We start from the raw sequence: 57,671 nt of genomic DNA, 5'->3' as shown, positions 1-57,671 counted from the left end.
GAGCGCCGCCTCACCGGCTCGGTGTCCTTCGGTGCGTGGCAAACCTCGCTGATTGGCCCAACGCCCGTTTCCGTCCATGACAATTGCAACGTGTTGCGGGACACCAGCCTTCGGGAATGCCGGTGGCACTTGCCCGGTCCAATCGATTTCCATAGTCACGATGCTACTGAGTTCGCGACCGACTGATGACGCCGCATCCGGGATTGCTAACGCTCTCCCGATCAACGTGAGGTCGCTTCATCCCGTTGCACCTGCGCGAAGAGTGCCAGCGAACGCAGTTCATATTCCAGATGAAATGCCACGTAGGCGCGCACGATCCGCATGGCGGCGCTACGAGTGGGTGCATCCGTCGCCTCGGCCACGCGCCAGTTTCCAGCAAGCAGCGCCCAGCACAACCGCATGGTGTCGATATCCACCGGCATGAGCGATCCGGCAGCGGGAGCGCATTCCGTGCAGATTGCGCCTCCCAGTGCCACCGAAAGAAATGGATGCGGCCCCGCAGCCCCGCAGCGCGCACAGTCAGTAAACGTCGGCTGCCAGCCGGCAAGGGCGAGCGAGCGCAATAGGTATCCGGCGAGCACGAGGTCTGCAGGATGCGCCCGGGTCGCGAGATCTCGCAGCGCCGCCACGATGAGCGCATACTGCAGCGGTGCCGGTTCGGATTCCAGGAGTTGATCGGCGGCTTCGGCAACGACGTTGGCGGCCGCGTAGGCGACGTAATCCTGCCGAATCGCAGAAGAAAACGGATGCACCATGACCACTTGCGTGACGGTGTCGAGTCCACGGTTACGTCCAGCGCGGGTAAAGAGCTGCACGTCCACAACATTGAATGGTTCGAGCCGTGCACCGATTTTTGAGGTGGTGCGGCGAACCCCACGAACGACGGCGCGCGTCTTACCGCGCTGTTTGCCAATGCAGGTGACGATGCGGTCGGCCTCGCCCAGTTGCTGCGCACGCAACACAACGAGTTCGTCATCAACAGTGGGCATGGCGCAAGTATTCCACCGGGTCGACGCGAAACGGGCCAGCCTTGCCGACGAACGCGCCCGGCGACTCCGTAATGGAGTGCCGGGCGCGTTCAGATCAGCTGTTGGTTGAGGATGCGGCGCTTAGTTGGCGGCGTCAGCCTCGCTCTGCTGTTGGTTCCGCATGTGGCGGTTGACGCTCGAAACGATTGCCTTCAGCGATGCGTTGGCAATGTCCGAGTCAATGCCGACACCCCACAGGCGTTCGCCATTGACTTCGAGCTCCACGTACGCGGCAGCCTTGGCGTCTCCCGATGCCGAAAGCGTATGCTCGACGTAATCGTGCAGCGTGATCTCGTAACCGCGCTGACGCAGGGTCGAGATGAACGCGTCGATTGGACCATTACCGGTCGAGTCAATCGTGAGTTCTTCGTCATCACGACGGAGCTTCACCGTGAGCGTCGTGGTGCCGTCCATCTCAGTGGCGGTGCGCACACCCTTGATTTCCAGGCGTCCCCACTTCGCTTCGGTCGCGGTGACCGGCAGATACTCGTCTTCGAAACGCTGCCAAATCGCATCCGGAGTAGCCTCGCCGCCCATGGCATCGGTGGCCTGCTGCACGATCTGCGAGAACTCCATCTGCAGCCGACGTGGCAGGTCAAGGTTGTGGTGTTCCTTGAGCAGGTAGGCGACGCCACCCTTACCCGATTGCGAGTTAACGCGGATCACGGCTTCGTAGGTGCGGCCAAGATCGCGCGGGTCAACCGGCAGGTACGGCACGGCCCATTCGAGGTCGTCGACGGCAACGCCAGCAGCTTCGGCCTTGGCCGCCATGGCTTCGAAGCCCTTCTTGATCGCATCCTGGTGCGAGCCCGAGAACGCGGTGTAGACCAGATCGCCGCCCCACGGGTGGCGCTCATTGACCTGCAACTGGTTGCAGTACTCGACGGTGTTGCGGATCTCGTCGATATTCGAGAAGTCAATCTGCGGGTCGACACCCTGCGTGAACATGTTGATGCCGAGGGTGACCAGGCACACGTTTCCGGTGCGCTCACCGTTACCGAACAGGCAGCCTTCGATGCGGTCGGCGCCGGCCAAGTAGCCAAGCTCTGCGGCGGCAACACCGGTGCCGCGGTCGTTGTGTGGATGCAGCGACAAAATAATGCTGTCGCGGCGCTCGAGGTTGCGGTGCATGTACTCGATCGTGTCGGCGTAGACATTCGGCGTTGCCATCTCGACCGTCGCCGGTAGGTTGAGGATGACCGGGCGCTCGGGAGTTGCCCCGAACTCGGCTACAACCGCGTTGGCAACTTCCAGTGCGTAATCAAGTTCGGTTCCGGTGAAGCTCTCTGGCGAGTACTCGTAGAAGATCTCGCAATCGCCGGCGAGCGATTCGAATCGCTTACACATGCGCACACCTTCGAGCGCAATCTGCTTGATGCCTTCGCGGTCGCGACGGAAGACGACTTCGCGCTGCAGGGTGCTGGTGGAGTTGTACAGGTGCACGATCGCCTGCTTAGCGCCGCGCAGCGACTCGTAGGTGCGCTGCACCAGGTGTTCACGAGCTTGTGTCAACACCTGAATCGTGACGTCATCGGGAATGTGGTTGCCTTCGATGAGCTTGCGCACAAAGTCGAAGTCGGTCTGGCTGGCCGATGGGAAACCAACTTCGATTTCCTTATAGCCCATGCGCACCAACAGGTCGAACATGACCATCTTGCGCTCCGACGACATTGGGTCAATCAGTGCCTGGTTGCCGTCACGCAGGTCAACGGCGCACCAACGGGGAGCGTGTTCAATGACCTTGTCTGGCCAGGTGCGGTTTTCGAGCGGCACGTCGAACTGTGCCTGATACGACTGGTACCGGTGAGCCGGCATTGCTGATGGTTGCTGACGGTTTTGCATGTGCGAAGTTCCTGAACTGTTGTTGAATCGGCCTAAGCCGTGCACAAACTCCGCGACGAGGAGGGCTTAGTTACTAAGCCTCGCCGCGGCAGCTAAGAAGGAGCGTGCCCGTCAGATGCATGTACAGATCGTAACACTTCGTTGACGCGAATCCTGAAATTGACCGCATCCGCCGATGTTCTAGTGCACAAATCTGCCAATTTGTTCATGACCAACGGAGGCAACAAAGACCAGCAGCCCAATTTGCCGCACTATCGACGACAACCCGATACGCACTAGCCACCAAAGTACGCTTGTACGTGCTGGGTACCCTGCAAGATCTTGACGATTGTGCCGCGCTCCACGACATAGACGAGCTGACTGCGGCTGGCGATCTGCGGATCCGAAGTGGCGTAAAGCACACCGATCTGATGTTCGCTCGCCACTGCCTGCAAGAGCGCAATCAGCAACGGGCGCTCGCGGGGTTCGACGTGAATGTACGGGTCATCGGCGGCAATGAGTGCCGGCTTGCCGACGACTGCCCGGCCGATGGCAACGCGGTGTTGGAGTGCCAATGGCAGCTGGTCAACGATGGCGCTGTCGGCGCCGGTGAATCCGAGGGACGCGATCAGTGCGGGCAGTGTGGTGGTGCAGCCTTCGTCAGTGGCCGAACAAGGCTTGCCAAAGCCTTGCGCAATGTGTTCGGCCAGCGTTCGCCCCTCAGTAACGACAGGGTCGCTGATGAGCAGGCCCACGCATTCTGCGTGCGACATCGGCGGCTCATTGTGTTGACGTGCGAGCTCGTGGTCGCCGATTCGGCTCGTGCCGCCATCGACCGATTCCAGCCCGATAATTGCGCGCAATGCCGCGTTCGCGGAACCGTCCATAGAGAACAGCGTGGCGGATGCGCCCGACTCCAGGGAGAACGAAATCGACCGCAGCGGTGCGGGCGTTTCGCGACGAAGTCCGTGCACGACCAGCGATGCGCCTGATGTGGCGGGCTGATGCGACGTAGAGACGACGGCAGACATGTGTTTTACCTTAGTGACCGGTAACCGGAGTCTCGTCGATAACGACGCCGATCCAAGATCATCCGGTTGTATGAATTTTCGAGATTGACGTTGCGTGCCAGTACGCAGGTGGCCGCGAAACCTATACGGCACTCGCTGGGCACGCCGATTGCTGCCACACATCTGTGTGCAGCAACCGATTTGGCGCAACAGTGGGATGCGCCAGTGCGATGGGAGCGTTAGAGCAAGCCGTGCTCGTACGCGTACACGACCAGCTGCACGCGGTCGCGTACACCGAGCTTGGCCAGGATGCGCGAGATGTGCGTCTTGACCGTGGCCTCCGAGAGAAACTCCTGTTTGGCGATCTCGCCGTTCGACATACCCTTTGCCGCGAGGAAGAACATTTCGCGCTCACGTTCGGTGAGCTCCGTGAACTCGGCTGGTTCCCCTGCCAGACGGTCTGGCGACTGCGAGAAGCGACGGATGAGGTCGGCGGTGGCCTGAGCGGCGAAGACCTCGGCGCCCGAGTGAACAGTACGAATAGCGGCCAGCAAGAACTCTGGGTCCGCATCCTTGAGCACAAAGCCCGACGCGCCAGCTGCGACTGCGCGGGCCACGGCCTGGTCGAGGTCAAACGTCGTGAGCATGAGGATGCGGCTCTGCAGCCCCTGGGCCACGATCTGCTGGGTTGCTTCGAGTCCGTCGACACCGGGCATGCGTACGTCCATCAGAATGACGTCGGGCTTTGCCGTTGCGGCCAAACGAAGTGCTTCCGCACCATCCGATGCTTCCGCAACAAACGTCATATCTGGCTGACTGTCCACCAACATGCGGATACCGCCGCGAAACAGCTGCTGATCGTCAACGAGTGCGACACGAATGGGGCGCTGCACCGAAGTAGTCTCGTTCATAGGCAAAAGAGTACGTGTTTATCGCGATCAAATTATGGAATTCCGGCAGGTGCGCCAAAAACCGCTCGCGAATCGCTGCTTACACGTTGGTTACGCGTCGACGTTGTCGGGATGCGGCAGTCCCGGAGTCGCGCTCGCCGCGCTCCCCTGTTGGTACGGCACCGTGGCCGATACGACCCATTCGCAATCCTGCTGTTCATAGCGAACTTCGCCGCCAACCACCAGGATGCGTTCGCGCATACCAATCAGACCGTGTCCAGAGCCGGTAACGCCGGGCGCCGAGGGTGCGCGATCCATCCGGTTGCGGATTTCGATGCTGAGGTGATCGCCCCAGTTCATGTCTACGGTGGTCGGATGCTGCAGACTGCCGTACTTAAGCGCGTTCGTGAGGCATTCCTGAACCAGACGGAACACTGCGACTTCACCAGCGGTACCGAGCGGCTTCGGTGTACCGCTGATCTTGGTTTGGAGATTCATGCCGGCTTGACGAACGCGATCGAAGACTGCCGGAAGGTCTTCGGTCGTCTTCTTAACTGCATCCGATTGAGTGTGCCGCAATCGCCCGAGTAGGCCACGAACATCCACCAAGGCGTCGCGCGCCGTTTCGGAGATGGTGTTCAGCACCGGGCCGACTGCTTCTGGCGAAGACTTCATCAAATAGCGACCACCATCGGCCTGCGCCACGACAACGGCCAACGAGTGGGCCACGATGTCGTGCATGTCGCGCGCGATATAGGTTCGTTCCTGTTCGCGAACGAGCTCTTCTTGGGTCTGCCGGTATTCGAGTTCCGCGAGTTCGGCCGCGTGCTGAATTCGACTCGAACTCAATTGCACACGCAAAATCCCGCCGGCAACCCAAGCGATAATGCTGGCCAGCAAGAGCGGAATACCGACAATACCCATCGGCAACAAGAATTCGGTTGGGCCAAGGTTTGCACGACCGGTGATGCGGTCAAGGAATGGCAACTGCATTTCGAAGTACGCCACATAGACCGCTTGAATCACCGGCCAAATGATGCTGCATGCTCCCGACAGCATGAACAGGAGCCGCGGCCCTCTGGCGCTTCCGGTGTAGAGCACGATGAGCACGGCGATATCCATACCGTGCAGGGGTAAGCCGAGCATCCACTTGATGAGCAGCCCGATGCCGGCAAGTACGAGTGCCAGCCACGGTGACATGCGTCGCATAGCTACGGCACCGGTGAACGGAATCCAGACGAAGAATGCCTGCCAGTCGAGAAAGTAGCTCCAGTCAGGTCGCAATTGGAAGGGGAATCCGACAAACAGCATGACGGCAAGCGCGACGAGGGTATCAATGATTCGGACGTGGCGAGGTTGGTGACTAAACCATTCGTGCATCCACGCCGGAATGTTGCCGCGTTCTGCGGGAGTTCCGACGTCGATCGACAGCGGCGAAGTCCAAGTTGGCGGGCCTGCCGTTGCGGTCGACGTCGTGGTGCTCATGCGGATGTGTAGCGGTATTAGAAGCCGAGTCGTCCGAGCTGCTTCGGGTCACGCTGCCAGTCTTTGGCGACCTTGACGTGCAGATGAAGTGTTACCGGTTCATCCGAAATGTTCGAGATCTGGCGGGCGGCGAAGCGGCGCACGTTCTTGAGGCGGCTGGCGCCCTTGCCGATGATGATGCCCTTTTGGCTGTCACGCTCGACGACAATATCGGCGTAGATGTCTTTGCCTTCTTCGCCATCGATGATGTCGTCAATCACGACTGCGATGGAGTGCGGCAACTCGTCGTGAACCCCCTCAAGCGCGGCTTCGCGAATCAACTCGCTGACGCGCTGTGCGTAGCGTTCTTCGGTCACCATGTCCTGCGGATACAGTGCCTCGGATTCCGGCATGAGCTGCAGAATCTCGTCGATCAGCGGCTCGAGGTTGATCGACTCTACCGATGACACTGGAATGAGCGCATCCCAGTCGCGAAGTTCTTGAAGCGCGATCAACTGTTCGGCAACGCGCGGCTTGGGTACGGTCTCGCACTTGGTCACGATGGCGATCTTCTTGGCCTTTGGCGCGCGTTCAATCCAATCGTTGATGAAGCGGTCGCCGGGGCCGATATCGTCGCCAGCGGGCACGCAGAACCCGATCACGTCGACTTCGGCAAGCGTTGTCTCAACCAGATCGTTGAGCCGCTGCCCCAACAGTGTGCGTGGTCGGTGTACACCCGGAGTGTCCACGATCACAAGCTGGCCGTGTTCGCGGTGCACGACACCGCGAATGGCGCGGCGAGTGGTTTGCGGCTTTGACGAGGTGATGGCGATTTTCTCACCGACCAGTGCGTTCGTCAGGGTTGACTTGCCCACGTTTGGACGGCCGACGAACGTGACAAATCCGGCTCGAAAATCAGTCAATGCTGCTCCTTTGATCTTCCACCACCCTAGTGCCTTCGCACGATCATCCGAGGCGCAAGATCGGCGGTGCAGTACCGAATGTTACTCGCGAGCACCCTCATCGCTGTGCTGGTCGAGGCCAACATCATCATTCACGCTGATGGCCTGACCGTCCGTGCGGCTGAGTCGAATATGGGTCACGCGATGCTTCCGACCGACTCGATCGACCAGGAGTGCATAGTCACCGATGCTGGCACGATCACCAAGAACCGGGATTCGCCCCAACAGCATCGTCAACAAACCGCCGACGGAATCCACGTCTTCATGCTCGAACTCGCTATCGAGCAAGTCTTCGAGCTCCGACACGCCCATGCGCGCGGCCACCCGTAGGGTGCCGTCCTCGAGCAGCTCCCACGCGCTGTCGATGCGATCGTGTTCGTCGCTGATCTCGCCCACCAACTCTTCGATCAGATCTTCGAGCGTGACCAGCCCAGCGACGCCACCGTATTCATCCACCACCATGGCGAAGTGGGTCGAGTCTCGTTGCATCTGACGCAGCAAGGCATCTGCTGCGAGCGTCTCGGGCACGAACACCGCAGGTCGTGCCACACCGTCAACCGTCAACGAAGACGCGGCTCCCAGCGCAACAGCCTTTGCGAGATCCTTCAAATAGGCGACCCCGCGAACGTCATCGCTATCGCGCCCAATGATCGGCGCGCGTGAGATTCCCTGTTCGAGAAGTTCTTGCAGCGCAGCATGTGCGCCCATGCCCGAGTCCACGGTGCGCATGTCCGTGCGCGGAATCATGACTTCGCGAACGAATCGATCCGAGAATCCGAACACCGAGTGGATGAGGTCGCGGTCTTCTTCAGCCAGCACATCGTTTTCGGCAGCTTCATCAACCATGGAGAGCAGCTGCTCTTCGCTCGCGGGCGCGGAAACGCCCACTCGACCTGCGGGCAGGAACGCATCCCCTACGGCGGCCAGCAGCTCACTAATCCAGCCGAGTGCCCGGTACACGCCACGAATCAACCGCGCAAGCACACGAAGTGCGGGGCGCGGTCGATTGGCCGCAATCGAGCGTGGAAACGAACCCACAACCAGAATGTGCAACACCAGCAGCGTCAAGCCGGCCACGAGCAGGGCCGGCCACGGTGCATCCCACCACTGATGCAGCAGCAGTGCCAGACACGCGCCGATAACCGACATTGCGCCGATCTGGGCAAGCGCCAGGGCATCTTGGTGGCCTCGCGGGTTGGCAGCAATGCGGCTCAGCGGGACCGTGGCTCGATTCGCGTCTTCGGCGGTCTCTTGAATCTCACTACGTGAGCATGCGGCAATCGCTGATTCGGCTGCTGCGCAGAGCGCCGCGAGCACCAGCAGCGCGACGATGAGCGGAATGGCAAATAACGGATCCACCTAGACGTTCCCGTGTTCGCGTTCCCACGCGGCAAATCGAGCGAGCAGGTCGTCTTGCAATCCGAACATCTGACGGTGTTCTTCGGGTTCTGCGTGGTCGAAACCGAGCAAGTGCAGCATGCCGTGCGTGATCAGCAACTGCATTTCCGCGAGTGTGGAGTGCCCCGCAGTAACTGCTTGCGTGGCGGCAACGGCCGGGCACACTACGATATCGCCGAGCAGCCCCGGCGGGGTCTGCCGCTCGATGGTTCCGGGGCGAAGCTCGTCCATGGGAAAGCTCAGCACATCGGTTGGTCCAGGCTCGTCCATCCACTGCACGTGCAGTTCTTCCATTGCCGACACATCGGCAAAGACGATGCTCAAATCAGCATCGGGGTGAATAAATAGCGCGTCGAGCACGAACGTTGCCAAGCGAAGCACCGCGGCTTCGTCGACGGCTTCGCCAGATTCGTTATTGATTTCAATGCTCAAGGTTCGTGACTTTCGTTCGGTCGACAATTAGTTTCGGCGCTGGCGGGATGCGGCGTGCGGTTTCTCGTTGCGGTCGTCGGTTTGGTGCGCATCGTAGGCGTCCACGATCTTGCTCACCAGGTGGTGTCGCACGACGTCATCACTCCCCAACATCGCAAAGTGGATGTCCGGAATGTCTTGCAGCACGCGCATGGCGTGGCGCAACCCCGATGCGCCTCCTGGCAGGTCGACCTGGGTGACGTCACCGGTGACCACGAGTTTCGATCCAAACCCGAGGCGGGTGAGGAACATCTTCATCTGTTCTGGCGTCGTGTTCTGGGCTTCGTCGAGAATCACAAAGGCATCATTGAGCGTGCGACCGCGCATGTACGCCAGCGGAGCAACTTCAACCACGTTCGTGTTCACGAGCTTCACCACGTAGTCCGGGTCCAGCATGTCGCCGAGCGCGTCAAACAGTGGCCGAAGATACGGGTCGATCTTGTCGCTGAGCGTGCCGGGCAAAAAACCAAGACGCTCGCCCGCCTCCACCGCAGGTCGTGTCAGTACGATGCGCGAAATCTCCTCGCGCTGCAGCGCCTGAACCGCTTTCGACATCGCCAAATAGGTCTTACCGGTACCGGCCGGACCGATACCGAACGTGACCGTATTCACGTCGATCGCATCCACATACCGCTTCTGACCGAGCGTTTTTGGCCGAACCGCACGCCCCTTGGCGTTAACGATGGCTTCGCCAAACACTTGCGTCGGTGCCGGTGCGTCACTGCGCTGCAGCAATTGTTGCGAGCGTCGAACGACATTGGCCGTGATCGGTGTGCCGGACTTCGCCAACTCAATCAGGTGATCTACGAGTTGCTCAGCCGCGACGACGGCCGTTGCCGCGCCCTGCAGCCGCAATTCATTGCCACGGGCCAGCACACGCACGTCCGGATGCTCAATTTCGAGTTGTTCGAGCAATTGGTCGCCCGGTCCGAGCAATTGCACCATCGGTACCTGGTCGACCGTGATGGTGCGGTGAATCAACGCATCTGGATACAGCGTGGGATCAGTTTCCGGCAAGGGTTCCTTCTTCGAGTCCTCCGGCCAACACGTGTGCGTGTACGTGGAAAACCGTTTGTCCGGCGTCCTCGCCAGAGTTGAAAATCAATCGGAAGTCGCCGTTAGCGTGCTCGTTCGCGAGCTGCCCCGCAACGGCGACCATGTGTGCCATGAGTTCGGCGTCGCCCGTTGCCAGGTCAACGACGTCCCGGTAGTCGGGGCACTTCGGAATGACCAGCAGGTGCACGGGTGCTTGCGGCTGAATATCGCGGATGGCGATAACCGAGTCGTCTTCGTAGACGATCTCGCTCGGAATTTCACGGTTAATGATGCGCGTAAAGATGCTGTCCGACATGTTGTTGAGTCTAGCGATCCGTGTCCCAGGAATCCTGGCGAGTCAGTAGGGTCGCGATAGCTGCCGGTCCCGCCGTCGAGGTGCGCATGATGCTGTTACCCAAACGCACGCGGATGGCACCGGCCGATGCCAACGCGTCGAGTTCTTCCGAGGCAATACCGCCTTCGGGGCCAACCACCAGTGCCACGTGGCCGGATGCGGGCAGCGAGACCGTCGCGAGCGATTCCGTCGCCGTTGGGTCGAGCACCAGCACGCGCATATCGGCAGCCAACGCCGCCACTTCGTTGGTGGAATGCAACGCAGCAACCGGAGGCTGCCAACGACGAATCGATTGCTTCGTGGCTTCCCGAGCAATCGTCTGCCACCGCTCCTGCTGCTTGGCGGCCTTGGCCGGTACCCATTTCACGATCGACCGTTTGGCTTGCCACGGAATGATCCCGTCAACGCCGAGTTCTACTGCGGCCTGTACAGCCTGTTCATCGCGTCCGCCCTTCGCCAGGGCTTGGACCAACGTCAGCTGCAGCGCCGGTGGCGCAATTGACTCCCCGACGTCCCTTGCCCGAACCGTGAAACTGCGCTTGTCCGTGTCGGTGACCTCGCAGGGCACCGAATATCCAGCACCGTTAAGCAGGGTGATCTGTTCGCCCACCTGCAGGCGGGCGACCTTCACCGCATGCTCGGCTTCATTTCCCGAAACACGGTGAGTTTGCCCAGCCGCAAGCGTAGGCAACTGATCGTCAAGGTATGCGTGTGCCACTTAGCGGCCAAACTTTCCGCGCAGGCGGCTAAACAGCCCGTGCTTCTGCGTCGACAGCTTCGGGTCCTGCGCACCGTCGAGTGTCTGGAACTCACGCAGCAGATCCTTTTGACGCGCATCCAGCTTTGTCGGGATGCGTACCTGCAGCGTGACTTCGAGGTCACCACGCTTGTTGCTGCGCAGATGCGTAATACCGCGGTCCGGGATGCGCAGCAGGTCACCCGGCTGCGTGCCCGCCGGGATGTCGAGCGCGATCTCACCATCAAGACCCGGAATCGTGGTCGAGGTACCGAAGACCGCATCCATCATCGAAATTTCTACCAGCGCGGCGAGGTTGTCACCCTCGCGGGTAAACGTTTCGTGCTCGCGAACGCGGATTTCGAGGTAGAGATCGCCATTCGGGCCACCGCCGGGACCGGCCTCACCGTAACCAGGCATGTGCAAGCGCATTCCCGAGTCAACCCCGGCCGGAATGTCAACCGGAATGGTTGTGCGCGCACGAACGCGTCCCTGCCCGTGGCAGTCGCCACAGGGCTGGTCAATGACGTCACCGTAGCCCTGGCACACCTCACAGGGCGCCGTGGTGACAACCGGGCCAAGCACCGAACGCACCTGGCGTCGAACTTCACCGGCACCGTTGCAGTCCGTGCACATGCGCGGCGAAGTGCCCGGTGCACAGCAGGTGCCGTCACAAACCTCGCAGCGCTCAGCGGTGCCGACTTCTACGTCCTTGTGCGTACCGAAAATGACCTCGTCGAGCGTCAGATCAAGACGGATGAGGGCGTCCTGGCCGCGCTGCGCGCGCGAGCGCGGCCCGCGGCTGCCGGCTCCCCCGCCAAAGAACGCGTCGAAGATATCGCCAAAGCCGAAACCGCCACCGCCCATGCCGCCAGCACCACCGTGGTCATATTGCTGACGACGCTGCGGGTCCGACAGCGTGTCATACGCTTCGGTTACCGCCTTGAACTGCTCGGCGGCCTCAGGCTCCGGGTTGACGTCCGGGTGCAGCTTTCGGGCAAGCTTCAGGTAGGCCTTCTTGATTTCGGCCTGAGTTGCGTCACGGGATACCCCGAGTGTTTCGTAGTGGTCAGCCACTGGTTGATTCTCCAGGTGTTTAAGGGGTTGGGTCGTCAAAAACTCGCCCGAGATAGCGGGCTACCGCACGAACTGCGGCGATATTGCGTTGATAATCCATGCGTGTCGGGCCAAGCACACCGACATGGGCGTTGCCGCTCGCCGAGCGGTACCCTGACGCGACAATACTCGTTTCTTCGAGCGAAGCATCCGGGTTCTCATGCCCGATGGAGATGGCGACTTCGTCCTCGTCATCAAATTCGGCAATGAGCCGGATGAGCGTCACCTGTTCTTCGATCGCTTCGAGCACCGGATAGATGGATGAGAAGTCGCGCTCGCGGCGGGCAAGGTTGGCGGCGCCGGCGATCACTAGGCGGTCGTCACGGTTCGAGAGCACCTGGGCAATGAGCACCTGAATGATTTCGTGCGCTTCTTGCCCAAGCTGGGCATCCGCATACAACTGTTCGAGCGTTTGCACGGCCTGTTCGAGTCGCTGTCCCACGATCTGCTCGTTCAACACATCGCGCAGACGCAGGAGCACCGGTTCGGAGAGCTCATGCTGCAAATCCAGCACCTGCTGCTGCACACGACCGGTGTCGGTGACGACAACAGCGAGTACCCGATGTGCCGTAAGCGAAACGAGTTCAAGGCGGTGCACGGTCGCTGCATGCAGCGATGGCAAGTGTCCGATCGCGACGCTGCCGGTGAGCTGCGCGAGCGTACGCACCGACCGAAACAAGAGCTGTTCTGGGTCGGTGTTACCAGATACAAACGTCTCGATAGCGCGACGCTGAGCCGTGGTGAGCGGCCGAATGTCGGCGAGCTTGTCGACAAACAGTCGATATCCCTTGTCGGTGGGAACCCGACCGGCCGAGGTGTGCGGGGCATGAATGAGTTCAGCTTCTTCGAGCAGCGCCATGTCATTGCGAATCGTGGCAGCCGAGACACCAAATTGGTGTCGTTCGACCAGTCGCTTTGATCCGACCGGTTCGCTCGTTTCGACGTAGTCGAGAATTAGGGCGCGGAGCACTTCAAGACCACGGTCGCTGACCATGTTCGGCTCCTCTCACTGCGCAGAAAATTAACGACAGCGCCGGGCGAACAACAATGCCGACCGAACGCATTAGCACTCTCCATTATTGACTGCTAAATTCCGTTCGGCAACGACCCCCTGCGTCACAGCACGGGTTGCCGCACGATCGCTTGGCCAGTTTCGCTATGGGCACAGCCGACGCGCCACGATGTCGGCAAGGAGGCGACCGCGCAGCGTCAATACGATTCGCCCTTGCAGCGCCAAGGCGCCATCAACGAGCCCGTCGGCGATGCACGCTGCGATTTCTGCCTGCACATTGGCACCACCAAGCGCACGCAATTCAGAAACGGCAATTCCGCTGCGCAATCGGGTCTGCAGCAGGATGCGTTCATCCGCCCGCTGTGTGGCGTCAAGCAGTTCGTGTCCCGCTGCTGGAGACTCGCCTTTCGTAAGTCGAGTGGCATAGGCGGTGGGATGCTTGACGTTCCAGAAGCGAACGCCATTGATGTGGCTGTGCGCGCCGGGACCGAAGCCCCACCAATCGGTGTCCTGCCAATAGGCAAGATTGTGACGGGAAGGATGCGCACCATCGCGCGACCAGTTCGACAACTCGTACCATTCGTACCCCGCTTGCGTGAGTGTCGCATCCGCCAACTCGTACATATCGGCTTGCAGGTCATCGTCGACCGGGGCAATTTCGCCGCGGCGAATCTGGCGCGCGATCGCCGTACCGTCTTCGATAATGAGCGCATACGCCGAAATGTGGTCCGGTTCGAGGCTGCAAGCAAGGTCGAGGGATGCCTGCCAATCGGCAAGCGACTCCCCCGGCGTTCCGTAGATGAGATCAACCGAAGTCGACAGTCCCGCCGCTTTCGCTGCCGCAACCACGGGCGCCACGCGCTCCGGATCATGCGTTCGATCAAGCGTGTCCAATACGTGCGGCACCGCAGATTGCACGCCGAAACTAACGCGCGTTACGCCTCCGGCGGCGAGCCGACTCAGGTAGTCAGCATCCACCGAATCAGGGTTTGCTTCGACGCTCACTTCAGCGCCGTCAACGATGCCGAAGGTCGACCGCAGCTGCTGCAACACCTCGATCAGCGATTCTGCAGGTAGCAGTGTCGGGGTGCCACCGCCGAAGAACACCGTACTCAGCGGGGCGTCATGACCGAGCTCGTCGAGCACCGTGCGAGCAAGGGCAATCTCAGCGCCAAGACTTGCTGGATACTCGCGCGGGCTAGCGCCAGCGAGTTCGGTCGCCGTGTAGGTATTGAAATCGCAGTAGCCGCATCGCACGCGGCAGAACGGAATGTGCACATATGCACCAAATTGACGCTGGTGGATGCCGTCTGCCACCGAAGCAGGCAGCGCGCCGGATGCGGGCAGCGGCGCGCCGAGCGGTAGCGCGCTAGGGGGCAACGCGACCGTTTGCCTGGAAAGTTTCGGCAGTTACCGGCATGCACTCACGCCAGAATGCTTCCATCTTCTCGGCGCACATCTCAATTTCGCGCTGCGGGAATGATGGGAACGCAGAAGTCTCGTCTTTGGTGCGCAGTGACAGGAAGTTCATCAGCGCACGGGCATTCATCGTGACGTACATCGACGAGTAGATGTTCAGCGGCAGCACCATGCGAGCAACTTCACGCGCAATGCCAGCGTCGAGCATCTGCTCGTAGCTGCGGTAGGCGGCAGCCGACTGTTCGCGAATCTGGGTCGCCACTAGGTTCGTCTGTGATTCGTTGCCCGGGAAGAACTCATACTTGCCCGGCTTACCGCGCTGGATGAGGTTACGTTCCGGTGCCGGCACATAGAACACCGGTCGGAGCTGGCGGTAGCGGCCAGATTCTTCGTTGTAGCTCGCGATGCGGTGACGCTGGAACTCGCGGAACACGAAAATTGGCGCCTGTACATAGAACGTGAGCGAGTTGTGTTCGAACGGAGTTCCGTGGCGGTCACGCATCAAGTAGTTGATCAGACCACGGTCTCGGGCGGCGAGTTCTTCGTCGGTTCCGGCTTCGGCGAGGGTCTGCTCGCCCACGGTTGAGACGCGGGCAGCGAACAGGACATCGTTGTCGGAGGCCTGAGCTCGAACGAGTTCAACGGTTACATCGCTGCGGAATTCGATTTCGTCAGTCACGGGGAACAGCCTACGTCAATTCGCTCGCTGCACCAGACTCGCGGCCGCGGCATGTCTGCACATGCCACGGAACCGCATCCATGCTGCGGCACCCAACGCCATCTAGTTGCGCGTGCGTTCCATTGCGATTGCCTGCCGCATCGTGCGACGCGCCCGCACGGTGTCACCGGATTCACGGTACGCAAGGGCAAGCAGTACCCAGTTTCGCCAATCGTTTGGTTCGGCTTCGACCCGTGCCTTCCACTGTTCGAAGTCGGCATCGGCGGCGGCGCGTTCGCTGCGCCCCGACGGCAACTTCGGCAGCGTGTCTTCCGGCAGTTCACCGGCTTCGGCAAGCTGCGCGACAAGGCGGTTGCTGTCGGCCACAAAGCGCAGATCCTTGATGACATAGATCACACCGAGCAGTGGGAATACCACCAGGGCGACACCCATGATCGGCGCAAACCACAATTCGTCTCCCGCAGTGAGCAGCGCCCACACTATCTGGCCGATGGCGACGAGATAGATCGCCATCAGCACGAGCAACACCAAGATACTGATCTTCGCGCCATTCACCTTCGTCATACCGACTCCTTGGTGGTGCCGCCAGCCGCTGTGCCCGACACTGTCCAAAGTCCCAGCAATTCGCCGAGCCCCACGGTAATGCCCGGACGTGCGCTCACTCGGCGAATAGCCAAGCCGATGCCGAGATCGTAGGCCGACGGCGAGAGGGTCTCATGGCGGATGGTCACGGTCTCCCCCACACCGCCGAGAATCACTTGCTGGTCGGCAACCACGCCGCGAAGTCGCAGCGAGTGAATCGGAATGCCGGCAACGACCTGACCGCGCGCATCCTGGTCGACGTTGTTCGCCGCCACCGGTGTGTTTCGGGCGGATGCGATCCCCTCGGCCGTGCGCACGGCCGTACCGGAAGGTGAGTCGACCTTGTGTTCGTGGTGCGCTTCGATGATCTCGATCGAGTCAAAGTGCTGCCCGGCAATGCTGGCAATATGGCTCGCGACCACGGAGCCGACCGAGAAGTTCGGCACCACCAGCACGCTGCGGCCCTCAGGCAGGTCGTTGCTGAGCGAGGCGATGCGGTCGGCATGCCAACCGCTGGTGGCGATTACCGTGTCGATGCCGTTTTCCAGCGCATAGCGAACGAGCGTTTTTGAGGCCTCGTAATGGGTGGCGTCAACAAGGACGTCCGCGCCCTGCATCGATTCGAGCGGCGTGGATGAATCCATGGCGGCGTGCAGGTGCAAGTCTTCGGCGGCCTCAACGAGCCGAGCGATCTGACTGCCCAGGCGTCCGGTGGCGCCGGCCACAGCGACGGCGATGGTCATTGTGTGTCTCCTTCGTACGAAGCGATAAGCAAGTCTGGGCAGAAACCGGGTGGCGTGGTCGCAACAGACGACAACACTAATGCCGGCCGCATCCGTTACACCGGCGGCGACCAGCTCATGCCAGTGCGATCCGCGTCGGCCAGATGCGAGCAGTCACCAAACAGGGTGAGTTCATTGGGGCGCGTCGAGCGCAGGCGCAGCACGGTCAGCGCCGTATTCCCGGTTCCCAGCGTGAGCCAACGCCACTCGGGAAGCTCGAGCGCGTGCGCGACCAGGTAGCCGATCACGAAGTTGTGCGTCACCAGCAGTGTGTGCTGGTCTTCGCGAGTGTGCGTCATGAACGCGCCAACCGCATCCTGCATCTGTGCTTGGCCGGCTTCAACGACAGAGTCGTCGACACCCGAGTAGAAGCTGGCGTACGCTTCTGGCGCCGTTTCTGCGGGCGACGGGATGCAGTCGAAGAGTAGGTTGCTCGGTTCGATTGCCGGACCCTGCGTGTACTGATCGATGATCAACGCCGTTTCGAGCGCCCGATCGAGCGGTGAAGTGAATGCCTGGTCAAATGGGACCCGAGCCAATCGACGCCCAATGGCGTGCGCCTGCGCACGACCGCGCTCCGAAAGCGGCCCATCATTAATGCCAAACTCGGCGTTCTGCTGCTCGCCATGGCGTACCAGGTAAATGAAGTGGCTCATGCCAGTGCCTCAAGCTCGTGCCGCGCCGCCTCGGTGAGCGGCCCGATCGTTTCGCTGGTAAACGACTGATCGGTCAAAGTTTGTGCCAGGGCACGGATGTCCTCATTGGTGACTTCGGCCATGCGTGCGACGCCCACGTCGAGGTCGGCGAATTCGCCGAGCACGAGTTCGGCACGGGCAAGGCGGTTCATGCGGGCGTGCATCGACTCGAGTGCGAGTGCGCCGCCGCCGGCTCCGGCGCCCTTGGCATCGGCGAGTTCTTCTTCGCCAACGCCGTCGGTTGCAAGCTTTTCGAGCTCCGCACGAATCACACGCACTGCCTCGGCAGCCTTGTCCGGCATACAAGCGGCAGAGATGCCGGTGACACCGGTGTCAGCGTGGCTGGCTGCGAACGAATAGACCGAATAAACAAGTCCTCGACGTTCGCGAACCTCGTGGAAAAGTCGCGACGACATGCCGCCACCGAGAATGTGGTGCATGAGACCGAACGTGTGACGTCGCGGGTCACCGGATTGCAGACCCGGGGCGGCGATAATCAGGTTCGTTTGCTCGAGTTCACGGTCGATCGCTTCAAATAGCGATCGACGAGTTGGTACGAACGCGTCGCGGTAGCGTCGCGCGATCGGTTCACCTGGCGCGTCGAGGTTCCAGCCACCGCGCACGAGCCCGTCACAGAGTTGACGCAGGGCAGTGTCGTGGTCGACGTTGCCGGCGATGGCGACAACCAGTGAGCGTGGCGTGTAGTTGCGCTGGTAGAAGTCCCAGACCTCGTCGCGGGTGCTGGCGAGGATGGATTCCGGGGTGCCAGCGATGGGTCGACCGAGCGGGTGGTCGCCGAAGAAGTTTTGGTAGAACCGCTCCCACAGCACGTCGGTGGGGTCGTCTTCGGTCATGGCGATTTCTTCAAGAATCACGCCGCGTTCGAGTTCAAACTCGTCGGTGTCGAGCAGTGAGCTCGTCAACATGTCGGTGAGCACATCGATCGCCATACCGAGATCCTGGTCACGAACACGCGCGTGATAGACCGTTTGCTCGCGCGAAGTAGCCGCATTGAAGTCGCCGCCGACACGTTCAAATTCCAGCGCGACACGACGAGCGTCGCGCGTAGGCGTGCCCTTGAACAGCAGGTGCTCAAGAAAGTGGCTCGAGCCGTACTCACGATCGGCTTCATCGCGCGATCCGAGCGGCACGTAAAACCCGATTGAGGCCGATGCCGACCCGGGCACGTGTTCGGTGATCAGACGCACACCACTCGGAAGCACCGTTCGCTGCAGTCGCGAGCCACCCGCAACGGTGGCGTCAAGATGCGGGAGGTCGAATGGGAGCGGAATGGCGTTTGTCATAGCGCCCCTACCCTACCCGCACCGAGCGTCCGGCTCGGCCACAACACTGCATCAGTCGCATCCAATATCCCTCGGTGGATGCACCGGGCACGGTGGTGCACGCATGATTCGTTTGCTGCCCCCTCCCGTTGGATCCCGTCATCGGTCGTGGCTGTCCGTCAGCAGGATGCGAAAACCGGGGCAATACGCAACTCTTACGAGTTGGCATTGCCCCGGTTATTCGATATCGCGATTACGCGATCGACAAGTTCATACCGAGACGGTGGCTAGGTGATCGGTGGTATTCCGCTCACGTAACCAGTGTCGGTATTACTCAGCGTCGTCTGCGGCTGGTGCGTCGGCAGCTTCCGAATCGCCTTCACCCTCGGCGAGCACTGGCTCGAGCGAAAGCTTGCCGCGGTCGTCAACCTTGGTGATGCGAACCAGCAGCTTCTGACCGACCGAAAGCACGTCCTCGACGTTTTCGACGCGCTTGCCGCCGACGAGCTTGCGCACCTCAGAGATGTGCAGCAGGCCGTCCTTACCGGGCAGCAGCGAGATGAACGCACCGAAGCTGGCGCACTTCACGACGGTACCGAGGTACTGTTCGCCAACTTCTGGAACCTGTGGGTTCGCAATTGCGTTAACCGCGTCACGAGCTGCTTCAGCCGATGGACCATCGGTCGCGCCGATGTAGACGGTGCCGTCGTCCTCAATCGAGATGTCGGCGCCGGTGTCTTCCTGAATCTGGTTGATGACCTTGCCCTTAGGGCCGATGACCTCACCGATCTTGTCGACTGGTACCTTGACCGAGATGACGCGTGGCGCAGTTGCAGCCATTTCGTCTGGTTCAGGGATGACGGCGATGATGGCCTCGTTGAGGATCTTCGTGCGAGCGTCGTGCGCCTGCTTGAGTGCGGCGTCGAGCACCTCCGAGGGAATACCGTCAAGCTTGGTGTCGAGCTGGAGTGCGGTGATGAAGTCCGCGGTACCGGCAACCTTGAAGTCCATGTCGCCGAGGGCGTCTTCAGCACCGAGGATGTCGGTGAGCGCCTGGTACTTCATTTCGCCGTCAACTTCAGCCGAGACCAGACCCATGGCGATACCGGCAACCGGTGCTCGCAGCGGAACACCGGCGTTGAGCAGCGACAGCGTCGATGCACAGACCGAGCCCATCGAAGTCGAACCATTCGAGCCCAGTGCTTCCGAAACCTGGCGGATCGCGTAGGGGAACTCTTCACGCGTTGGCAGTACGGCGACGAGTGCCTTCTCGGCAAGGTTTCCGTGACCGATTTCGCGACGCTTCGGCGAACCAACGCGGCCGGTTTCACCGGTCGAGTATGGCGGGAAGTTGTAGTGGTGCATGTAGCGCTTGGTGGTAACCGGGCTCAGCGAGTCGATCTGCTGCTCCATCTTGAGCATGTTCAGGGTGGTTACGCCCAGAATCTGCGTCTCACCACGCTGGAAGATGGCCGAACCGTGCATGCGCGGAATGACCTCGACCTCAGCGTCAAGCTGACGGATGTCGGCAACGCCACGGCCGTCGATGCGCAGACCTTCGCGCAGGATGCGACCGCGTACGACGTCCTTGGTGACCGACTTGTAGGCACCCGAAACTTCACCGGTGGCGTGTTCGTCGAGTTCACCGGCTTCGACCTTGGCGGCGATGGCTTCCTTGACGCGCTCCTTGAGTGCGTCATCAGCGTTCTGGCGCTCGACCTTGTCGGCGATCTGGTAGACGTCAACCAGTTCCTTCTCGGCGAGTTCGGCCACGAGGGCACGTACCTCGTCAGAGTAGGCAGGGAAGGTCGGGTAGTCCTGAACTTCCTTGTTGACCTGATCAGCAACCTGCTGCTGTGCATTGATGAGCTGCGTGATGAACGGCTTCGAAGCTTCGAGGCCCTGGGCCACGACAGCTTCGTCCGGCTTAACGCCACCGTTGTTGATGTTCTCCCAAGCGTTGTCAGGAGCCTGTGCTTCAACCATCATGATGGCGACGTCTTCGTTACCCTCGGCGTTGGTGACCAGGCGGCCAGCAACGGTGAGTTCGAAGGTAGCGTCAGCGAGCTGCGAGTGGCGCGGGAATGCGACCCACTGGCCGTCGATGAGCACGATGCGTACCGCACCGATTGGGCCCGAGAACGGCACGCCCGAGATCTGCGACGACATCGAAGCCGCGTTGACTGCGAGCACGTCGTAGGTCTCGTCCGGTGCAATCGAGAGCACGGTAACCACGATCTGAACTTCGTTACGCAGACCGTCAGCGAACGACGGGCGCATCGGGCGGTCGATCAGACGGCAGGCAAGGATTGCCTCGGTCGACGGACGGCCTTCGCGGCGGAAGAACGAGCCAGGGATCGCGCCCTTGGCGTACGAACGCTCTTCTACGTCTACGGTCAGTGGGAAGAAGTCAAAGTGATCCTTTGGCTGCTTCGAGACGCTGGTCGCGCTGAGGAGCATGATGTCTTCATCGAGGTAGGCAACTGCCGAACCCTGCGACTGCTGGGCGAGACGGCCGGTTTCGAATCGAACCGTGCGGGTACCGAACTTTCCGTTATCAATAACGGTTTCGGCGAACTTGATTTCAGGACCTTCCACAAGGTCTCCTTTCTTCGTGTTCGCGCACCGACGACTGACCATCAGTAGAAATGCCCCGGCACGCATCCCGCAACAACAAATTGCACGCTGGTCCGGATCATCACCACCGAAGATCAGTCAAGACTTCGGTGCACATCTTTATGAACAGCTCCGAGCCTAGCAGCGGGAAAGCTGCCAAATGTGTGTGACGTCCCGAGAGTTTGCACCCACGACCGAATATTTGCGTTGCGCGATGCCTACCGCACCACAATTCCGTCCGGATTAAACTGCGGCAACGACTTCGTCGGCACGAGCCAATCCATTTCGAACATCTGCAATGAGTTCATGAACCGGATCGATCCCCACCGAGAAGCGCAAGAGTCCCGGTGTAATGCCTGCAGTCGCTTGCGCCTCGGGCGTCATCGAGGCATGGGTCATGGTGGCGGGGTGGGCAACCAATGATTCAGTACCGCCGAGTGATTCTGCCAACGAGAACAATTGCAGCCCTTGGGTGAACGCCTGCACCGCAGCTTCTCCCCCGCGAAGCTCAATCGAGAAGACCGCACCGAATCCGTGCTGTTGTGATTGTGCAAGCGAGTGTTCCGGGTGCGTGCTGAGTCCAGGGAAGTGCATCTTGGCAATTGCGGGATGCGATGCAATCGCGTCGACCAATTGTTGGGCGTTTGCTTGGTGTCGCGCGAATCGCAGTTCAAGGGTGCGAAGTCCACGAAGCACCAAGTGGGAATCAATTGGGCTTGCAGTTAGCCCGAGCACATTTGCCCAATAGTCGAGTTGCTCGGCGAGGCGCACAGTTTTCGCAATTACCGCACCCTGCACGACATCGGAATGCCCGTTGAGATACTTCGTGACCGAATGCACAACGACATCGGCACCGAGTGCCAGTGGCAATTGGCCGAGTGGTGTCAAGAAGGTGTTGTCCACCACCACTGTTGCACCAAGCCGCTTTGCCGTCGCACTAACCGTACGAATGTCGGTAATACGCAGGAGCGGATTAGACGGTGATTCGATCCACACCAGTTTGGGGCGGATGTGGCCAAGTTCTTCGTGCACATTTGGCGCCGTGAAATCTACTGGGAAAAATTCGAAGTGGTGCCGTGCGCGGAGTTCTTCGAAGAGCCGCCACGATCCGCCATAACAATCGTGCGGATAGGCAACGCGGTCGCCCGGCTGCAATTGCGCGAGCAGGACCAGCGTGATGGCCCCCATCCCGGTTGCAGTGATCGTCGCACCGGCGCCGCCTTCAAGATGTGCGATGGCATCGGCTAAACAAGCTCTGGTGGGATTACCCGAGCGGGTGTAATCAAATTCCCGCGGCGAACCGAGTTCACGAAACGTAAAGTTCGTTGACAAATACAGCGGGGGCACCACCGATCCAAATTGCTGATCAGAATCGAGCCCCGCACGAATTGCTGGAGTTACGGAAATTGGTGATGACATGATGCTCCCTTTGCGTGCGATTGGCATCCGTATATCCACAAACCGATAGTTGGCGGATGCGCGTTCGTGTCAGTGAGCGTATGGAGCGCAACGAAGTGACGCCATGCGAAAGTCGCATGGCGTCACAATTCCCGTCATATTCGGTCACATGAACTGTGCCGAATATCACCGGCCTATTCGGCGGCCATGTTTACGTTGGGGAACTCACCCGATGGCTGCTCACCATCGTCGTAGATGTCGCGTGGCGAACCAACGATGCGTGGATCCGGCTTGCCAACAACCGAGTGGTCCTTGTTCGGGTAGTCAAACTGGCTGAGCACGTGACGCATCGCTTCGAGGCGCGCACGCTTCTTGTCGTTCGACTTGATGACCGTCCACGGCGACTCGGCAGTGTCGGTATAGAAGAACATGGCTTCCTTGGCAGCCGTGTAGTCGTCCCACTTGTCGAGCGATGCGAGGTCAGTCGGCGACAGCTTCCACTGGCGAACTGGATCGTCACGGCGCGACGCAAAGCGCGAAAGCTGCTCGGCACGGCCCACCGAGAACCAGAACTTGATGATGTGGATTCCCGAGTGCACGAGCATCCGCTCAAACTCTGGGGCCGAACGGGTGAACTCCAGGTACTCCTTCGGCGTGCAGTAGCCCATGACGCGTTCGACACCCGCGCGGTTGTACCACGAGCGGTCAAACAGCACGATCTCACCGGCCGAGGGCAGGTGCTTAACGTAGCGCTGGAAGTACCACTGCGTGGATTCCTTCTCGGTCGGCTTCTCGAGAGCTACCGTACGGGCACCACGTGGGTTCAAGTGCTCCATGAAGCGCTTGATCGCACCGCCCTTACCGGCGGCATCGCGACCCTCAAAGATGATGACGACCTTCTCGCCAGATTCCTTGATGTGCGTCTGCAGCTTCAAAAGTTCGATCTGCAGCTTGCGCTTCTGACGCTCGTAGATCGGGCGACTGAGCTTGCGCTGATATGGGTAGCCCTGGCGCCACGCATTTGGGTCACCCGGCTTGCGGTGGCTCAATTCACCGATTTCATCAACTTCAGGCGTCATATCTGGGACACCGGAAGGATTCATCTTGTAGGTATCGGGTGCATTTGCGCCAATGGTCTGCAACGTTTCCGTTGGAGACTTCTCGACCATCGCTTCATTCGCAGGCTTGTTGGGTTCTTCTGTGCGCTTTGCCATACCTTCTACCCTATGGCGAATTCGCGGCATTCGGCAGGATTTGCAGCATCTCTATGATCACGATGTGTGAATGCACCGCTGATTCGGTGGAGATGCTGCAACGTTCACAGCAAATCACGCTGGCGGATGCGTAATGTTGCGATCCCCTCGGAATCTTGCCGGTCGCAAAGCAGATTTTCGCCGGTCTGAGCAGCAACGGATGCGCGATGGCTCGCATCCCAAGAAAACGCACGCGCCGAATTCACGAAGAGAAACACTGGCCGGAAAACCAAAGGGTGCCTCCGCAATTACGAAGACACCCTGGTGTTCGTCAGGCGTACCTGACAGTGATCATTTGCTCGAACTTATCGACGCAGACCGAGACGCTCGATCAGCGCACGGTAGCGCTCGATGTCAAGGCCAGTGAGGTACGTGAGCAGTCGACGACGCTGACCAACGAGCAGGAGCAGACCACGACGCGAGTGGTAGTCGTGCTTGTGCTGCTTGAGGTGCTCGGTCAGTTCGTTGATGCGGGCGGTGAGCAGCGCAACCTGAACCTCGGGGCTACCGGTGTCGCCCTCGTGCGTTGCGTATTCTGCAATGATTTCCTGCTTCTTCTGAGCGTTGAGTGCCATTGGCGTATGCCCCTTTCGTTCGCTGCGCGGCGTTCCTAGTCGTTGTCTAGGAACTCTCTCTATCCGCGGCCGTTTCACGGCAACCTGTCCATGATAGCACTGATGCCCGCGTCCCAGTGACGGGCGCGGGCATCAATACTGCGGCGGTGATTACTTAACGCCGAGCAGGTCAATAACGAAGATGAGTGTGCGACCCGAAAGCGGATGGCCCATGCCGGCTTCACCGTAGGCAAGTGCAGGAGGCACGACAAGCTTGCGGCGGCCGCCAACCTTCATGCCAGGAATACCGAGCTGCCAGCCCTTGACGAGCATGGCGAGCGGGAACTCAACCGACTGGCCGCGCGACCAGGACGAGTCAAACTCTTCGCCGCTCTCGAAGTCAACGCCGAGGTAATGCACGTCAACGGTCGAGCCGGCCACTGCTTCAGCGCCGTCACCAATTTCAATATCTTCGATCTGCAGTTCAGCAGGCGCTGGGCCTTCTGGGAATGCGATTTCTGGCTTCTGGAGTTCAGTCATAGTGAGAATCGAACCACACTTTCGCCAAGAGTTCCCTTAGGCCTGTGGTGATTCCGTCGGTGCTTTGGCGTTCGTAAGTTCGTTCAGCAGATTGCGATCGGCCCGAGTCTGCTCGAGCAGTTCCTTCTCACGAATGCGGCGCTGTCGGTCGCGTTTGTCAACGGATGCGTGCTCTCGCGCGAATGCGAGACGGGTTGCGTCGCGTACAAACGCGAGCAGCGCATCCCGAACCGCTGGCGACTGCTGTTTCGCCCAAGCGACTGCGGTCTTGCGTTCCTGCCAGTTCGAAATCATGCGTACTTCTGAAGCCGTGAACCAGCCGGCCCGGCGGTACTCCCCCAACCGCATCCGAATGATCTCTTGATCCTGAAATTGCAATTGCACGAGCACGTAGCCAAACAGAATGAACAACGGCAATTGGAACACTGCGTACGAAATGATCCAGGCAAACGGATTGTTCGGGTCGACACCAATGAACGGCAACAGGTAGAGGCTGCCACCGTTCCACATCGAGTGGAGGCCGACCGCCACGACCGTGCCGACAAGACCGGCGATTACGAAGTGCAGCGGTTCTCGACGTCGAACCGCCCAGCCTAACGCCAGACCGATTGCGCCGGTAAAGACCACGTGAGCGAACGGCGACAGAATGCCGCGCACTACGAGCAGCCACACAAAGTCGAGCCCGGTCGAACCTGACGATGCGAAATAGACGATGTTCTCGGTGAACGCGAAACCGCTACCAATCATGGCGGCATATACAAACCCGTCCAAGAGGCCGTGCACTTCACGCCAGGCGATGAGCAGCACGATCACGACGCCGAGCGACTTCATGATCTCTTCGACGACCGGTCCTTGAACCAATAGCGAGAATGCTTCGATGTCCATGTTCTTCGCAACGGTGGATGCCGCCACCTCAAGCAGAAAGTTACCGGCGATCAACGTGCCGAGAATCGAAGCACCGCCACCCCAGAGAAAACACATGGCCAGCAGGAGCGGCGGCTCTGGCTCCCAACGGTCAAGCCAGTGCACGGAAAACCACACGATCGCCAACGGCACCAGTGCCGGGAACGCCATCAAGATGGCCGATGCTTCCCAGGTCACCAGCAACCAACCGATGGCGATCAAACCGATTACCAGCACAATTCCGAGCACCAAGAGCCAAATCAATGGGGTACGCCGAGCGCGGCGGAGTCGCCGCTTGATGCGAATGTCGGTAGTGCTGCTCAGAATCATCTTGCCCAGGGTAATTGGTGTTTGTGGCGTTAAATTGGTGCGCATGAAGCGCGTCTTATTTTGTCTTGGACTTTCCGCCGGATACGTACTTGGTGCCCGCGCCGGGCGCAATCGCTACGAGCAGATCAAGCGTGTGTCGGTGAAGGCCGCGAACTCGCCGACCGCCCAGCGAGCACTGGGATACGCACAGGCGGGTGTTGACCAGGTATCGGATGCGGCAGCTCGCTTCTCCCGCCAAGCACCGTCCTACCTCGCCGATGCGGCCGAACGTCTCGATGCCGCGACGGCACCGCTGACCGAGCGCGTCAACGCATCGGTAAAGGATGCATCCGAGCAGCTGAAGCACCTGAGCGAGAGCGTCACTGCAGGCTCACGCCAGTTGCCGAACAAGATCGCTCACACGGCCGAGTCACTCAAGGACCAGCTCACGACACAACTAAGCGAGTCGACCGAGCGAGCCCGCGAACGGCAGGCCCACGACGTGCTGAGCGCCGCAGCAAAGCGTGCAGCGCTCTTGGCGGAGCTCGAAGAGTCGCCGAGTGATTCGATGCTCGATGAAGCACATGCTGACCGCCGAAACTTGAACGAGTAACGCACTCCCGGTTCACGAAGCGCCGAGGTCGCGGCGACGGACATCGCAGCCACAGTCACGGCTGCAGCAACCACATCCGAAACATAGCGAGAATGTGCCCTAATCACGCCCGATACGGGCACATTTTGACCCCAAAACCGATAGGACTCATGGTGGCGTGATGCGGTGGGTGCGATCGGCCAAACACTGGGTATACAAGCCTGCGGAAACAGACGAATGGCGCGAGACAAACAATTTGTCTCGCGCCATTTCTATCGCTGTGGCAGTAAGTGAGCGGAAGACCTAGGACGATCTTCCGCTCAATTACTGGGCGTCCGGTGTGATACCGGATGCGGTACCTCGCTTAGGCGATCGGCGAACCGAGTTCCTTCGGGTCGAGCGAGTCAATCTTGCGCTCGAGTTCCGCGATCTCTTCGGCGGTGAGGTTACCGATCTCCGAGCTCTCCGGGAACTTGCCGGCAAGCGCTTCTGGCTGCAGGAGTTCCTTGACGCGGTCGGCTTCGAGCAGACCCTCGGCGACGACCATGTCGGCAACCTTCTGGCCGGTCTTGAGCGCGGTCTTCGCGATGCGCGAAGCGGCAGCGTAACCGATGTGAGGGTTGAGCGCGGTCGAAACACCAACCGAAGCAGCAACCTGAGCTTCCGAGAACTCCTTGTTCGCGGTGATGCCGTCGATGCAGTTGACGCGGAGCGTGCGCATGGCGCGGCGCAGCCAGGTCGAGTTCTGCATGAGTACGTGCATCATGACCGGCTCGAAGGCGTTGAGCTGCATCTGGCCAGCTTCGGATGCGAACGAAACAGTAACGTCCGAGCCGGCAACTACGAAGGCAACCTGGTTAACGGCCTCAGGAATAACTGGGTTGACCTTACCCGGCATGATCGACGAGCCGGCCTGGCGTGCAGGCAGGTTGATTTCGCCGATACCGGCCTGTGGGCCCGACGAGAGCAGACGCAGGTCGTTGCAGACCTTCGAAAGCTTCATGGCGCCACGCTTGGTGACGTGCGAGAGCGACATGAACGAACCGGTGTCGCTGGTGGCCTCGATGAGGTCGCTCGCGGTTGAGAGGTGCTCGTAGCCGGTGATTTCGCGCAGGTGGCGAAGCACAGCCTCGGGGTACGCCTCTGGTGCGTTGATGCGGGTACCGATAGCGGTTGCACCAAGGTTGATCTCGAGAACCATAGGCAGAACGTCGCGAATGCGGTCGATGTCTTCACCGATGGTGGTTGCCCAGCCGTGGAATTCTTGACCGATGGTCATTGGTACGGCGTCCTGCAGCTGCGTACGGCCGACCTTGAGGATGTCCTTGAATTCGAACGCCTTCTTCATGATCGAGTCTTGCAGCAGCTCGTACTCAGCGAGCAGGTTCTGCGTCGAGTGAACGAGGCCGAGCTTGACGGCAGTCGGGTACGCGTCGTTGGTCGACTGCGAAGCATTGACGTGGTCGTTAGGCGAGATGTATTCGTAATCACCGAGTTCGCGGCCGGCAAGTTCCAGCGCACGGTTGGCCACAACCTCGTTAACGTTCATGTTCGAGCTGGTACCGGCACCACCCTGGATGACACCCACGACGAACTGGTCGTGCAGCTCACCGTTGATGATGTCCTGGCAGGCGCGGTCGATCAGGTCGGCACGCTCTGCGTCCAGGACGCCGATTTCCTTGTTTGCACGAGCAGCAGCCTGCTTGACCTGTGCGAAACCGACGATGAAGTCGGGGTAGACGCTGATCTGGCGACGAGCGATGTCGAAGTTTTCAACCGCACGGGCCGTGTTGACGCCCCAGTATGCGTCAGCAGGAATCTGCATCTCGCCGATCGAATCGCGCTCAATGCGGAATTTCTCAGTAGTCACTGTCATTCTCACCTTCGTTGACTTTGCGGCAGCTATGCCGGCCTTCCCAGCATACGGCGAACGTCATTCATTTACGAACGCAGCAGCTAGCTTGTACCTAGCGTAGGGACTTCCCCTGTAAAGCGAGCAGAAGCATCCGGACAATTGCCTCAACCTGGATGTCTTCACTTGCGGTTGCTTCGGTGTCGGAACCATCGAGCGCGCGGGCCGACAGGCCCTGCTTTGCGTCAATGAGTTCTGCCACGTGCGCGTCCACGGTCTGAGCAGCGAGGATTCGCCACGCCGTGACGGGTGCTTCCTGGCCGATACGGTGCACGCGGTCGATGGCCTGCATCTGCTCGGCTGCAGTCCAGCTGAGCTCGGAGAGCACGACGTCACTGGCCACCTGGAGGTTCAAGCCGACACCGGCCGCCATCAGCGAGCAGACGATGATCTGCGTGTCCGGATCGGTCTGGAACTGCGTAATGGCGCGTTCACGCGCTGCCGGCGATTGATCGCCACGGATGCTGACGGTGCGCAAGCCCTCTTCGGCAAAGGTGTTCTCGGCACGGTCCATCACCTCGATGTGCTTCGCGAAGAACACCACCTTGCCCGCCGAGTGCGCCAGTTGTGCGGTGTATTCGGCAGCCAGCTGCGCCTTGGCGAGACCAATGCGGTGGAGCATCGCGAAGATTGAATCGCCGGCGCTCGAGGCTTTAGATTCCTCGACTTCCTGGCGCGCAAGCATCCGCAAGCGGTTCTCGTCAACAGTATTCGCAGGCAGCCCAGCAGCGTTCAGCATGTGTCCGTAGCGCTTCAGGAGTCGCGCCACCAGCAGCTGTTCTGCCTCACGAATCGAAATGGCTTCGTCGCCGTCGATCTCCACCGGCATGTCGATGACACGCTTCGATGGCAGTGACTTCGCCACATCGATCTTGCGGCGGCGAACGATGCCGAGCTCGATGACCGCGCGACGTGCGGCCGCAGCGAAACCGGGGTCGGATGGGACCAGTCCAGTTTCGTCGAGGGCGTCAAGCAGGATTTCGGTCGGCTTGTCATCCGCATCGATCCAGCCGAGGAACTGCCAGATGGCCTTGAAGTCCTCGACATCGTTGATGAGTGGTGTACCGGTCAAGGCCATCATCAGCGGGTGGTCGCCGGGGATACGGCTGCGAACAAGCTCCGCCAAGCGCAATACGAGCTGTGAACGCTGCGACGAAGTGTTCTTGATGAAGTGCGCCTCATCGACAACCATGCCCCGCAGGCCGAGGCGCTGTAGCCAACCAATGTGTCGGTCGAGGATCTCGTAGTTGACGATGAAGACGTCGCTGAAGGCATCAATGTCTTCACCGTCGCCGGTGATGACCGTGGCGCGACGCCCTGGCGTCCACCGCTGCACTTCTTGCTGCCAGTTGGTCTTCACCACGTTCGGCACCACGCACAGCAATGGATACGCGTTTGCGACCGATGCCGCCAATAGTGATTGTGCGGTCTTCCCCAAGCCGGGCTCGTCGGCAAGCAAAATGGATCGCTGGCCAGCACGGATCGCTTCGACCAACTGCGCCTGGTGTGGCATGAGGTCAAGGTTTGCCGGAGTGACTCGATCGAATCGAGGCACGTCCGGAAGTGTCATACACGCTGCGCCGCCGCCAGCACCGGTGGCAAACGCTTTGAGTAGTGGGCCGAGAATCTCCCAGTTTTGCAGTCGCGAATAGTGCGGTTCATTCGGGCGAATGCCAGCGAGGTTTGGCGACAGGAACGGATTCGCACGAACACGCGATTTCACGGACGTTGGCATGACCTGACGTTCACGAATCTTTTCAGGCAGCACTGCCTGCGTCGGCTCTACCTGCTCTGGTTCTTCTCCAACAACCATCTCGACACCACCGGCGAACAGCATCTTTTTGCGCAGTTCGCGGGCCTGTGGCGTGGTCGGTGCTTCTGCATCCAGCAGCTGAATCAACGTAGTGTCACGAGCTGCGGTCTTTGCCAAGATGGCAGCCAGACCGTCCAGTCGCTTCATCGCCTCATTGCGTTCGCCTGCCGAAACGTCGTCGGCGGTCTTGAGTCGTGCACGTTCCTCACGCATCAGAAGTGCGACCACCTGGAACTTGGTGCGCATGGCCGGCGAGATTCGCCCACGCATGGCCGCCGATTCAACCTCGCGCGCGGCCTTCGCCAGTTGCGGGATCACTCCGGTGTTGTCGAGGTTTCCTCGACGACGTCGATTGCCGTTTCCGGCACTCCGTTGACGCGATTTGGGCGACATGCGCCTCCTTCAAGCAGTAACAAGCAGTTGCTCCGCAATTTGCTCGTATCCCCGTGAAGCCACATCCGGCTCCCCCGCATGTATCGGAACCCGAAACGGCACAATCAGCGAAGCGATTGCACAGCATCCGGAGTACAAGTCGAGCGTTGCAGTTCGGTAGCGGCCTAGCGAGTCAGAACAGTGCGGCCTGCGGTACCGCTTGCATCTTAGCAATACTTAACGTCGTTGCGGATGAACGACCGAGCCCTGCTGGTATTTCGCAATGGATGCGGTGCCTCGCGCCGATTTGCGCCGGTGAATTCAGTCTAGAGAACGGTCCTCGAGCTACGGAACTTGACCGAAGCTCCAGCCAGGAAAGGGTATAACTATCGGTATGGCCAATGAACGCGAATCGGTACGCCCCACTGCCGGGGTCATTTTCTCGCGTCCAGCCAAGCGTGTGTCCGGTGACTGGAGTGCACACATTGCGACAACGCTCGATCGGCTCGCAGATTTGCTTGATGCCTGCAGCGACGCGCAATGGAATGCGCCGAGTATGTGCGATGACTGGCGCGTACGAGATGTCGTAGGCCACTTGATTTGGCGCCTCGGAAATCGCACGACTACCGTGGCTCGTGTTGGCGTCATCTCGGGTTCGCCGAAGCGAACATTCGCGGCCGTAGCTCGTGATGTCGCCGAGGCTGAACCGCACGAACTCGTCGCGCAATTGCGAGCGATTGCAGCCGGCAAGCTCGCTGGCGACGGCCGTACCGGTCTCATTGAGCTCACCGAAGCCATCGTTCACGCTTACGACATCACCGAAGCGCTCGGCCTCCGTCTGCGCTTGAGCCCGCGTTCAACCGGTGCGGTTGCCCTCGCCCAAGTGCGGCTACCGATTCCACTCGGCAAGAACCGCGTGGCGCGTCGTCATACCCTGCGAGCGGTCGATGCCCGCTGGCAGATTGGCCGTGGCTCCCCCATTGACGCCACCGCTGGCAGCATCATCATGTTCTTGTTTGGCCGCATCGACCGCACGGCGCTCGAAGCCGCACTCAGCGAGTACGAAGACCGCTAGACAGCAAGACCCGCTAGTCCGCAGCGGGATAGTTCAGCACGGTAGTTCAGCGCGTTAGCCCGGCCAGCGTCGGCACCAACCGATCGTTGCTGTGACGGCCGCGGCTCGTTAGGGCTGCGTGAGTTCAAGCAGTTCGCGCACCCGCCGAACATCGTTACGGATCCCCTCGATGAGTGCATCCAGCGACTCGAACTTCACCATCGGGCGCACCCGATCAACAAATTCGACGGTCACGAGTTTTCCATAAAGATCGAGCGTCTCATCAAGCACATACGCCTCGATCTGCTGCTGCGGGACGCCGTCAAACGTCGGGTTGTTCCCGATCGAAATCGCGGAAGGATACATCCGTTCATCGACGTGCAAGTATCCCGCGTAGACACCGTCGGCGGGAATGAAGCCTTCGAGGTCACGTGGCGACAGGTTCGCGGTCAGGAAACCGAGTTCACGCCCACGCTTTGCACCGTGAACCACCGTGCCGCGCACCGTGTGGTTGCGCTGCAGGATCCTCGCGGCACGCTGTACTTCGCCGTCTGCGAGTAATGCGCGCACCAGTGAGGACGATGCGCGAACCCCGTCACCCTCGGTGACATCCGACACGATGTCCAGGGCAAACCCAAGATCCGTTGAACGTTCGCGCAGCAGGTTGACGTCGCCGGCGCCGCGGTGACCGAAACGGAAGTCGTCGCCGATAACGAGCGCCCGCATCCCGAGCTGTTCGCAGAGCAACTGTTCGATGAACCCCTCTGGGCTAAGCTCGGAAAGTTCGCGGGTGAACGGCAACACGATGACCGCATCGACCCCCGTTTGCGCGAGCAGCCGCATCCGGTATTCGAGCGACATGATGGGCTTCGGCGCCCGTTCCGGGGCGAACAGCTCCATTGGATGACGGTCGAATGTGACCACCACGGCCGCACACTGCTCGCGCTGCGCCGCCGCGATCACACGGTTGATCAATGCCATGTGGCCAGCGTGCACGCCATCGAACTTACCGATCGTGATGGCCGATGGACGCAATGCCTCGGGGAACTTCGCGGGGTCAGTGATGATGTGCATCGAGTTCGTTCTTTTCGCTCAATCGGATGCGGCGCAGGGTTTCAAGATACGAGACGCCGATGAGTGGCAGCACCAAAGGAATATAGATGTACCCGCGGCCAAATAGGCTCCAGACCGTATCCGCAGGGAAGAGGTCTGGCACGAGGTACGACATCGAGCCAACCGTGATCACGCCAATGCCCTCGAATCCGAGCGCAATCCAAGCGATGCGTCGCCAGAGGTCGCCCCGGCTTGCCAATGCAATGGCGATACCCGCCAGGAGATACACCGTTGCAGCAGCCGCTGAGAGTGAGTACGCCAGCGGCGCCGTTTCAAAATCGCGCACGATTTGCACAATGCTTCGGCCGGTGGCGCCAAGAAACAGAATCACGTAGGTGGCCACAAGAATTCGAGAGGCCGGCATTATGCTCCGATCAACGGCGCAGAACCGTCCCAGACCTGCTGCATGCGAAACACCATGACCGCGATCGAGAACGCGGCAATGCTCAGCACCGCGTTCGACCAGCGTTCGCGTTCGATGAGCGACCACAGCACGGCCGCGACCGCGATCAGGAACGCGCTGATGCAATACATCCAGAATTCAAGACCGTCGCCGACGATCTGGTTGCCCATCATCGGGCCGACGATTGCCAACACGATCTGTACCAGCAGCAGGACGCCGCTGAGCGCCACACCGCCCACGCTGAGGTCGTTGGGCTTTCGCCCCGCAATACCGACCCCTAGCGCCACAATGCACGAGGCCACCGCAATGATGACTTGAATCCACGTAAACCAGGAAATCACGATGCACGCTCCGGCATATTCAACAGGGTCTTCGTCTTTCCACCGACAATCTCGAGCAGCCCGATCAACGAACCCTGCTCGTCGAGCGCCGCAATGGGCGGTGCGAGTGTGTCCGTTCCGGTGGGTGCGGGGATGCGCTTGCCGTGCCGCAAATCCGCCGCGGTCGCGGCATCGGCAGTGAAGTGCGCAAAGCGTGCGGTGGCTGCCGTGGCGATGGGCACGATATGTTCGACGAGATCCGGCTGTGTGATGGCCACCGCATCCGCAACGTTGTACGGCCCGACGCGCAAGCGACGCAGCGCCGTCAGGTGCGCGGGAACGCCCAGCGCCGCGCCAATATCGCGCCCTAGCGCGCGAATATAGGTGCCGGATGAGCAGCGCACGCGAATGCGCACCAGGAGTACCGCGCCGGTTTCGACGGTCTTGAAGTCAGTACCGAGCAGTTCCAGCTCGTGAATCGTGACGGGGCGCGCGGGCAACTTAACGTCTTCGCCGTCGCGAACCCGCTTGTAGCTGCGAACGCCGTCGATCTTAATCGCGCTAACAGCGCTCGGGACCTGCATGATGTCGCCAGTAAGGCTGCGAAGCGTCTCACCCAGCGCCTCGAAGGAAATCGAGCGGACGGCGCTGTCGGATGCGGTCTCGGTGATCTCGCCTTCGGCGTCTTCGGTGGTGGTTCCGAGACCGAGGCACACCTCGGCCTCGTACACCTTGTCGTCACCCACGATGTAGGTAAGCAACCGCGTGGCATCGCCAATCCCGAGTACAACCAGACCCTTCGCCATTGGGTCGAGGGTGCCCGCGTGGCCGATCTTGCGCGTACCGAGCGCTCGTCGCGCCTTCGCTACGATGTCGTGGCTGGTCATGCCGCCTGACTTATCGACAAAGAGTAACCCGTGAGGCGGGGCCGGGCGTGACACCGGTGGGACGTTGGTTTCGCTGGACATCGAGGGTCTAGTCTATTACGCCGCCGGTCGGGATGCGGGTTACCTCGCGCGGCCGGTGGTGTCACGTACCCTCGCAGCTACGCTAATGGGATGCCCAGCAACTCGCCCGATCCGCAGCCACGCCTTGCCGAAACTCGCGAGGTGGTGTTGACGTCGGCCGCGCAAATTGCGCAGATGGTGTCGCAGGTGAGCGACTGGTTCGCCATCCATGCGCGTCCACTCCCCTGGCGTAGCGATGACGTCACGCCCTGGGGCGTGCTCGTAAGCGAGGTGCTGAGCCACCAGACTCAGATCGAGCGAGTGGTGCCCAAATGGCAGGAGTTCATGCGCCGCTGGCCGGCACCCGCAGCCCTCGCGCACGATACGGATGCGAGCATCCTCGAATTCTGGGACCGGCTCGGCTACCCTCGCCGCGCGCTGCAATTGCGCCGATGTGCCATTGCAATCTGCGATGAACATGACGGTGAAGTTCCCGACAGCGTCGAAGTGCTGGAATCGCTGCCGGGAATCGGCCCGTATACCGCCGGTGCTGTGGCATCGTTTGCCTATCACCGAGCTGTCCCGGCGGTCGATACCAATGTGCGCCGGGTACTTGCCCGCGCGATATGTGGTGTGGCGGCCGCCTGGGCGCCGAATGTCCGTCGTGATCGCGACATCGTGCTGGCAACGTTGCCAACGGACGGTGTAGCAGCCGCCGCGTGGAATGCATCCGCCATGGAACTCGGCGCGGTTGTCTGTCGTTCCCGCACTCCCGATTGTGCGGCTTGCCCAATTGCCGCCCTCTGCGTCTGGAATCAAGCCGGACGACCCGATAACGCACCGACGCCGGCCAAGCGTCAGGCGGCGTTTAAAGGGTCAATGCGTGAAGCTCGCGGACACGTCATGGCGCTACTGCGTGCCGAAGGCGTGGCAGATCGTAATGCGGTTGATCGTGCGCTTGCGTATCAATCCCGGTTCTCGGGGGAAGACGTCGTCGCGGGCCTGATTCGCGATGGCCTGATTTCGATGGATGCGGACGGTCGCGTCGTCCTGGGTCAATAGGTCGCGCCCCACGCAAGCTTGCCACCGACCGGTAGCGAGGACACGGCCACGAAACGACAAACGCGGGTGCGCCACCCGAAAGGTGCCGCACCCGCATGTCTCTGCCTAACTCGAGCTAGTTTTCGAGTTCGGTTTCTTCGTCGCGGTAGGGATCTGCATCCCCTGCGTAGGTCTTGCCCGACCGTTCGGCCGCGAGCTTTGCGTCAGCTTCACGTGCCTTAGCCAGCAACGAATCAATCTGCTGGGCGTTTTCGGGAAGTCCATCGTGGACAAATTCCAGCGTCGGCGTAAGCCGAATTCCGAGGTTCTTACCTACCTCAGAACGGATGCGACCGGTTGCGCTCTTCAGTGCCGCGGCACTGTCGTCGCGCTCCTCGTCAGAGCCGTACACGGTGTAGAACACCGTGGCGTTCTGCAGGTCTCCGGTCACTCGCACATCCGTGACCGTGACGAAGCCCAAGCGGGGATCTTTGATCCCACGCTCGAGAATCTTCGCCACGAGCACATGGATGCGCTCAGCGAGTCGTGCTGCGCGTGCGTGATCAGTCACGAGGCTTCTCTACCATTTCTGTGGTTTCGATTTCGTCGCCGATCTGAATGTCGTCGAACTTGCCCAGGCCAATACCGCACTCGAAGCCCTCACGAACCTCGGTGACGTCGTCCTTGAAGCGGCGCAGCGACTCGATGGCCAGGCCATCGGCAATAACCGTACCCTCGCGGATGATGCGCGCCTTGGCGTTTCGCGTGATGGTACCCGATGCCACCAAGCAACCGGCAATGTTGCCGACCTTGGACGAACGGAAGATCTCGCGAATCTCGGCGACACCAGACTGGACTTCTTCGTACTCGGGTTCGAGCATGCCCTTGAGGGACTTCTCGATGTCCTCGATCGCGTTGTAGATGACCGAGTAGTAGCGAATGTCCACGCCTTCCTTGCTGGCAGCAGCGCGAGCCTTCTGGTCGGGGCGCACGTTGAAGCCAATAATCACGGCGTTATCGATGGTGGCGAGGTTAACGTCCGACTCGCTAATCGCACCGACAGCTCGGTGGATGATGCGGAGCTGTACGGACTCGTCGACCTCGATCTTGAGCAGCGAGTCTTCAAGTGCTTCAACCGCACCCGAGACGTCACCCTTAAGAATGAGGTTGAGCGACTGGACCTTGCCTTCTTCGAGTGCGCGGGTGAAGTCCTCAAGCGACATGCGCTTGCGGGCCTTCGCGAGCTGAGCGTTACGCTCGGCAGCTTCACGCTTCTCGGCGATCTGGCGCGCGGTGCGGTCGTCTTCGGTAACGAGGAAGGTGTCGCCGGCGCGTGGCACCGAGCTCAGACCCTGTACCTGTACCGGACGCGATGGCAGCGCTTCTTCAACGTGCTCGCCGTTCTCGTCGAGCATCGCACGAACACGACCGTAGGCCGTACCGGCAACGATCGAGTCACCAACGCGCAGCGTACCTGCCTGGATGAGGACCGTTGCGACCGAACCGCGACCCTTGTCGAGCTTGGCTTCAATGGCGGTACCACGAGCAAGCTTGTTCGGGTTTGCCGTGAGCTCAAGCTCAGCGTCAGCAGTAAGGAGCACGGCGTCAATCACGTCCCGAACACCTTCGCCGGTCTTTGCCGAAACGTTGACGAACATCGTGTCGCCACCATATTCCTCGGCAATGAGCTCGTACTCGGTGAGCTGGGCGCGCACCTTGTCCGGGTTCGCACCCTCGGCGTCGATCTTGTTCACTGCGACAACGATCGGCACACCAGCGGCCTTCGCGTGGTTCAGCGCTTCGATGGTCTGCGGCATGATGCCGTCGTCGGCGGCCACTACGAGGATGGCCACGTCGGTGACAACAGCACCGCGGGCACGCATCGCGGTAAACGCTTCGTGACCTGGTGTGTCAAGGAAGGTGATCGCACGGTTGACGCCTTCGTGTTCGCCCCACACCTGGTATGCACCAATGTGCTGGGTAATACCACCGGCTTCGCCGCCCTGGACGTTGGCACGACGGATTGCGTCGAGCAGTCGCGTCTTACCGTGGTCAACGTGACCCATAACGGTAACGACTGGTGGTCGAGGCTCGAGGTTTTCCTCGGTCTCTGCCGCTTCCTCACCTTCAAGGTCGATGTCGAAGGCTTCGAGCAGTTCGCGGTCTTCGTCCTCGGGCGAAACGATCTCGATCTTGTAGCCGAGCTCTTCACCGAGGATTTCAAACGTTGCTTCATCCAGCGACTCGGTTGCCGTTGCCATTTCACCGAGGTGGAAAAGCACGGTTACGAGGTCACCGGGCGAGGCGTTGATCTTGTCAGCGAAGTCCGAGATGGATGCACCGCGACGCAGGCGAATCTGCGTGTCACCGCTGCCGCGTGGAACCTTTACGCCACCGATCGATGGGGCTTCCCGCATCTCAAATTCAGCGCGCTTCGTCCGCTTCGACTTGCGTGACTTCGACTTACCGCCACCGCGGCCGAATGCACCTGCCGTGCCGCCACGACGTCCACCTGGACCGGGACGACCACCGGGGCCACCACCAGGGCGACCGCCGAAACCACCGGGGCCGCCGCTGCGACCACCGGCACCGCCACGACTGCCGGCACCGGCGCCCTGTGGACGCTCGCCTGGCAGTACGCGTGGCTGACCTGGGCGTGGCGCTGCGCCGCCGCCTCGTGGCTGACCGCCCGGACGCGGACCCGGACGCGGACCCGGACGCGGACCGCCTGGACGAGGACCGCCCTGGCCGCCGCCTTGACCGGCACCCTGCTTCGGGCTGAACGGGTTGTTGCCCGGACGTGGGCGTCCCATTCCCTGGCTTGACGCGAACGGGTTGTTCCCCGGACGCGGTCCGCGCGGACGCGGAATGTTGTTGGCGCCCGGCTTCGGTGCGCTACCTGGCTTCGGCGTGCTACCCGGCTTGGGTGCGCCAGCTGCCTTTGCGTCACCGCTTGCGCCCGGCTTAGCGGCGGGAGCTGCGGCCGACTTTGGCGACGGTGCAGCTGCGCCTGGCTTCGCCGAAGTTGCGGGTGTTGCCGTACCCGGCTTTGCCGAGCCTGGCTTCGAAGCACCGGGCTTTGCAGCACCGGGCTTTGCCGAGCCCGGCTTTGCGGTGCCTGGCTTTGGCATCGGGGTGGGGGCAACAGCCGAACGCGATGGTGGCTGTGGTGCAGGCGCCGGAGCAGCCTTGCCGCGGGTAGATGCGGCCGAGCCGCCACGACCGGCAGGCTTGGGCGCTGGCTTTGCGCCAGGCTTAGCTGCAGGCTTCTTGGCTGCCGGCTTTGCCGGAGTCGGCTTTGCTGCCGGTGCCGCGGATGCGGTTCGTGCAGCAGGCTTCGCAGCTGGTGCTGCAGAAGCTTCGGCAGCGCCATCGTTGCCACCTTCGGCACGGCGCTGCAGCTCGTCGCGAAGACGACGAGCTACTGGTGGTTCCACACTCGACGAGGCAGTTTTTACAAACTCGCCCATTTCTTGAAGCGTCTTGAGTGCAACCTTTGATTCGACGCCCATTTCGGCGGCGATTTCATGAACGCGTGGTTTAGCCACATTTCTCCTAATCGGGGTCTGCCCCGATTAGGGCAGACTTACTAACGGTTGAGCCTCATCGTGAGCCACTCATGATTGGTCCATGGTCCGATCAACAACCTTTTCTCTGATGTGTTTGAGGTACTCGCGTACTTCGGTGTCATCCGAAACGGCCCGCCTGAACGCCCGTCGAAATTGCTTTCGTTCGAGCGCCTGTTCAACACAGGCAACAGACGGATGCAGCCACGCGCCTCTCCCGGGCAAGACCCCCGCACGGTCAATAATGACTTGGGAGTCTTGGACCGCTACTCGTATGAGCTGGGATTTCTCGGCGCGCGAACGACAGCCAATGCACGTTCGTACGGGTTCCATACTACTGGAGATCGACTTAGTTTCCGTCTTCCATCACGCTTTCTGGCTGAATGTCGATCCGCGCACCGGTGAGTTTTGCGGCCAAACGAGCGTTTTGGCCTTCCTTACCAATGGCCAGCGAAAGCTGGAAATCCGGAACCAGCGCACGCACAGCCTTTGTTCCCGGGTCGAGCACGAATGCACTCGAGACCTTGGCTGGGCTCAGCGAGTTTGCTACGAATACGGCGAGGTCGTCTGAGTAGTCGACAATGTCGATCTTCTCGCCCTCGAGTTCATTGGTAACTGCTCGAACACGAGCACCAAGCTCACCAATGCAGGCACCCTTGGCATTGATGCCCAGTTCCGCAGCGCGTACGGCAACCTTGGTGCGGTGGCCGGCTTCGCGGGCCAGCGAGACGATCTCGACCGTGCCGTCGGCGATCTCGGGAACTTCGTGTGCGAACAGCTTGCGTACAAGCGATGGGTGCGTGCGCGAAACCGTGATCTGTGGGCCACGCATACCGCGCTCGACCTTGGTCACGAATACTCGCAGGCGTCGACCGTGCGCATAATCCTCGCCTGGCACCTGTTCTTCTGGCGGCAGAATTGCTTCGACCGTGCCGAGATCAACGTGAATCATCTTGGGGTTTGGCCCCTGCTGAATCACACCCGCGATGATGTCGCCTTCGCGACCACGGAACTCGCCGAGCACCTTGTCGGTGCCGATGTCCCGCATCCGCTGGCTAATAACCTGTTTGGCGGCATACGCGGCAATGCGACCGAAGTCTGCGGCCGGAAGCTGCGCTTCGCCGATAACTTCGCCTGCTTCATCAAGCTCGGGTACGCGAATGGTGACTTCACCAGTCTTGCGGTCAAGGTTCACGCGCGATCCCGCTGGTGGTGGGGTCTGACCAGCCTCTTGCGTGGTGTGCTTGATGTACGCGGTCAGGATCGCCTGCTCGAGAATTTCGACAAGCTCGTCGAAAGGAATTTCACGTTCGCGTTCAAGCAACCGCAGTACTGCGAGATCAATCTTCATTGGGCGCTCCTCGATATTCAGCTATTCGTCACGTCTTCGTGGAAGTCGTTCGACTAATCCGTCGTAACGACCAAGGTTACCGCACGTGCTTCGGTCAGGCGTGCAATCGCTTCATCAATTGCCACGCTCGTACGTTCATTCGTGCGACGGTTCCACAATTCAACGACACCGTCAGCTGCGGTCTTACCGGCGATGATGATCCACGGAATACCGATGAGTTCGGCATCGCCGAACTTCACTCCCGGTGATTCCTTTGGACGGTCATCGAATAGCACTTCGAGTCCGGCTGCCTCGGCCTGCTTCGCGAGCGACTCACCGACCTCGAACGGTACCGCGCCCTTACCCGTGGCAATAATGTGCACATCGAACGGCGCAATTTCCTCAGGCCAAATCAGGCCGCGTTCGTCGTGGTTCTGCTCAGCGATGAGTGCCAGGTTTCGGGTTACACCAATACCGTAGGAGCCCATGGTGACGGTGACTTGCTTACCGTTCGGGTCGAGCACCTTGCAACCGAGCGCTTCGGCATAACGCTGACCGAGCTGGAACACGTGCGCGATCTCGGTGCCGCGTTCGGTGGTGATAGGGCCTGCACCGTTCGGTGCTTGGTCGCCGCTGCGAACTTCGGCAGCTTCAACGCGGCCATCGGCGGTGAAGTCACGTGGGTACACCAGATCGCGAACGTGCTTATCGGCTTCGTTGACGCCGGTAACCCAGGCCGACCCCTCACCGATGCGTGCATCCAGATAAAACGGAATACCCGTTGTGCCCTCGGTGCCGAGGAACTGCGCGCCGTCCTTCCACGGGCCAATGAAACCGCGGACGAGTTCGGGGTGCTTCGCGAAGTCTTCCGCCGTTGCTGGCTCAACTTCTCGTGGCTGGAATGCCACTTCGAGACGCTTCATGTCGACTTCGCGGTCGCCTTCGAGGGCCACCACGATGAGTTCACGGTTACCTTCGTGGTCAACCAGTGCCAAGACGACGTTTTTCAGCGTCTGACTGGCCGGAACACCAGCCTGCTCGACAATTGCGGCAATCGTTGCCGCACCCGGCGTGTCAAAGCTCGATGGTGCCGGGACGCCACTGGCATCCTTCGGTTCAGCCGGCGACGAAACGAACGCTTCAACGTTGGCCGCGTAGCTGCCGTCGGCGGTGCGTACAAACGTGTCCTCACCAATTGGCGTCGGGTGCAGGAACTCTTCGGACTTCGAACCGCCCATCGCGCCCGAATCAGCGGCGACAATCACGTACTCGAGGCCCAAGCGCTTGAAGATGCGTTCGTACGCGTCACGCTGCGTCTGGTAACTCGCATCCAGACCTTCAGGAGTCCAGTCGAACGAGTAGGCATCCTTCATCGTGAATTCGCGACCACGCAGGATACCGGCGCGAGGACGGGCCTCGTCACGGTACTTGTCCTGAATCTGGTAAATCGTGACTGGCAGGTCCTTGTACGACGAAAGCAGATCCTTTACCGCGAGCGTAAACGCCTCTTCGTGCGTCGGCGCCAACGCCATCTCAACGTCCTTACGGTCGGTGAGGCGGAACATGCCGTCGCCGTAGTCGTCGAGGCGGCCAGTGGCCGTGTAGAACTCGGCTGGCAACAGGCCGGGAAAAATCATCTCCTGTGCGCCGGCGCGGGTCATCTCTTCGCGCACGATCTCCTCAACACGACGCTTAACGCGCAGGCCGATCGGCAGCCATGCGAACACACCTGGTGCCTGCCGGCGGATGTAGCCGGCTCGAACCAGCAAACGGTGGCTCGCGACTTCGGCGTCGGCGGGGTTGTCGCGGAGGGTGCGCAAGAAGTATGAAGACAGTCGTTGGATCACGATCGCAATGCTACCGCTGGTTTCGGTACGTGTGCGCACACGAGACCCACCGCATCCGTTTTTGCAACTACCAGGGTTTGTCCGGACGGGGCGCATAGCCGCCGGAGTCGTTCTCTCGATCCCGCCGGTTCTTCTCCATATCGTCTTCGAGGTCACCAAGTTTGTCGGGATCGGGACCAGTCGGCTTGGGTGTGCCGCTTTCGCCGGGTTCCGGGCTCGGTGACGGGCTCGGGGTATCCGTGGGCGTTGGCGTCTCGCTCGGACTCGGGCTTTCCGTCGGGTTCGGCGTCTGCGTCGGCGGCGGCGTCGACTCCTGCTGCAAGTCTTCAAGTTTCTTGCGGATGCGTTCGGTGCTGTCGGTAAGCGCACGTGCGGATGTCGACTGCTCGCAACTCGCATCCGCCGCTTCGAGAATTGCCAATGCTTCGGTGTACTCCGTGACGGCGGTCGTGGGATCTTCGCGTTCAATCGCGAGGTCGCCAGCGCGCTCATATGCAATCGCCAAGTTCTCGCGGATCGGGCACTGCTCAGTTGGCACAGCAAGATCCAGCGCCGTGTGTAATTGTGCCTTCGCCTCATCAAGGGCGTCCAAACGCAAGTAATCGGTACCGATCAGATAGGCCGGCTTCCACCGCTCAACCACATTGAACTGATCATTGAGTTTCGCGGTGTTCAGCGAGGCCTCAAACTCGCTGTCGTGGTACTGCGCCGCAGCGATCTCAGCAATCACGTGCTGGGCAATGAGCTTGATGCCGCTCAACCCGGCAATCGCACAAATTGGCAACGACCAGAGGACCAGCCGGCGCCGAAGCTGCCCCAGCCGAGTTGAGTTCTTCGCCGTCGTAGCTGGTTTGGCAGCGCGCTTAGCCATGCTGACCTCCATCACGGTGGCGCTCGTTCGCCGGCAGCATCGTGTCAGCAGGCAGTGTCGTGGCAGCAGCGTTGAGCTCGTCACGAAGTAGCCGCATCCCCCGCACGGCAAACCAAATCTCCGCCAGCAACCACGCACAGACACCGAGGGCAAACACCCAGTACACGGGAGTGGTAACGCGAATCGTGTCTCCGGTCATTTCCGGTGTAACCCGCTCCGAGTGCACCTCGGCCGCCACAATTTCCGTTCCAGCGTCTCGGATCTCCATCGGCACATCCAGTTGCGCAGCGATATCTGCCAGCGCATCCGAATCAAGCTGAGAAATGCCGGGCTCCCCCATCCGATCTCGGATGTAGTCGCCGGTACGAGTGCCCGAATCATACTCAGGGATGCGGGCACCGCGCTCGGTGCCGTAGCCGAAGACTGCGCCGCCCTGAATTTCGTCGGCAACACCGTTGAACGAGCCGATTGCATCGTCTGCGGTGGCTTCACCATCGCCAAAGTAGTAGACCAAGCGGGCATGGTCGGGATAGTCCGATCGCGTGCGTTCAAGCAGCTCGTCAAGCGCCGTGCTGCCCGCGAAGATCGAGGACCCAGCGCTGGCGAAAGCATCCTCGGGAAGCAGATTCTCGGTTGTGGCTTGCAGCGCCGACACATCGCGCATGAACGGCTGTACCTGTATTGCATCGCTGTTAAACGTGATCACCGCGAACCTTGCACCGGCATGGGCTTGCGCCAGCGCCATGATGTCTTCGCGCACGCCTTCGAGCCGCTCCCCCTCGCCGTGCCAGTCTTCGGCGGCCATTGAGGGTGATACGTCCACGAGAAAGACGACATCGGTGTTTTCAGCGGGGATGCTCGCGGCTTGGGTTCCGATACCCGGTCGCGCAATCGCCGCGCACAGACACGCAACACCGGCCGCACGCCACCACCATCGACGGCGGGTCTGCACGGTCGCCGTGGCCATACCGATCACGACGAGTGTGAAGAGCCCCGCGCAGATCAACCAGAACGACCAGGGCATAAAGAGCGGCGTGAAGGTCATGATCGTGTCCTCCACATCGTGATCAGCACACCGGCCGCACCGATGAGTCCGATCGTCAACCAAATTCTGGGGGTGTCGATAATCAACACCTGCGGCGCCCCCTGCCAGCGACTGGCTTGCTCGCTCGTAATCGCATCCACGATCGCATCCACCGATTTGCCATCTTCGAGTCGGAAGTACTCAAAGGCATGCCGCTTCATCAGCCCCTCGTATTCCTGTTGGAAGGCATCCGAGAAGGTGTTCGCATCGAGTCCGTAAATCTTGATGTCGTATTCGGCGGCAAGCTCAGTGGCCTGCGAGAACGACACGGTCGGCGAACCGTTGACAACATTGTCGGTCGCCAGAATCACCGATCGCGAGCGGCGCTCGGTGCCGGGTACCGTCGCGGGTGGCGCGGATGCATCCGGCCGCGTTCCCGGGGTGCTGGTCGGGGCTGCCGTTTGGCCGCGGTTCTTGACGTTGTCAAACTGCAGCAGGCAACTCGCTAGGCCGTCACCAACGAGCGACGCACCGGGGCGATTGAGCGTGCCCTTGCCGTACTCAAGAATGTCTCCGTCGAGCATGGCTTCACGAATATCGGTGAGCTGCTCTTCGACGAAGCTGTAGTCGTCGGTGAGTGGAAATACCGGGACCGCGCTCGAATTCCAGAGCACCAGCGACATACGCTCGCCATCAAATCCGGGCAGCATCTCCAGATATCGGTCAATCACCTCAGCGTCGTACTCGACCATTGACCCGGACACATCGAGGCAGAGCACAATATCGCGGTTGTATGCCTCGGGCGTCTCGACGTCGGTGTACACCCAGCGCGAAGCACTCATCGCCGCGCCGCCGAATGCCAACGCCAGCACGATCAACGAAACCATGCCCATCCGCCAGCTGCGTTTCACGGCTCGCCGATACGCCGGCAGCCCGCGCAATCGCTGCGTATTCGCGAGCGTGCCGGCAACGCGCATTGCTGATTCGCCTCGGTCAAGTTTCCACGCCAGGACTCCAATGAGGATCGCGGCGAGCAACAGGATGGGCAACAGCCACCAGAACATCAGTTCCATCCGTGCAGCACCTCCCGAGCCAGCGCAAGCGCATGGTCATAGTCGTAGCTCGGCTGCTGACCGAACACACCCGGGTAGAAAAACGACACGGCTTTACTGGTGTGCGCCAGCGGGGTATTACGCAAGTCGGTCAGCGTCATGCGATCGGTAGGGATGCCGGTGGATTCACGCACTGCCGCGCGCACGATTCGGCTGAGCTCGCCATAACCTTCGCGCTGCGAAAGTGCACCCTGCTGGACGGCGTGAGCAACCGCATCCACCTGCTGCAAGTAGACCGCCGCATCGTACCGGGTCGGTTCGGATGCCGGTGCCGCAACGGCCCGCGGTTGCCGCGTAAACCACCACACAAACAGGTAGAACAACGCAACCAATGTCAGTAGCGCGATGCCGATCACGAGCCAGCTCGGTGAGTAGCCAACCGGAGGCATGACTTCACCCGGCAGCGACGGTGTCGGAGTCGGCGCCATCGCCTTACCGCCGACGAGCATTCGCCCTCACCTCCAGCGCGTGCAGAAGTTCGGTAATTGCCGTGGCTCGCGCGTTGACGCAGACATACACGCCACCATGCTGTTCCACCGAGTGCCGAATTTGGGCGCGACGAGTCTCCTCTGCGGCCGCGAACTCAGCCTGTAACTTCCGGTTCCCTAACAGCACTCCCGCCAGCGACCATCCGGTCTGCACGTCTCGCGCGCCTCGCTGCGTGGCGGCAAACGGCGAAGCATCGGCGACCTCAACCCAGATCACGTCGTGTCGAGCACCCAGACGGTTCAGCTGCTGTTCGAGCGCTGCCGTTATCGGCACCGAGTCCGCGATCACGGCAACGAGGCGTCGGTGCTTCAGAAGCCGCATCATCGAAGCCAGTGTCTCGGACAACTCCGTCACTGACGAGTCAGCTGACGTGTCAGCGGTGTCGTCGATGGCCGGCTCCGTACTCTCGGGGGCAGCAGCCGGGATCACCTGTTGCCGATGCGATTGCAGGATGCGTTCCAGATGCGATTCGGTCGTCCGGTACGGATGCGTGACCAGTGCCGGACCTGCCGCAATCAGCGCCCCGACTTCATCACCCGCACGCACGGCAAGGAACCCGAGCGCACCGGCCACATCACTGGCGATCTGCCACTTGGTGTCACCCGAATCCGTTTGCGCGCGCATATTCGCGCCGCCTACCAGCGCCACGCACAATCGCAACCGCCGCTCGGCAACGTGTTCTCGTACGAGCGTGGTGGTGGCGCGAGCCGAGGCATTCCAATCGATATCGGCAACGTCATCGCCCGGTACATACTCACGAAGTTCATCAAGGTCGAAGCTGCGGCCCTTGGCATACGCCGCATGCGTTCCGTGCAGCAGGTGCGTCGACCTCAGCTTCGATGTGAGACGAAGCTTGGTCTTCACCCGGTTGAGCAGCGGCCCAGTCACGGCGTACGCACCGCAGCGATCATTGCGTCAATGACCTGCTCGGGCGTGACGTTTTGCGCTTCGGCTTCAAAGCCCAACAGGATGCGGTGGCGCAGGACGCGGTGGGCGAGGTTGCGCACGTCTTCTGGTACGACGTGGTTGCGCCCGTGTAGCAACGCCAGCGCACGGGCACCGGCAGTGAAGTTGATCGATGCGCGCGGCGAAGCACCAACCTGCACCAGCTGGGCCAGTTCGCGCGGCAAATACTGTTCTGGATTGCGGCTGACATACGCGATCGAGACGATGTATTCCGTCACGGCGGGGTCGAGATAGACCCGCTTTGCCAGCGATTGCAGGTGCAGAATGTCGTCGGCGTGGCACACAGGCTCGAGCGCAGAATCGAACACGCCCTGATCGATGCGCTGCAGAATTTCGGCTTCTTCGCGCGGGGTCGGGTAGTCGAGCACGTCTTTCAGCATGAACCGGTCAAGCTGCGCTTCGGCGAGCACGTATGTGCCCTCTTGCTCGATCGGGTTTTGCGTAGCGATCACCAGGAACGGTTTCGGGAGTTGGTATCGTTCGCCGCCGATCGTCGTCTGACGCTCTTGCATGGCTTCGAGCATTGCCGACTGGGTCTTTGCGCTCGAACGGTTGATTTCATCCAGCAACACGAAATTCGCATGAACCGGGCCAAGCTTGGTGACGAACTCACCCGTGTTTGCATCGTAAATTTGCGTGCCGATGAGGTCGCTCGGCAGCAGGTCGGGCGTGCACTGGATGCGCTTGAACGTACCGTCGATCGCCGACGCCAGCGATTCTGCCGCAGTCGTTTTTGCCAAGCCCGGCATCGATTCGAGCAGCACGTGCCCACCGGTGAGCAGACCGATGAGCATCGTTTCGCGCAACCGCACCTGTCCGACCACCCGCCGGGCAACCGCATCCACGATCGCACCGATCGTTTGATTCGCAGTGGCCAGTTCTGGCGGAGTAATCGGTGCAGGCGAAAAGGTCATACGGTCATCGTAAACAGACCGAGTAGACGCTAGCGTCCACCAAAGGTTGCTACTGAATTACCTCTGGGGTACCGGTTCCGCTGGGCATGTCTGCGGCGATGCGCTCGGCCTCGGCGATCAGGGTAGGCACGATCTCGGATTCGGGCACGGTCTTGATGACTTCGCCCTTAACGAAAATCTGGCCCTTGCCGTTACCACTCGCGACGCCGAGGTCAGCCTCGCGCGCTTCACCGGGACCGTTCACGACGCATCCCATGACCGCAACGCGAATTGGCACGGTCAGGTGTTTGAGGCCTTCCTGCACCGATTCAGCGAGCGTGTAGACGTCGACCTGGGCACGACCGCAGGATGGGCACGAAACGATCTCGAGGCGACGCTCGCGCAGGTTCAGCGACTGCAGGATCTGCAGACCAACCTTGACCTCTTCAACCGGCGGTGCCGAAAGCGAGACGCGAATCGTGTCGCCGATGCCGTCGGCCAGCAGCGAACCGAATGCGACCGCCGACTTGATAGTGCCCTGGAATGCGGGTCCAGCCTCGGTAACGCCGAGGTGCAGCGGCCAATCGCCGCGCTCCGAAAGCATGCGGTAGGCCTTCACCATCACGACCGGGTCGTTGTGCTTAACCGAAATACCAAAGTCGTGGAATCCATGTTCTTCGAACAGGCTGGCTTCCCAAACGGCCGACTCAACGAGCGCTTCTGCGGTTGGCTTGCCGTACTTCTGTAGCAGCGACGGCTCGAGCGAACCTGCGTTCACACCGATGCGGAGCGAAACACCAGCGTCGCTGGCGGCCTTTGCAATCTCGCCCACACGGTCGTCAAATTTGCGGATGTTGCCCGGGTTCACGCGTACCGCCGCGCAACCGGCATCAATCGCCTTGAACACGTAGTTCGGCTGGAAGTGAATATCGGCGATAACCGGGATTTGGCTCTTCTTGGCGATGATCGGGAGCGCTTCGGCGTCGTCGCGGCTCGGCACCGCAACGCGCACGATGTCGCAGCCGGATGCGGTCAGCTCGGCGATCTGCTGCAGCGTCGCGTTAATGTCCGTGGTCGGCGTCGTCGTCATCGACTGCACGGTGATCGGGGCATCGCCACCAACGTAGGTGGTGCCGACCTTCACCTTGCGAGTCTTTCGACGAGGCGAGATCAGCTGAGGGACGTTGGGAGTTCCAAGATTTACTGCAGGCACGCGATCATTCTACGGTTTCCGATCGTGCCCCGGGGGTTCTTGGACCCTTGGCGAGTCCGCGGTGAGTGAACGCGCTAGCGTTCCCCGGCTACTTGAACAGCTGAATCGGGTTGACGAGGTCGGTGAAAATGAACAGCGCACCAATCGCCATCAGCAAGATGGCAACGACCATCGTGACCGGCAACAGCTTGGCTGCGTCAAACGGCTCCGGCTCGGGCTTGCCACGCAGTTTCGCGAACCAACGGCGCAGACCGTCCCAGAGCGTCGCGGCAATGTGTCCGCCGTCAAGCGGTGGCAACGGGATGAGGTTCATGGCACCGAGCATCACGTTCAGCGAGCCAACGATCTGAATGACCGTAGCCACGCGATCAAGTACGGGGATCGCATCCTGCGCCACGATTTCACCGGTGACGCGCCCCACGCCTACGACACTCATTGGGCCGTACGGGTCGCGTTCGGCGCCGAGGAACCCGGCCTGGAACATTTCTACGACGCGCTGCGGCATCGTGGTGATGACGTTGTAGACACCGCTGAGGTTTTGCCAGTACATCTCGCCCACAAAGTCGATGCCTTGCTGTGCGCGTTCGTGCTGCGGGGTGAAGCCGACAAAACCGACCGTCTGTGTTTTCGGGTTGCCCTGTTCGTCTTCGAGGATGCGGCCGGTCGCTGGGTCGGTAACGTACACCTCGTTCGCGCGCGGGGTGACCGTGAGCGTCATGGTCTGACCAGCACGGTCGATGGTGAATTCGAGCGGTGTATCGGCCGATTCGCGAATTGTGGCCTGCAGGCCGTCCCAGCTGTCCACCGCGACACCGTCAACGGCGGTGACGACATCGCCCGGTTTCAGGCCAGCCTGTGCGCCCGGCGCTTTGTCATCGCACGAGGTCGCTGCATCCGGGTTATTTCGTTCGCTGGCCGGCACAACACATTCGTAGACTTCGGCGACTCGGGTCGTTGGTTGGTACACGCCGATGACCATGCCAAGAAACGCAAAGATGATGGCGGCGAGCACGAAGTTCATTGCGGGCCCGCCAGCCATGATGAACAGGCGCTTCCAGACTGGCAGACGGTAGAAGGCGCGGTGTTCTTCGCCTTCAGGTATTGACTCGGCACTTGCCTGACGACCGTCTTCGATCATCCGCGAGAAGAATCCGGTTGCCTGCTCCCCCGCGTGCTGACCGGGCTTGGGCGGGTACATCCCAATCATCGAAATGTAGCCGCCAAGCGGTAGGAGCTTTACGCCGTATTCGGTTTCACCCCGGTGTTTCGACCACACGGTGGGTCCGAAGCCAATCATGTATTGCGGCACACGCAGCCCGAACTTCTTGGCGAAGTACAGGTGACCGCATTCGTGGAGCGCGATCGAAATCCCGAGCCCGATGAGGGCGGCGAGGATTCCGACAATAAACAGCAACGAGCCAAGCACGAATGGGTCCTTATGTTGGGTGAGTTCGAACCGCGCCGGCGGATGCACCGGCAGCCGGTTTGCGATCAGGTTCCGGTTCACGACAGTGCGCGTCGCAGATCCGGCGCCTCAGGTTTCCGAGGCCATGTTGATCGTGCGGGTTGAGTTTACCGCGCGTCAATCCGCCGGTTGGCGGTATTTCTCGCCCAGGATTCGGCTTCGGCCAGTGATTCACGGGTCACGGTTTCGGCAAATGGCTCGTGCATTTCGACAACCGCGCGCACCGTGTCAACAATGTCGAGGAAGCCGATCTTGCCATCGTGGAATGCGTCCACGGCTTCTTCATTCGCCGCGTTGAATACGGCGGGATACGAGTTGCCGAGTTTGCCGACGTGCTTTGCGAGCGTCACCGCGGGGAACGCGGCATCGTCCAGCGGCAGGAATTGCCATTCGTGAGCGCGAGTCCAGTCCATTGGTGCGGTTGCGCCGGGGATGCGGCTGGGCCAGTCAAGGCCGAGGGCAATGGGCAGGCGCATGTCCGGCATCGACACCTGGGCGATGGTCGAACCGTCGTGGTACTCAACCATCGAGTGAATGATGGATTGCGGGTGCACCACAACGTCGATGTCGTCATAGGGCATGTCGAACAGCAGGTGTGCTTCGATCACTTCGAGACCCTTGTTGACGAGGGTGGCCGAGTTGGTCGTGACGACGCGGCCCATGTTCCAGGTCGGGTGTGCGAGCGCCTGCTGCGGGGTCACGTCGCGCAGTTCGTCACGGCACATGCCACGGAACGGCCCACCGGATGCGGTGACGATCAGTCGTCGAACTTCGTCACGTCGCCCCGAGGTGAGGCATTGGGCGATTGCCGAGTGTTCGGAGTCAACCGGAACAATCTGTCCAGGTGCGGCGACGGCCTTCACCAGATCTGCGCCGACGATCAGGGACTCTTTGTTGGCCAGCGCGAGCGATGCACCGGTTTCGAGTGCGGCGAGTGTCGGGCCGAGTCCGACAGAACCGGTGATGCCATTCACCACAACGTCAGCGCCGCAGGCACGCACGAGCGCTTCGGATTCGACGGCACCGAATGCGAGTGCATGCGCCGCGACACCAAATTCTGCTGCCTGCTCGGCGACGCGCTCACGATTGCTGCCAGCGCTGAGACCGACGACGTCGAATCGATCGCGGTGTTGACGAATGATGTCGAGCGTTTGCTCCCCGATTGATCCGGTGGAGCCAAGGATGCAGACACGACGAAGATCAGACATATTGCGGTTCACGTTTCGTTGGTTGGGTGCGGATGCGCAGCGCGGTTCAGCGTTCATCCGCGGGTTTGCTCTTTACGGTACCGGCAGATGCGTACCATTACTGACCGTATTCACTATGCGCGCATTGAGCGTGCTGCGGCACTGGCATATTCCCCAGTGGAATTTACGGCGGTGTCGCTTCGTTCTAGGAGGAGTTCATGCCGGCAACGGGTGCAACGTTTAGCGGTACGGATGCCGCTGAGCTAGCAGTAGTACAGCGCAGCGGGTTCGTTGAATCCCGTCACCTTGGTGCTGCTGCTGTGGTGAACGCCGAGGGCGAGGTCATTTGTGCGCTGGGCGATGTGCAGACGCCGGTGTTTGCTCGTTCGACGCTGAAGCCGTTGCAGGCGCTGGCTGCGCTCGAAGCGGGTGCCGGTGTAACCGGCGAGCACCTGGCAATTGCGTGTGCCAGCCACGTTGGCACAGCGCTCCATGTCGCGCTGGTTCGGGATGTCCTGGGGCGCTGCGGCTTGGATGAGCATGCGCTCGGTTGCCCTGCGGATTGGCCGCTGGATCGCGCCAGCCGTGATTCGTTGGTGCGCTCGGGAGAGCCAAGCAGCAAGGTGTACATGGAGTGCTCGGGCAAGCATGCAGCGTTCTTGGCCGCGTGCGTTGCTTCGGGTTGGCCAACCGAGTCCTACCTTGACCCGGAGCATCCATTGCAGAAGCTCGTTCGTGACACGATCGCGCGTTTTGCCGGAGATCAGATCCGGTTCAGCGGTGTTGACGGATGTGGTGCTCCGGTTCATGCAATTTCGCTGGCTGGGCTTGCGCGCGCGATGTCACGGTTTGCTACGTCACAGTCGTCTTCTCCGTTCGCGATTTTCCGTAATGCGGCCCATATTTGGGATGCAGTGTTGGCGAACCCGTGGACCATTCAGGGTGCGTCGCAGCCAGACTCGGTGGTAATCGAGTCGCTCGGGGTATTTGCCAAGTCGGGTGCCGAGGGACTGCAGGTGCTTGTCGCGCCGAACGGCACCTCGGTCGCGGTGAAAATCCTCGACGGAAGTTCACGCGCTGGCATGCTCGTTGGCTTGCAATTGCTGTTGGCTGCCGGTGCGGTGGATGCGACTGCAGCGCAGGCGGTGCTCCCCAAGCTTGGTCTTGCGGTTCACGGCGGTGGCGTACCCGTTGGTGGCGTGCAGCTCGGCGCCGATGTGCCGAATTCGTTTTAGCGTCCGAATTCGTGCTCGTGGCCGAGCTCGGTCCTTTGCCGAGGCCCGGCCACGAGCACGCCCGTTTGGCGCCAGTACCGACTACCCGTTTGCGGCCGATCGTTGAATGTGCTGCGGAATCCCGTCTTCACAACGGATTCGGGAATACGTTCCGTCAATAGCCCGCACAATCGCTCGGTCTTCGTTTGCAGCCAATGCCGGCGGCAGGCTGTCGCCGCGAAATAGACTGCGCCACTCCCCTGGTGTGAGCCCGATACCGATAACGGGACGGGTGTCGGCCATCTTGCTTGCGACACCGTAGGCGCTGATCCATTGCTCAACATCACCGAGCATGACGCAGTCTTGTGGCACCGCCGCGGTACGCAGCTGCGTGGCTTGCAGCACTGGGTGCACGGTGTAGTTATGTGCTTCGAGCCAGCGTGCAATCACCGATGTTCGACGGGCAACGATGCAGCTGCCACGTGGGATCTGCCACGGACGCCATGTCGGTGACGTCGTGTTCGCGGTCGCAAGCACGACCCCAGCGGATTCTGATGCTGCTTCGGTGGCCAGCGCCACTTGTATGAGGACGCCGTCGAGTCGGCCGCGTCCCGGCACCATATTGGCGAAGTGCGCGGGCTGCCCTCCTTGAAGAATCCACTCGTTGCGTGTCGGCAAGGTCAACAACAGCGTGTGCGTGCACAACTGATGGATTCTGGAGCAGGTGCCGGTCGCCCGACGCCCGCTGAACACAAAGGTGATCCCCCGCTGTTTGCCCAGTCGCGCGCACACGAGCAGATCGGCCATCCACGCGGCCCGATGATCGTCGTCGAAGAGCGCTTCGAGTGCATCAAGGTCATCAACCGTTACCAGGCACGGCTGCTCGCTGTCACGCTGTTTCAACTGGCTGATTGCATCCCAGGCATGTTCGACATCACTGCCAATGGCGACAACTGCCCAGCCGCTTCGGGCCGCGCCCTCGCGCAATGTCGCCAGCGTCACGCTCTTTCCGCTGCGGTGACCGCCGACCACGTACAAATGTTCACCGATACCGATGGATGCGAGCGGTTGCGATTGCGATTCCGGCATATCGAGCCGCCCGAATACGATGCGGTTGCCAGAACCATCGTCGTTGCTGTGATGAGCCTGCCCGAGTTCGCTGAGGGTAAGTCTCTCGGGCAATGGTGGGTGCCAAATCGGCACTGGTGCGGTGTCGCTATTGGTGCTGCGCTGTTGCGCGATCCGCGCGAGTTCAGTGTCCGTTGATTGAGCGACTTGCACTGGTTCTGGTTCGCCGCCACCGATCCGCAGCATGGCACGCCCTCGAGCGGCTCGGTCGATTGTTGCGGCCGAGTTATTTCCGAGCATCGTCACCGAATCGCTCGCCTGCTCGACTCGCAACGACAGTCGAATCGAACAATTAGCGAGAAGCTCTTCTCGATACGTGCCGGTCGGCCGTTGCGTACACAGCACCAGGTGCACGCCAAGGCTTCGACCTCTCGCTGCAAGATCCGCGATGATGGCTTGCAAGTCGGGGTGAGAATGCACCAAGGCCTGGTACTCATCGACAAATACGACGAGTCGTTCCAGCTTTCCCACCGGCATGTCGAGAATGTCTCGAACCTGATGTTGCCGCAGTGCGCGCTCACGCCGTTCAACTTCGGCACGCAGGCTCCAAGCCACACGCATGGCCTCGTCACCGTCCAAATCGGTCACGACACCGCGACAGTGCGGCATCTCGGACAGACTGTCGAACGTCGCACCGCCTTTGAAATCGAGTCCAAGGAACGCAAGTTGGCCAGGCGTGTAGTTGTGGCAGAGCGATGCGATCCAGCTGATCAGCAATTCGCTCTTCCCGCTACCAGTAGTTCCGGCCACGAGCGCGTGGGCGCCGTCGACAACCAAATCGATGGGTACTGTTCCTTCACTTCCGACCAAGAAATCAGCGCGCAGGGTCTTGCTGGCGTTGCCTTCGTTGCTGGATAGGGAGTCGTTCAGACCGGCTCCCCGATCGTGTGCGGTCGTACCCGCGAGCAGATCCCGCAACCAGACACGTTCGGGAATTCGCGATGCCGCACGTGAGCGTCGCAATTGCGCACGATAGAGCCGCGGCAACCACTGGTTGAATTCAACCTCGCCCAGTGTGTCCGGCCAGAATCGCAGTCGGCTGCCATCTGCCGCGATCGCAATCGCTTCACCGGAGTCGTCGATCACGACATCGATGCTTTGCTCATCAACGAGTTCTGCCGCGGCATTACCGATTTCGATGCGGCAGTCGGCCTTGTCGGGGTGTTCAATTCGGATGCGGTTGTTGGTTAGCGCGGCCAGTAGCGAATCCAATTCGCTACCGACGATGCTGATACTGCGTTCCACACGGGATGCCAGCAGCTGTACAGCCATGGCTCGAGCAAAGCCTTGAAGATGTACGGCGTTACCCGTGACTCGAATGTGAGTGATATCGCGCACGAATGGCATTTCACGGATGCGGAGTGCTTCGTGCTCGAGTTCGGTATCGCCGCCGCTCGTGCGCAACCCACTTGACGTTGTTGCATGGCCCAGCAGTGTTGTAGGGCTTGGGCGAGCCACACCGCTAATCACCGATCTTGCAGCGGGATGCGTGCTGGCTGCGCGTGCGCGAATGCGCCGGTGTGCTGCACGAATTGCGTCGCGGCAAGCACTGCGTGCGGTTTCGTGTTCCTCGAGCGCCCGTCGATATCGCCGCTTTCGTCCGATGCGTTGATCGACAACATTGGCAATGCCGAACACCGGCCCAAACACGGCGAAGATGAGTACATATGGCGTGCGCAACATTGCGTACATGATGCTCGCGACGATGATTGGGGCAATGACCATCATGGTTGGGAATCCACTCGCCCGCTCCATGGTCGGTGCTTGCGGAATCTTGAGTATGGGTTCGTCGAGATCGGCCGGTTGATCTACGTGTGTGTAGCGGCTCGGCAATGGTTCCGGGGTCGGTAACGCGAGCAGAGCTTCGGAGGCCCCCGCTGGTGACTCACGCTCCCGCCGATCGAGAGATTTCACCGCGGTTCCTCGTGCAATGTCGGCGAACGGTCGATCTGTGGTCGAAGTAAGTACCGACCGCATCACCGCAGAACCTCATCCACATCAGCATCACGAACCGGACCGAGACAGCTGCTCCCGTCTACCCATCCTGGAACTTCCCCGCGGTTCACCAGCTCGTACACCAACGAAGCGAGCGGTTCGTCACCCGTACGAAGTGCTTCGGTCGAGTAGTAATGAGCAAGTGAGCTTGCGCCCCGACACCATTCAATCCACGCAAGTGTGGCGAGCGGCGATTGCACGAGCTGCGGCGGGCTATGCGAGATGATTTGCTTCAGCACGTCGCTCGCACGCTCGGTACGGTCTAAATCGATGGGATCGTACTCGGTTCGTGCGGTTGCGATGCCGCGCAGTTCTCGCTCCGGGATTTCATCGCGCAAGACATCCCAAACGCGACCCAGTTCATCCGCCGCATCTTGTCCATACGCAGCGTTAGCGAGTACGAGATCAACGAGACGGGCGCGCTGAAGACCTACCAGAATGATCGCCAATAGCGTCGATTGGTGCGTCGAGCTGATCCAAGCTGAACCGTCCACCATCAGGTTCCAGGCACACAACACCTCGTCATCGCTCGGCATCGTTGATGCCGTCTGCTGTTCGCACAGCTCTGCCACATTTGCAATCGCTTCTTCCGAGGCTTTGGGGATGCTCGCATGCTGTGCAAACGAGACCGCCCGTGCAGTGTCAAATGCTGACGTGGCATCGCTACTTGGTCCCTGCTCGACCGACCAGTAGTCGTACCAGGTTGTTGGTGTCACCACGACCGCACTGACCGTGCGAATGCCGGCGGCATCAAAATAGGTTTCAAACTCGTCAATGAGACGTTCGCCGGGAAGCAGCGTGCAACAATCGGGTCGCTGCAAGCATTCGGAAAGCTCCCCGCAGGCAGCGCAACGGGCCGAAACCTGCGTGAATGCGCACAGCAGCACTGCCGTACAGTCACGCAACTTCAGGATGTGTTCGCCCACGGCCGCGATAAATGCTTGGCGGGCGTCCGCTCCCGCATCGTCTGCCGGCGTGACGGATTCGCTCGGCGTTGTTTCCAGAGTGTTCGAGGCGCAATTCCCATTGCCGTTTTCGAGCCCATCTCGCGCAAATCTTGAGGGCAGGTCAACTCGCACGAGTGCGCCGGCATGTTTTCCGGATACGGGAACGAAGACGAGTGAGTTTTCTGGAAAGTATCCGACCAAACGCGGAATGTTGGTGACGATATCGCGGACATTGGCAATTTTTATTGGTGCGTTCATGGGCCAAACAATAGGGAGGACAGATCACCTGCGTTGATCTGTCCTCCCCGAATTGTGAAGAACGCTGCTTGCCGTTGAAAACTGGGGATAACTGTGACGATTCCCTCGTTACCACCGCATCGCTGGGCATGCCCAGAACGATGCAGGGCACGCCCAAACGAAACTACTGTGGCTGCTGGCCCGTAGGTGCGCCGCCCTGTGGCTGACCACCGTATGGGTTCTGCTGCTGTGGCGCACCGTATGGGTTCTGCTGCGGCTGAGCACCGTATGGGTTCTGCTGCTGTGGTG

Annotated in this window: 53 protein-coding genes (2 of these 53 cut by a window edge); 4 read left to right on the top strand and 49 right to left on the bottom strand. The window is 60.7% G+C overall.

All coding sequences use genetic code 11. From position 1 onward, the window contains the following. From ZBI01S_RS00525 to ZBI01S_RS00400, 26 genes are all read right to left on the bottom strand, one after another. Window positions 1–153 carry the 5' portion of an isoprenyl transferase gene (locus tag ZBI01S_RS00525; RefSeq protein ID WP_066054817.1) on the bottom strand. Its footprint begins 633 nt before the window's first position, so 153 of the gene's 786 nt are visible here — the first part of the coding sequence; it begins with the start codon at window positions 151–153; the stop codon falls past the left edge of the window. A gap of 68 nt (window positions 154–221) precedes the next feature. After that, on the bottom strand, window positions 222–989 hold the full coding sequence (recO, locus tag ZBI01S_RS00520; RefSeq protein ID WP_066054814.1) for a DNA repair protein RecO: 768 nt from the start codon (window positions 987–989) through the stop codon (window positions 222–224). Window positions 990–1,109: 120 nt separating this feature from the next. Beyond that, on the bottom strand, window positions 1,110–2,870 hold the full coding sequence (gene leuA / locus ZBI01S_RS00515) for a 2-isopropylmalate synthase (protein WP_066054812.1): 1,761 nt from the start codon (window positions 2,868–2,870) through the stop codon (window positions 1,110–1,112). Between the two features lie 275 nt (window positions 2,871–3,145). Further along, window positions 3,146–3,880, bottom strand: a complete 735-nt coding sequence (locus tag ZBI01S_RS00510) for a P-loop NTPase family protein (protein WP_159421323.1) — start codon at window positions 3,878–3,880, stop codon at window positions 3,146–3,148. 218 nt (window positions 3,881–4,098) lie between these two features. Continuing rightward, window positions 4,099–4,770, bottom strand: a complete 672-nt coding sequence (locus ZBI01S_RS00505) for a response regulator (RefSeq protein ID WP_066054805.1) — start codon at window positions 4,768–4,770, stop codon at window positions 4,099–4,101. A gap of 90 nt (window positions 4,771–4,860) precedes the next feature. Then, window positions 4,861–6,234: a sensor histidine kinase gene (locus tag ZBI01S_RS00500; RefSeq protein ID WP_066054802.1), complete on the bottom strand. Its 1,374-nt coding sequence runs from the start codon at window positions 6,232–6,234 to the stop codon at window positions 4,861–4,863. A 17-nt stretch (window positions 6,235–6,251) separates the two neighbouring features. Next, window positions 6,252–7,136, bottom strand: a complete 885-nt coding sequence (era, locus tag ZBI01S_RS00495) for a GTPase Era (protein ID WP_066054799.1) — start codon at window positions 7,134–7,136, stop codon at window positions 6,252–6,254. Between the two features lie 81 nt (window positions 7,137–7,217). Continuing rightward, window positions 7,218–8,534, bottom strand: coding sequence for a hemolysin family protein (locus tag ZBI01S_RS00490; RefSeq protein WP_083524363.1), 1,317 nt, complete (start codon window positions 8,532–8,534; stop codon window positions 7,218–7,220). Further along, window positions 8,535–9,005 carry an rRNA maturation RNase YbeY gene (gene ybeY / locus ZBI01S_RS00485; RefSeq protein WP_066055575.1) on the bottom strand — a complete coding sequence of 157 codons (471 nt, stop codon included), beginning with the start codon at window positions 9,003–9,005 and terminating at the stop codon, window positions 8,535–8,537. It abuts the gene before it with no gap. A gap of 27 nt (window positions 9,006–9,032) precedes the next feature. Continuing rightward, on the bottom strand, window positions 9,033–10,061 hold the full coding sequence (locus ZBI01S_RS00480; RefSeq protein WP_370664356.1) for a PhoH family protein: 1,029 nt from the start codon (window positions 10,059–10,061) through the stop codon (window positions 9,033–9,035). Next, window positions 10,048–10,395, bottom strand: coding sequence for a histidine triad nucleotide-binding protein (locus ZBI01S_RS00475; protein ID WP_066054796.1), 348 nt, complete (start codon window positions 10,393–10,395; stop codon window positions 10,048–10,050). Before ZBI01S_RS00475 ends, ZBI01S_RS00480 begins: the two co-directional genes overlap by 14 nt. A 10-nt stretch (window positions 10,396–10,405) precedes the next feature. Then, complete coding sequence (locus tag ZBI01S_RS00470) at window positions 10,406–11,152, bottom strand: 16S rRNA (uracil(1498)-N(3))-methyltransferase (RefSeq protein ID WP_066054793.1); 747 nt, start codon at window positions 11,150–11,152, stop codon at window positions 10,406–10,408. Further along, on the bottom strand, window positions 11,153–12,247 hold the full coding sequence (dnaJ, locus tag ZBI01S_RS00465) for a molecular chaperone DnaJ (protein ID WP_066054790.1): 1,095 nt from the start codon (window positions 12,245–12,247) through the stop codon (window positions 11,153–11,155). It abuts the gene before it with no gap. Window positions 12,248–12,266: 19 nt separating this feature from the next. Beyond that, window positions 12,267–13,280, bottom strand: coding sequence for a heat-inducible transcriptional repressor HrcA (gene hrcA, locus ZBI01S_RS00460; protein WP_066054787.1), 1,014 nt, complete (start codon window positions 13,278–13,280; stop codon window positions 12,267–12,269). A 162-nt stretch (window positions 13,281–13,442) separates the two neighbouring features. After that, window positions 13,443–14,678, bottom strand: coding sequence for a radical SAM family heme chaperone HemW (gene hemW, locus ZBI01S_RS00455; RefSeq protein WP_066054784.1), 1,236 nt, complete (start codon window positions 14,676–14,678; stop codon window positions 13,443–13,445). Further along, on the bottom strand, window positions 14,668–15,396 hold the full coding sequence (gene thyX / locus ZBI01S_RS00450; RefSeq protein ID WP_083524362.1) for an FAD-dependent thymidylate synthase: 729 nt from the start codon (window positions 15,394–15,396) through the stop codon (window positions 14,668–14,670). The genes hemW and thyX overlap by 11 nt, the downstream gene beginning before the upstream one ends. A 102-nt stretch (window positions 15,397–15,498) precedes the next feature. Further along, window positions 15,499–15,960 carry a tetratricopeptide repeat protein gene (locus ZBI01S_RS00445; protein WP_066054778.1) on the bottom strand — a complete coding sequence of 154 codons (462 nt, stop codon included), beginning with the start codon at window positions 15,958–15,960 and terminating at the stop codon, window positions 15,499–15,501. Continuing rightward, window positions 15,957–16,721 carry a 4-hydroxy-tetrahydrodipicolinate reductase gene (gene dapB / locus ZBI01S_RS00440; RefSeq protein ID WP_066054775.1) on the bottom strand — a complete coding sequence of 255 codons (765 nt, stop codon included), beginning with the start codon at window positions 16,719–16,721 and terminating at the stop codon, window positions 15,957–15,959. Before dapB ends, ZBI01S_RS00445 begins: the two co-directional genes overlap by 4 nt. A 95-nt stretch (window positions 16,722–16,816) precedes the next feature. Next, a complete protein-coding gene (locus ZBI01S_RS00435) occupies window positions 16,817–17,416 on the bottom strand; it encodes a histidine phosphatase family protein (protein WP_066054772.1) in 600 nt (199 codons plus the stop codon). Continuing rightward, window positions 17,413–18,759 (bottom strand): M16 family metallopeptidase, encoded by a 1,347-nt coding sequence (locus tag ZBI01S_RS00430; protein ID WP_066054769.1) that lies wholly within the window; start codon window positions 18,757–18,759, stop codon window positions 17,413–17,415. Before ZBI01S_RS00430 ends, ZBI01S_RS00435 begins: the two co-directional genes overlap by 4 nt. A gap of 309 nt (window positions 18,760–19,068) precedes the next feature. Further along, window positions 19,069–21,336, bottom strand: coding sequence for a polyribonucleotide nucleotidyltransferase (locus ZBI01S_RS00425; RefSeq protein ID WP_066054766.1), 2,268 nt, complete (start codon window positions 21,334–21,336; stop codon window positions 19,069–19,071). Between the two features lie 261 nt (window positions 21,337–21,597). Continuing rightward, window positions 21,598–22,773, bottom strand: a complete 1,176-nt coding sequence (gene metB / locus ZBI01S_RS00420) for a cystathionine gamma-synthase (RefSeq protein WP_110477012.1) — start codon at window positions 22,771–22,773, stop codon at window positions 21,598–21,600. Window positions 22,774–22,946: 173 nt separating this feature from the next. Then, window positions 22,947–23,966, bottom strand: coding sequence for a polyphosphate kinase 2 (ppk2, locus tag ZBI01S_RS00415; RefSeq protein ID WP_370664355.1), 1,020 nt, complete (start codon window positions 23,964–23,966; stop codon window positions 22,947–22,949). A gap of 344 nt (window positions 23,967–24,310) precedes the next feature. Then, window positions 24,311–24,580 carry a 30S ribosomal protein S15 gene (gene rpsO / locus ZBI01S_RS00410; protein ID WP_066054760.1) on the bottom strand — a complete coding sequence of 90 codons (270 nt, stop codon included), beginning with the start codon at window positions 24,578–24,580 and terminating at the stop codon, window positions 24,311–24,313. Window positions 24,581–24,730: 150 nt separating this feature from the next. After that, window positions 24,731–25,099: an FKBP-type peptidyl-prolyl cis-trans isomerase gene (locus ZBI01S_RS00405; RefSeq protein ID WP_066054757.1), complete on the bottom strand. Its 369-nt coding sequence runs from the start codon at window positions 25,097–25,099 to the stop codon at window positions 24,731–24,733. Window positions 25,100–25,135: 36 nt separating this feature from the next. Continuing rightward, window positions 25,136–26,377 (bottom strand): PrsW family intramembrane metalloprotease, encoded by a 1,242-nt coding sequence (locus tag ZBI01S_RS00400; protein ID WP_083524361.1) that lies wholly within the window; start codon window positions 26,375–26,377, stop codon window positions 25,136–25,138. On the opposite strand from ZBI01S_RS00400, the gene ZBI01S_RS09940 reads away from it, so the two are divergent. Then, a complete protein-coding gene (locus ZBI01S_RS09940) occupies window positions 26,376–26,924 on the top strand; it encodes a hypothetical protein (protein WP_066054752.1) in 549 nt (182 codons plus the stop codon). The two genes, ZBI01S_RS00400 and ZBI01S_RS09940, sit on opposite strands and share 2 nt — an antisense overlap. 343 nt (window positions 26,925–27,267) lie before the next feature. Here ZBI01S_RS09940 and ZBI01S_RS00390 read toward each other — a convergent pair whose 3' ends face one another. Next, window positions 27,268–28,773: an aspartate ammonia-lyase gene (locus ZBI01S_RS00390; RefSeq protein WP_370664354.1), complete on the bottom strand. Its 1,506-nt coding sequence runs from the start codon at window positions 28,771–28,773 to the stop codon at window positions 27,268–27,270. 97 nt (window positions 28,774–28,870) lie between these two features. Beyond that, a complete protein-coding gene (locus ZBI01S_RS00385) occupies window positions 28,871–31,021 on the bottom strand; it encodes a DEAD/DEAH box helicase (protein WP_066054745.1) in 2,151 nt (716 codons plus the stop codon). 373 nt (window positions 31,022–31,394) lie between these two features. Between ZBI01S_RS00385 and ZBI01S_RS00380 the strand changes: the two genes are divergently transcribed. Beyond that, complete coding sequence (locus ZBI01S_RS00380) at window positions 31,395–32,075, top strand: maleylpyruvate isomerase family mycothiol-dependent enzyme (protein ID WP_066054742.1); 681 nt, start codon at window positions 31,395–31,397, stop codon at window positions 32,073–32,075. Window positions 32,076–32,183: 108 nt separating this feature from the next. Here the strand turns inward: ZBI01S_RS00380 and ZBI01S_RS00375 are convergent, their stop codons facing one another. The 4 genes from ZBI01S_RS00375 to truB are packed head-to-tail and all read right to left on the bottom strand — an operon-like array spanning window position 32,184 to window position 34,858. Beyond that, a complete protein-coding gene (locus ZBI01S_RS00375) occupies window positions 32,184–33,128 on the bottom strand; it encodes a bifunctional riboflavin kinase/FAD synthetase (protein WP_066054739.1) in 945 nt (314 codons plus the stop codon). Next, window positions 33,112–33,531 carry a hypothetical protein gene (locus ZBI01S_RS00370; protein WP_066054737.1) on the bottom strand — a complete coding sequence of 140 codons (420 nt, stop codon included), beginning with the start codon at window positions 33,529–33,531 and terminating at the stop codon, window positions 33,112–33,114. Before ZBI01S_RS00370 ends, ZBI01S_RS00375 begins: the two co-directional genes overlap by 17 nt. Further along, the gene (locus ZBI01S_RS00365; protein WP_066054735.1) at window positions 33,531–33,911 is read right to left on the bottom strand and encodes a hypothetical protein; all 381 of its coding nucleotides are present in this window, start codon (window positions 33,909–33,911) and stop codon (window positions 33,531–33,533) included. The genes ZBI01S_RS00370 and ZBI01S_RS00365 overlap by 1 nt, the downstream gene beginning before the upstream one ends. Beyond that, window positions 33,908–34,858: a tRNA pseudouridine(55) synthase TruB gene (gene truB / locus ZBI01S_RS00360; protein WP_066054732.1), complete on the bottom strand. Its 951-nt coding sequence runs from the start codon at window positions 34,856–34,858 to the stop codon at window positions 33,908–33,910. Before truB ends, ZBI01S_RS00365 begins: the two co-directional genes overlap by 4 nt. Before the next feature lie 90 nt (window positions 34,859–34,948). Between truB and ZBI01S_RS00355 the strand changes: the two genes are divergently transcribed. Next, window positions 34,949–35,899, top strand: a complete 951-nt coding sequence (locus ZBI01S_RS00355) for an HhH-GPD family protein (protein WP_083524360.1) — start codon at window positions 34,949–34,951, stop codon at window positions 35,897–35,899. A 115-nt stretch (window positions 35,900–36,014) separates the two neighbouring features. Here the strand turns inward: ZBI01S_RS00355 and rbfA are convergent, their stop codons facing one another. From rbfA to dxr, 14 genes are all read right to left on the bottom strand, one after another. After that, a complete protein-coding gene (rbfA, locus tag ZBI01S_RS00350) occupies window positions 36,015–36,449 on the bottom strand; it encodes a 30S ribosome-binding factor RbfA (RefSeq protein WP_066054730.1) in 435 nt (144 codons plus the stop codon). Then, entirely contained in the window at window positions 36,442–39,426 is a 2,985-nt protein-coding gene (gene infB, locus ZBI01S_RS00345; RefSeq protein ID WP_066054728.1) for a translation initiation factor IF-2, read from the bottom strand. The genes rbfA and infB overlap by 8 nt, the downstream gene beginning before the upstream one ends. A gap of 69 nt (window positions 39,427–39,495) precedes the next feature. After that, complete coding sequence (locus ZBI01S_RS09400; RefSeq protein WP_083524359.1) at window positions 39,496–39,777, bottom strand: YlxR family protein; 282 nt, start codon at window positions 39,775–39,777, stop codon at window positions 39,496–39,498. 16 nt (window positions 39,778–39,793) lie between these two features. Next, a complete protein-coding gene (gene nusA, locus ZBI01S_RS00340) occupies window positions 39,794–40,795 on the bottom strand; it encodes a transcription termination factor NusA (protein ID WP_066054724.1) in 1,002 nt (333 codons plus the stop codon). Window positions 40,796–40,848: 53 nt separating this feature from the next. Beyond that, window positions 40,849–42,621 (bottom strand): proline--tRNA ligase, encoded by a 1,773-nt coding sequence (locus ZBI01S_RS00335; RefSeq protein ID WP_174519830.1) that lies wholly within the window; start codon window positions 42,619–42,621, stop codon window positions 40,849–40,851. 67 nt (window positions 42,622–42,688) lie between these two features. After that, the gene (locus ZBI01S_RS00330) at window positions 42,689–43,492 is read right to left on the bottom strand and encodes a hypothetical protein (protein WP_159421322.1); all 804 of its coding nucleotides are present in this window, start codon (window positions 43,490–43,492) and stop codon (window positions 42,689–42,691) included. After that, on the bottom strand, window positions 43,485–44,537 hold the full coding sequence (locus tag ZBI01S_RS00325; protein WP_159421321.1) for a vWA domain-containing protein: 1,053 nt from the start codon (window positions 44,535–44,537) through the stop codon (window positions 43,485–43,487). Before ZBI01S_RS00325 ends, ZBI01S_RS00330 begins: the two co-directional genes overlap by 8 nt. Continuing rightward, entirely contained in the window at window positions 44,534–45,589 is a 1,056-nt protein-coding gene (locus ZBI01S_RS00320) for a vWA domain-containing protein (protein WP_066054716.1), read from the bottom strand. The genes ZBI01S_RS00325 and ZBI01S_RS00320 overlap by 4 nt, the downstream gene beginning before the upstream one ends. Further along, window positions 45,580–46,077, bottom strand: a complete 498-nt coding sequence (locus ZBI01S_RS00315; protein ID WP_066054713.1) for a hypothetical protein — start codon at window positions 46,075–46,077, stop codon at window positions 45,580–45,582. The genes ZBI01S_RS00320 and ZBI01S_RS00315 overlap by 10 nt, the downstream gene beginning before the upstream one ends. Next, window positions 46,061–47,005, bottom strand: coding sequence for a DUF58 domain-containing protein (locus ZBI01S_RS00310; protein WP_066054712.1), 945 nt, complete (start codon window positions 47,003–47,005; stop codon window positions 46,061–46,063). Before ZBI01S_RS00310 ends, ZBI01S_RS00315 begins: the two co-directional genes overlap by 17 nt. Then, window positions 47,002–47,997 carry an AAA family ATPase gene (locus ZBI01S_RS00305; RefSeq protein ID WP_066054709.1) on the bottom strand — a complete coding sequence of 332 codons (996 nt, stop codon included), beginning with the start codon at window positions 47,995–47,997 and terminating at the stop codon, window positions 47,002–47,004. The genes ZBI01S_RS00310 and ZBI01S_RS00305 overlap by 4 nt, the downstream gene beginning before the upstream one ends. Window positions 47,998–48,046: 49 nt before the next feature. After that, window positions 48,047–49,189 carry a flavodoxin-dependent (E)-4-hydroxy-3-methylbut-2-enyl-diphosphate synthase gene (ispG, locus tag ZBI01S_RS00300; protein WP_066054706.1) on the bottom strand — a complete coding sequence of 381 codons (1,143 nt, stop codon included), beginning with the start codon at window positions 49,187–49,189 and terminating at the stop codon, window positions 48,047–48,049. Window positions 49,190–49,277: 88 nt separating this feature from the next. Continuing rightward, the gene (locus ZBI01S_RS00295; protein ID WP_066055562.1) at window positions 49,278–50,615 is read right to left on the bottom strand and encodes a M50 family metallopeptidase; all 1,338 of its coding nucleotides are present in this window, start codon (window positions 50,613–50,615) and stop codon (window positions 49,278–49,280) included. 146 nt (window positions 50,616–50,761) lie between these two features. After that, window positions 50,762–51,862, bottom strand: a complete 1,101-nt coding sequence (gene dxr / locus ZBI01S_RS00290) for a 1-deoxy-D-xylulose-5-phosphate reductoisomerase (protein ID WP_066055559.1) — start codon at window positions 51,860–51,862, stop codon at window positions 50,762–50,764. Window positions 51,863–52,059: 197 nt separating this feature from the next. Here dxr and ZBI01S_RS00285 point away from each other — a divergent pair, with 197 nt between their 5' ends. Then, window positions 52,060–53,076: an asparaginase gene (locus ZBI01S_RS00285; RefSeq protein ID WP_066054702.1), complete on the top strand. Its 1,017-nt coding sequence runs from the start codon at window positions 52,060–52,062 to the stop codon at window positions 53,074–53,076. Between the two features lie 81 nt (window positions 53,077–53,157). Here the strand turns inward: ZBI01S_RS00285 and ZBI01S_RS00280 are convergent, their stop codons facing one another. From ZBI01S_RS00280 to ZBI01S_RS00265, 3 genes are all read right to left on the bottom strand, one after another. Then, window positions 53,158–56,097: an FtsK/SpoIIIE domain-containing protein gene (locus tag ZBI01S_RS00280; RefSeq protein WP_159421320.1), complete on the bottom strand. Its 2,940-nt coding sequence runs from the start codon at window positions 56,095–56,097 to the stop codon at window positions 53,158–53,160. Between the two features lie 62 nt (window positions 56,098–56,159). Continuing rightward, window positions 56,160–57,383, bottom strand: coding sequence for a DUF4192 family protein (locus ZBI01S_RS00270; RefSeq protein ID WP_066054694.1), 1,224 nt, complete (start codon window positions 57,381–57,383; stop codon window positions 56,160–56,162). Window positions 57,384–57,546: 163 nt separating this feature from the next. Next, window positions 57,547–57,671, bottom strand: partial view of a DUF5684 domain-containing protein gene (locus tag ZBI01S_RS00265; RefSeq protein ID WP_159421319.1) — the final stretch only. 610 nt of this gene lie beyond the right edge of the window; only the last 125 of its 735 coding nucleotides appear in the window; the start codon falls outside the window, past its right edge; its stop codon occupies window positions 57,547–57,549.

This window comes from [Zimmermannella] bifida NBRC 103089 (genome assembly GCF_001570925.1).
In the GTDB taxonomy this organism is placed as follows: domain Bacteria; phylum Actinomycetota; class Actinomycetes; order Actinomycetales; family Microbacteriaceae; genus Gulosibacter; species Gulosibacter bifidus.
The sequence above is the reverse complement of the archived record's forward strand: the minus strand, read 5'-3'. Positions and strand labels throughout refer to the sequence as shown.

What these genes read in the sequence shown, in the direction of transcription:
- metB (WP_110477012.1), bottom strand. Translation starts at nt 22,773, where the DNA reads ATGTCATCACCAATTTCCGTAACTCCAGCAATTCGTGCGGGGCTCGAT.
- ZBI01S_RS00500 (WP_066054802.1), bottom strand. Translation starts at nt 6,234, where the DNA reads ATGAGCACCACGACGTCGACCGCAACGGCAGGCCCGCCAACTTGGACT.
- ZBI01S_RS00405 (WP_066054757.1), bottom strand. Translation starts at nt 25,099, where the DNA reads ATGACTGAACTCCAGAAGCCAGAAATCGCATTCCCAGAAGGCCCAGCG.
- ZBI01S_RS00380 (WP_066054742.1), top strand. Translation starts at nt 31,395, where the DNA reads ATGGCCAATGAACGCGAATCGGTACGCCCCACTGCCGGGGTCATTTTC.
- ZBI01S_RS00430 (WP_066054769.1), bottom strand. Translation starts at nt 18,759, where the DNA reads ATGACAAACGCCATTCCGCTCCCATTCGACCTCCCGCATCTTGACGCC.
- ppk2 (WP_370664355.1), bottom strand. Translation starts at nt 23,966, where the DNA reads ATGGCAAAGCGCACAGAAGAACCCAACAAGCCTGCGAATGAAGCGATG.
- dxr (WP_066055559.1), bottom strand. Translation starts at nt 51,862, where the DNA reads ATGTCTGATCTTCGTCGTGTCTGCATCCTTGGCTCCACCGGATCAATC.
- recO (WP_066054814.1), bottom strand. Translation starts at nt 989, where the DNA reads ATGCCCACTGTTGATGACGAACTCGTTGTGTTGCGTGCGCAGCAACTG.
- ZBI01S_RS00285 (WP_066054702.1), top strand. Translation starts at nt 52,060, where the DNA reads ATGCCGGCAACGGGTGCAACGTTTAGCGGTACGGATGCCGCTGAGCTA.
- ZBI01S_RS00355 (WP_083524360.1), top strand. Translation starts at nt 34,949, where the DNA reads ATGCCCAGCAACTCGCCCGATCCGCAGCCACGCCTTGCCGAAACTCGC.
- nusA (WP_066054724.1), bottom strand. Translation starts at nt 40,795, where the DNA reads ATGAAGATTGATCTCGCAGTACTGCGGTTGCTTGAACGCGAACGTGAA.
- ZBI01S_RS00435 (WP_066054772.1), bottom strand. Translation starts at nt 17,416, where the DNA reads ATGAGCCACTTCATTTACCTGGTACGCCATGGCGAGCAGCAGAACGCC.
- ZBI01S_RS00330 (WP_159421322.1), bottom strand. Translation starts at nt 43,492, where the DNA reads ATGGCTAAGCGCGCTGCCAAACCAGCTACGACGGCGAAGAACTCAACT.
- truB (WP_066054732.1), bottom strand. Translation starts at nt 34,858, where the DNA reads ATGTCCAGCGAAACCAACGTCCCACCGGTGTCACGCCCGGCCCCGCCT.
- dapB (WP_066054775.1), bottom strand. Translation starts at nt 16,721, where the DNA reads ATGACCATCGCCGTCGCTGTGGCCGGCGCCACCGGACGCCTGGGCAGT.
- ZBI01S_RS00505 (WP_066054805.1), bottom strand. Translation starts at nt 4,770, where the DNA reads ATGAACGAGACTACTTCGGTGCAGCGCCCCATTCGTGTCGCACTCGTT.
- ZBI01S_RS00445 (WP_066054778.1), bottom strand. Translation starts at nt 15,960, where the DNA reads ATGACGAAGGTGAATGGCGCGAAGATCAGTATCTTGGTGTTGCTCGTG.
- leuA (WP_066054812.1), bottom strand. Translation starts at nt 2,870, where the DNA reads ATGCAAAACCGTCAGCAACCATCAGCAATGCCGGCTCACCGGTACCAG.
- ZBI01S_RS00325 (WP_159421321.1), bottom strand. Translation starts at nt 44,537, where the DNA reads ATGACCTTCACGCCGCTCTTTATGCCCTGGTCGTTCTGGTTGATCTGC.
- hrcA (WP_066054787.1), bottom strand. Translation starts at nt 13,280, where the DNA reads ATGGTCAGCGACCGTGGTCTTGAAGTGCTCCGCGCCCTAATTCTCGAC.
- ZBI01S_RS09400 (WP_083524359.1), bottom strand. Translation starts at nt 39,777, where the DNA reads ATGGAACCCGTACGAACGTGCATTGGCTGTCGTTCGCGCGCCGAGAAA.
- ZBI01S_RS09940 (WP_066054752.1), top strand. Translation starts at nt 26,376, where the DNA reads ATGAAGCGCGTCTTATTTTGTCTTGGACTTTCCGCCGGATACGTACTT.
- ZBI01S_RS00315 (WP_066054713.1), bottom strand. Translation starts at nt 46,077, where the DNA reads ATGCTCGTCGGCGGTAAGGCGATGGCGCCGACTCCGACACCGTCGCTG.
- ZBI01S_RS00320 (WP_066054716.1), bottom strand. Translation starts at nt 45,589, where the DNA reads ATGGAACTGATGTTCTGGTGGCTGTTGCCCATCCTGTTGCTCGCCGCG.
- ZBI01S_RS00400 (WP_083524361.1), bottom strand. Translation starts at nt 26,377, where the DNA reads ATGCGCACCAATTTAACGCCACAAACACCAATTACCCTGGGCAAGATG.
- ZBI01S_RS00305 (WP_066054709.1), bottom strand. Translation starts at nt 47,997, where the DNA reads ATGACCTTTTCGCCTGCACCGATTACTCCGCCAGAACTGGCCACTGCG.
- ZBI01S_RS00475 (WP_066054796.1), bottom strand. Translation starts at nt 10,395, where the DNA reads ATGTCGGACAGCATCTTTACGCGCATCATTAACCGTGAAATTCCGAGC.
- ZBI01S_RS00375 (WP_066054739.1), bottom strand. Translation starts at nt 33,128, where the DNA reads ATGCACATCATCACTGACCCCGCGAAGTTCCCCGAGGCATTGCGTCCA.
- ZBI01S_RS00510 (WP_159421323.1), bottom strand. Translation starts at nt 3,880, where the DNA reads ATGTCTGCCGTCGTCTCTACGTCGCATCAGCCCGCCACATCAGGCGCA.
- ZBI01S_RS00370 (WP_066054737.1), bottom strand. Translation starts at nt 33,531, where the DNA reads ATGCCGGCCTCTCGAATTCTTGTGGCCACCTACGTGATTCTGTTTCTT.
- rpsO (WP_066054760.1), bottom strand. Translation starts at nt 24,580, where the DNA reads ATGGCACTCAACGCTCAGAAGAAGCAGGAAATCATTGCAGAATACGCA.
- ZBI01S_RS00270 (WP_066054694.1), bottom strand. Translation starts at nt 57,383, where the DNA reads ATGAACGCACCAATAAAAATTGCCAATGTCCGCGATATCGTCACCAAC.
- ZBI01S_RS00385 (WP_066054745.1), bottom strand. Translation starts at nt 31,021, where the DNA reads ATGTCGCCCAAATCGCGTCAACGGAGTGCCGGAAACGGCAATCGACGT.